This is a genomic window from Streptomyces sp. NPDC048442 (assembly GCF_040651475.1).
GTDB lineage: Bacteria > Actinomycetota > Actinomycetes > Streptomycetales > Streptomycetaceae > Streptomyces.
The window spans coordinates 172,520-215,768 of sequence record NZ_JBEZKB010000014.1 but is presented as its reverse complement, the minus strand read 5'-3'; the positions used below and the strand labels follow the sequence as shown (position 1 = coordinate 215,768).

The 43,249-nt window shown below is 71.1% G+C and carries 39 protein-coding genes and 1 pseudogene (1 of these 40 only partly in view); 22 read left to right on the top strand and 18 right to left on the bottom strand.

Annotation, left to right across the window (positions count from 1 at the left end; translation table 11 throughout):
• Window positions 1-131 precede the first annotated feature (131 nt).
• Window positions 132-770, bottom strand: coding sequence for an ADP-ribosyltransferase (locus AB0D18_RS22300; protein WP_362421134.1), 639 nt, complete (start codon window positions 768-770; stop codon window positions 132-134).
• A 258-nt stretch (window positions 771-1,028) separates the two neighbouring features.
• Here AB0D18_RS22300 and AB0D18_RS22295 point away from each other — a divergent pair, with 258 nt between their 5' ends.
• Entirely contained in the window at window positions 1,029-1,781 is a 753-nt protein-coding gene (locus AB0D18_RS22295; RefSeq protein WP_362421132.1) for a VOC family protein, read from the top strand.
• Window positions 1,782-1,978: 197 nt separating this feature from the next.
• Window positions 1,979-2,557: a hypothetical protein gene (locus AB0D18_RS22290; protein ID WP_362421130.1), complete on the top strand. Its 579-nt coding sequence runs from the start codon at window positions 1,979-1,981 to the stop codon at window positions 2,555-2,557.
• Between the two features lie 228 nt (window positions 2,558-2,785).
• Here AB0D18_RS22290 and AB0D18_RS22285 read toward each other — a convergent pair whose 3' ends face one another.
• The 6 genes from AB0D18_RS22285 to AB0D18_RS22260 all read right to left on the bottom strand — a co-directional run bounded on the left by AB0D18_RS22285 (window position 2,786) and on the right by AB0D18_RS22260 (window position 11,784).
• Window positions 2,786-3,472, bottom strand: a complete 687-nt coding sequence (locus AB0D18_RS22285; protein WP_362421128.1) for a LysE family transporter — start codon at window positions 3,470-3,472, stop codon at window positions 2,786-2,788.
• Window positions 3,473-3,488: 16 nt separating this feature from the next.
• Complete coding sequence (locus AB0D18_RS22280) at window positions 3,489-4,955, bottom strand: hypothetical protein (RefSeq protein WP_362421126.1); 1,467 nt, start codon at window positions 4,953-4,955, stop codon at window positions 3,489-3,491.
• A gap of 55 nt (window positions 4,956-5,010) precedes the next feature.
• Window positions 5,011-6,441 carry an AmmeMemoRadiSam system radical SAM enzyme gene (gene amrS / locus AB0D18_RS22275; RefSeq protein ID WP_362421125.1) on the bottom strand — a complete coding sequence of 477 codons (1,431 nt, stop codon included), beginning with the start codon at window positions 6,439-6,441 and terminating at the stop codon, window positions 5,011-5,013.
• Complete coding sequence (fdxA, locus tag AB0D18_RS22270) at window positions 6,438-6,797, bottom strand: ferredoxin (RefSeq protein ID WP_362421123.1); 360 nt, start codon at window positions 6,795-6,797, stop codon at window positions 6,438-6,440. The genes amrS and fdxA overlap by 4 nt, the downstream gene beginning before the upstream one ends.
• A 200-nt stretch (window positions 6,798-6,997) precedes the next feature.
• On the bottom strand, window positions 6,998-10,054 hold the full coding sequence (locus AB0D18_RS22265; protein ID WP_362421121.1) for an acyltransferase family protein: 3,057 nt from the start codon (window positions 10,052-10,054) through the stop codon (window positions 6,998-7,000).
• A 23-nt stretch (window positions 10,055-10,077) separates the two neighbouring features.
• Window positions 10,078-11,784 carry a cellulose synthase catalytic subunit gene (locus tag AB0D18_RS22260; RefSeq protein ID WP_362421118.1) on the bottom strand — a complete coding sequence of 569 codons (1,707 nt, stop codon included), beginning with the start codon at window positions 11,782-11,784 and terminating at the stop codon, window positions 10,078-10,080.
• A gap of 365 nt (window positions 11,785-12,149) precedes the next feature.
• Between AB0D18_RS22260 and AB0D18_RS22255 the strand changes: the two genes are divergently transcribed.
• The 4 genes from AB0D18_RS22255 (at window position 12,150) to AB0D18_RS22240 (ending at window position 13,659) form a co-directional block, all read left to right on the top strand.
• Window positions 12,150-12,809, top strand: coding sequence for a DM13 domain-containing protein (locus AB0D18_RS22255; RefSeq protein ID WP_362421115.1), 660 nt, complete (start codon window positions 12,150-12,152; stop codon window positions 12,807-12,809).
• An 80-nt stretch (window positions 12,810-12,889) separates the two neighbouring features.
• Window positions 12,890-13,075 carry a hypothetical protein gene (locus tag AB0D18_RS22250; RefSeq protein ID WP_362421112.1) on the top strand — a complete coding sequence of 62 codons (186 nt, stop codon included), beginning with the start codon at window positions 12,890-12,892 and terminating at the stop codon, window positions 13,073-13,075.
• An 81-nt stretch (window positions 13,076-13,156) separates the two neighbouring features.
• Complete coding sequence (locus AB0D18_RS22245; RefSeq protein WP_362421110.1) at window positions 13,157-13,414, top strand: hypothetical protein; 258 nt, start codon at window positions 13,157-13,159, stop codon at window positions 13,412-13,414.
• On the top strand, window positions 13,411-13,659 hold the full coding sequence (locus AB0D18_RS22240; RefSeq protein WP_362421107.1) for a hypothetical protein: 249 nt from the start codon (window positions 13,411-13,413) through the stop codon (window positions 13,657-13,659). The genes AB0D18_RS22245 and AB0D18_RS22240 overlap by 4 nt, the downstream gene beginning before the upstream one ends.
• A 124-nt stretch (window positions 13,660-13,783) precedes the next feature.
• On the opposite strand, the gene AB0D18_RS22235 is transcribed toward AB0D18_RS22240, so the two are convergent.
• The 3 genes from AB0D18_RS22235 to AB0D18_RS22225 form a co-directional block, all read right to left on the bottom strand.
• Window positions 13,784-14,647: an alpha/beta hydrolase gene (locus AB0D18_RS22235; RefSeq protein WP_362421104.1), complete on the bottom strand. Its 864-nt coding sequence runs from the start codon at window positions 14,645-14,647 to the stop codon at window positions 13,784-13,786.
• Between the two features lie 204 nt (window positions 14,648-14,851).
• Window positions 14,852-17,101: a catalase/peroxidase HPI gene (katG, locus tag AB0D18_RS22230; protein WP_362421101.1), complete on the bottom strand. Its 2,250-nt coding sequence runs from the start codon at window positions 17,099-17,101 to the stop codon at window positions 14,852-14,854.
• 386 nt (window positions 17,102-17,487) lie between these two features.
• Window positions 17,488-17,763 (bottom strand): hypothetical protein, encoded by a 276-nt coding sequence (locus tag AB0D18_RS22225; RefSeq protein ID WP_362421099.1) that lies wholly within the window; start codon window positions 17,761-17,763, stop codon window positions 17,488-17,490.
• On the opposite strand from AB0D18_RS22225, the pseudogene AB0D18_RS22220 reads away from it, so the two are divergent.
• Window positions 17,762-17,999: pseudogene (locus AB0D18_RS22220) on the top strand (hypothetical protein). The gene AB0D18_RS22225 and the pseudogene AB0D18_RS22220 overlap by 2 nt on opposite strands.
• Before the next feature lie 68 nt (window positions 18,000-18,067).
• On the opposite strand, the gene AB0D18_RS22215 reads toward AB0D18_RS22220, so the two are convergent.
• Window positions 18,068-18,538: a calmodulin-binding protein gene (locus tag AB0D18_RS22215; RefSeq protein ID WP_362421096.1), complete on the bottom strand. Its 471-nt coding sequence runs from the start codon at window positions 18,536-18,538 to the stop codon at window positions 18,068-18,070.
• A gap of 230 nt (window positions 18,539-18,768) precedes the next feature.
• Between AB0D18_RS22215 and AB0D18_RS22210 the strand changes: the two genes are divergently transcribed.
• Together AB0D18_RS22210 and AB0D18_RS22205 are read left to right on the top strand one after the other, a co-directional pair.
• Window positions 18,769-19,110 carry a substrate-binding domain-containing protein gene (locus tag AB0D18_RS22210; RefSeq protein WP_362421093.1) on the top strand — a complete coding sequence of 114 codons (342 nt, stop codon included), beginning with the start codon at window positions 18,769-18,771 and terminating at the stop codon, window positions 19,108-19,110.
• A gap of 12 nt (window positions 19,111-19,122) precedes the next feature.
• Entirely contained in the window at window positions 19,123-19,908 is a 786-nt protein-coding gene (locus tag AB0D18_RS22205; RefSeq protein ID WP_362421090.1) for a maleylpyruvate isomerase family mycothiol-dependent enzyme, read from the top strand.
• A gap of 35 nt (window positions 19,909-19,943) precedes the next feature.
• On the opposite strand, the gene AB0D18_RS22200 is transcribed toward AB0D18_RS22205, so the two are convergent.
• Window positions 19,944-21,887, bottom strand: a complete 1,944-nt coding sequence (locus tag AB0D18_RS22200; RefSeq protein ID WP_362421088.1) for a protein-arginine deiminase family protein — start codon at window positions 21,885-21,887, stop codon at window positions 19,944-19,946.
• 255 nt (window positions 21,888-22,142) lie between these two features.
• Between AB0D18_RS22200 and AB0D18_RS22195 the strand changes: the two genes are divergently transcribed.
• From AB0D18_RS22195 to AB0D18_RS22160, 8 genes are all read left to right on the top strand, one after another.
• Complete coding sequence (locus AB0D18_RS22195) at window positions 22,143-23,075, top strand: cation diffusion facilitator family transporter (RefSeq protein ID WP_362421086.1); 933 nt, start codon at window positions 22,143-22,145, stop codon at window positions 23,073-23,075.
• A 594-nt stretch (window positions 23,076-23,669) separates the two neighbouring features.
• A complete protein-coding gene (locus AB0D18_RS22190; protein WP_362421083.1) occupies window positions 23,670-25,025 on the top strand; it encodes an MFS transporter in 1,356 nt (451 codons plus the stop codon).
• Window positions 25,022-26,938 carry an alpha/beta fold hydrolase gene (locus tag AB0D18_RS22185; RefSeq protein WP_362421081.1) on the top strand — a complete coding sequence of 639 codons (1,917 nt, stop codon included), beginning with the start codon at window positions 25,022-25,024 and terminating at the stop codon, window positions 26,936-26,938. The genes AB0D18_RS22190 and AB0D18_RS22185 overlap by 4 nt, the downstream gene beginning before the upstream one ends.
• A complete protein-coding gene (locus AB0D18_RS22180; protein ID WP_362421079.1) occupies window positions 26,898-27,020 on the top strand; it encodes a hypothetical protein in 123 nt (40 codons plus the stop codon). The genes AB0D18_RS22185 and AB0D18_RS22180 overlap by 41 nt, the downstream gene beginning before the upstream one ends.
• 135 nt (window positions 27,021-27,155) lie before the next feature.
• Entirely contained in the window at window positions 27,156-29,075 is a 1,920-nt protein-coding gene (locus AB0D18_RS22175; RefSeq protein ID WP_362421076.1) for a RiPP maturation radical SAM C-methyltransferase, read from the top strand.
• A 65-nt stretch (window positions 29,076-29,140) separates the two neighbouring features.
• Window positions 29,141-29,827, top strand: coding sequence for a DUF5825 family protein (locus AB0D18_RS22170; protein ID WP_362421074.1), 687 nt, complete (start codon window positions 29,141-29,143; stop codon window positions 29,825-29,827).
• Between the two features lie 119 nt (window positions 29,828-29,946).
• Window positions 29,947-30,609 carry a DUF4360 domain-containing protein gene (locus tag AB0D18_RS22165; RefSeq protein WP_362421071.1) on the top strand — a complete coding sequence of 221 codons (663 nt, stop codon included), beginning with the start codon at window positions 29,947-29,949 and terminating at the stop codon, window positions 30,607-30,609.
• 509 nt (window positions 30,610-31,118) lie between these two features.
• On the top strand, window positions 31,119-31,859 hold the full coding sequence (locus AB0D18_RS22160) for an SGNH/GDSL hydrolase family protein (protein WP_362421068.1): 741 nt from the start codon (window positions 31,119-31,121) through the stop codon (window positions 31,857-31,859).
• Window positions 31,860-31,946: 87 nt separating this feature from the next.
• Here the strand turns inward: AB0D18_RS22160 and AB0D18_RS22155 are convergent, their stop codons facing one another.
• The gene (locus AB0D18_RS22155) at window positions 31,947-32,738 is read right to left on the bottom strand and encodes a maleylpyruvate isomerase family mycothiol-dependent enzyme (RefSeq protein ID WP_362421065.1); all 792 of its coding nucleotides are present in this window, start codon (window positions 32,736-32,738) and stop codon (window positions 31,947-31,949) included.
• A 4-nt stretch (window positions 32,739-32,742) separates the two neighbouring features.
• Window positions 32,743-33,279 carry a MarR family transcriptional regulator gene (locus AB0D18_RS22150; RefSeq protein WP_362421062.1) on the bottom strand — a complete coding sequence of 179 codons (537 nt, stop codon included), beginning with the start codon at window positions 33,277-33,279 and terminating at the stop codon, window positions 32,743-32,745.
• A gap of 103 nt (window positions 33,280-33,382) precedes the next feature.
• Here AB0D18_RS22150 and AB0D18_RS22145 point away from each other — a divergent pair, with 103 nt between their 5' ends.
• Both AB0D18_RS22145 and rph read left to right on the top strand, forming a co-directional pair.
• The gene (locus AB0D18_RS22145; protein WP_362421157.1) at window positions 33,383-33,796 is read left to right on the top strand and encodes an organic hydroperoxide resistance protein; all 414 of its coding nucleotides are present in this window, start codon (window positions 33,383-33,385) and stop codon (window positions 33,794-33,796) included.
• Between the two features lie 381 nt (window positions 33,797-34,177).
• A complete protein-coding gene (gene rph, locus AB0D18_RS22140; protein ID WP_362421060.1) occupies window positions 34,178-36,778 on the top strand; it encodes a rifamycin-inactivating phosphotransferase in 2,601 nt (866 codons plus the stop codon).
• Between the two features lie 130 nt (window positions 36,779-36,908).
• Here rph and AB0D18_RS22135 read toward each other — a convergent pair whose 3' ends face one another.
• Window positions 36,909-37,973, bottom strand: a complete 1,065-nt coding sequence (locus AB0D18_RS22135) for an aldo/keto reductase (RefSeq protein ID WP_362421057.1) — start codon at window positions 37,971-37,973, stop codon at window positions 36,909-36,911.
• Window positions 37,974-38,107: 134 nt separating this feature from the next.
• Between AB0D18_RS22135 and AB0D18_RS22130 the strand changes: the two genes are divergently transcribed.
• From AB0D18_RS22130 to AB0D18_RS22120, 3 genes are all read left to right on the top strand, one after another.
• Complete coding sequence (locus tag AB0D18_RS22130) at window positions 38,108-38,941, top strand: helix-turn-helix transcriptional regulator (RefSeq protein WP_362421054.1); 834 nt, start codon at window positions 38,108-38,110, stop codon at window positions 38,939-38,941.
• 39 nt (window positions 38,942-38,980) lie between these two features.
• Window positions 38,981-39,544 (top strand): DinB family protein, encoded by a 564-nt coding sequence (locus AB0D18_RS22125; protein ID WP_362421051.1) that lies wholly within the window; start codon window positions 38,981-38,983, stop codon window positions 39,542-39,544.
• Window positions 39,545-39,630: 86 nt separating this feature from the next.
• A complete protein-coding gene (locus tag AB0D18_RS22120; protein WP_362421048.1) occupies window positions 39,631-40,659 on the top strand; it encodes a YafY family protein in 1,029 nt (342 codons plus the stop codon).
• On the opposite strand, the gene AB0D18_RS22115 is transcribed toward AB0D18_RS22120, so the two are convergent.
• The 3 genes in view from AB0D18_RS22115 to AB0D18_RS22105 are tightly spaced (each overlapping or abutting the next) and all read right to left on the bottom strand, a layout consistent with a single transcriptional unit that may run on beyond the window.
• A complete protein-coding gene (locus AB0D18_RS22115) occupies window positions 40,639-41,628 on the bottom strand; it encodes a hypothetical protein (protein WP_362421046.1) in 990 nt (329 codons plus the stop codon). The two genes, AB0D18_RS22120 and AB0D18_RS22115, sit on opposite strands and share 21 nt — an antisense overlap.
• Window positions 41,625-42,884, bottom strand: a complete 1,260-nt coding sequence (locus AB0D18_RS22110; protein ID WP_362421044.1) for an MFS transporter — start codon at window positions 42,882-42,884, stop codon at window positions 41,625-41,627. The genes AB0D18_RS22115 and AB0D18_RS22110 overlap by 4 nt, the downstream gene beginning before the upstream one ends.
• Window positions 42,884-43,249, bottom strand: partial view of a discoidin domain-containing protein gene (locus AB0D18_RS22105; protein ID WP_362421042.1) — the final stretch only. Its footprint extends 984 nt past the window's final position; only the last 366 of its 1,350 coding nucleotides appear in the window; its start codon lies off the right edge, out of view; it ends in the stop codon at window positions 42,884-42,886. Before AB0D18_RS22105 ends, AB0D18_RS22110 begins: the two co-directional genes overlap by 1 nt.

Genomic DNA, 43,249 nt, shown 5'->3' with positions numbered 1-43,249 from the left:
ACCAACACCCCGCTTGCCCCGACCCGCACCTCACCCTTCGCAGCCCTCCGCCCCGCCGGATAGCTCCAACGGGGCGGATTTACCAACAGCGTCCCCATCTGGTCCGGGGCGCCCGGGTGGCCGCCGAAGACTCAAACAGCCTCAGGCATCCGGTACTTGGGGTTGCTCTTGCAGGCCGACATCATCTCGGCCCTGGTCTCCTTGTCGATCGGGCAGACGCCGATGATGAACTCGGACCTGATCCCGCCGGGGAAGGCGACCTCGACCTGGTCGGCGTATTTGTGCTGGTCCCCGATGGTCTTGTTGACGTCGATGCCGCCGGGAGCGTCGATGTAGTAGTTGAAGGCTCCGCCCTTCATCCACGGCACCCACTGCTTGAAGAGGTCGTGGTTGTAGGACGTGGAGACGAAGGGTGACGGCTGGTTCTTCAGGACGTACTTCTCGACGTCGTACTGGCCGTTGACGGCTTCCTTGGGGCGGAAGCCTTCGACGAAGATGACGTCGGGGCCGCGGCCGTCGGCCCGGTAGAGCGTGCCGCAGCTCTTGCGGACGACCGGGTCCGGGGTGATGCGGGAGAACTGCACGGTCTTGTCCACCGCGGCGGTCATCGGGTCGAAGACCTGCGGGCAGGAGGACGGGGCGGCGGCACGAGCGGCTGCGGGGGCTGCGGTGACGTCGGCGGCGGCCGCCGGGGCGGTGAGCAGGGCGGCCAGGGACAGGACGGCGGCAGGCAGGACGGCGGTCCGCCGCCGCGGACGAAGTGTGGTCATGGAGCACACCATCGCGGTCCTGCGGCGGCGGGCCGTGGAACTCACTCGAAGGTGAGCGTGTCAGGGCAAGTCGGCTCCGGTCGGCGGAAGATGGGGTGCGTCTCAGGGCGAGGCGTTCCGGCTGAGGGTGGGCGGCGAGGGGGTGCGGGCCGCTGGAGCCCGCGGGGCTCACCGGATGCGTGGCGAGCTGGTCGATCTTCGTTTTGGCGACGGCATATGCCTTTGGCAGTGCACAGTGGCGTGCATAGGATCTGCGGCATGACGACACGGCTGGTTCAGATTCACATGAAGGCTCAGGACGACTCGGCCCTCGGCCGGTTCTGGGCGGAGGCGCTCGGCTGGGGCGTCGACAGCGAAGGACCCGGCGTGACCAACCTCGAACCCGAGGGCTTCGTCTATCCCCACGCCGCCGCCGTGTGCATCGACGTCGTCGCCGATCCGCAGCCCAAAACGGTGAAGAACCGTGTGCACATCGATCTCGCCACCACCTCCGCCGCCCATCAGGCGGAGCTGGTCGCGCGCCTTCAGGAACTCGGCGCGACGCCCGCCGACGTGGGCCAGGGCGACGTCCCGTGGACGGTCCTCGCCGACCCGGAGGGCAACGAGTTCTGCGTGCTGGAGCCCCGGGAGGTCTACCGGGACACCGGGCCGATCGCCGTGCTGGTGGTCGACTGTGCGGACCCGCGGGCCATGGCCGGGTTCTGGGACGGGGCGATGGACTGGACCCTGCACGAGGTGACCGACGACCATGCGGTGCTGCGGTCCGCCAAGGGGGTCGGCCCGTATCTCGAGTTCCTGCGCACGCCCGGCGTGAATCCCGGGTGGGACCCGGCAGTTCGGCCGCGCATCCATCTCGACCTCCGGCCCTACCCCGGTGAAGCTCAGGAGGCGGAGGCGGTCCGGCTGAGGGCTCTCGGCGCCGCCGACATCGACGTGGGCCAGGGCGACGTCCCGTGGACGGTCCTCACCGACCCGGAGGGCAACGAGTTCTGCGTGCTCACGCCGCACTGACACAGCGAGGGTGCGAGGGTGTTGCGTCCATTTTTGTTCGCTACCTGGCCTGAAGTGGTTTAAGCGCCTTTTGGACAAGTTCGCGGTGAGGCTGTGCAGAGCGGGCCGCCGGTACCAGGATTGCCCTTGTCCTCGCCGACGGTCGGTCCTGGCCGGGGCGGGGGCTGCATGCGCGTCGTCAACCAAGGGGAAGTCACATGGCGAACGAGCTCAAGTACGGCGACCAGGTTCACCTGCAGAACGGGTACAACAGCTGGCAGGGCGGCTACCTCGACACCAACGGCCACAGCGCCGCGTCGGGTGCCAAGTACAGCGTGTCGACCGCCGATTCGCCCACCCGCGGCAAGGGCACCGGCACCTGGGAGATCCTCTCCGCCTCCGGCAAGACGGCCGGCCAGCCGGTCACCAGCGGCGACGTGGTCTACCTGCGCAACCTCTACGGCGGCGACGGCGGCTACCTGGACACCAACGGTCATGCCACCGCCGACCAGAAGAACGCCGGCGCCAGGTACGACGTCTCCACCTCCCAGTCCAGGGACCGCGCCACGGGCACCGGCCGATGGAGGATCTTCGCCCAGACCTCCTCGCCCGCCGACCAGAACGTCCGCCTCGGCGACCTCGTCCACTTCTGCAACCTCTACGGCGACAACGGCGGCTTCCTGGAGACCAACGGCCACAGCGCCGCCACGGGAGGAAAGTACGACCTCTGCACCAACGCGTACTTCAACCGCAGTGCCAATGTCGCCGACTGGAAGATCCACCGCGCCACCGCCTGAGCAGGGTGCGGCACGGCACGGCACGGCACGGCAGAGCGCAGTACGGCACGGCGCGATCCGGCCCCGGCGGTCTTTGACCGCCGGGGTTTCGGCGGGCCGGGTCCGCCGGCGCGGCGGGCTTGAGCCGAAACTGGCGCAACCGGCCGACTCGATGGCCGTCCGCAGGGAGCGTCGCAGATCGGAGCCGACCGTACGCATCCGGCCGACCCGCGGCAGCAGCCCGCCGTATCAGGTCCCGGTCACCGCTTTCCAGGCCAGCCAGAGGGCGAGCAGCAGGATGACGCCGTTCCCGACGAGGGCGGTGAGGAGTCTGCCGGAGGGGCCCGTCAGGGCGCGGCCGAGCAGGGCGCCCGCCGAGGCGAGCAGCGTCTGCCAGCTCGCGGACGCGACGAAGGCCGCCAGCACGAAGAGCAGCCCCGGACCGAGCGAGTCGTCGCCGGGCCGGCGGCCGACCACCAGCACACCGAAGTAGACGAGCGTCACGGGGTTGAGCAGGGTCAGCCCGACCATGCCGGCGAAGGTACGCAGCGGAGGGCGCACCCCGTCGGCCGGGACCGGAACGTCCCGTTCCGTAGCGACCGCCCCGCCCCCGCCCCCCACCCGGATCCGGCGGTGTTCACGCAGGGCCGTCACCGTGCCCCGTACCGCGAGAACGACGAGCACTGCCGCGGCAGCGCTCTGGAGCACGGAGGTCAGCGGGCTGATGACGCGGGCCAGGGCGGCCCCGCCCAGTACCGCGGCCAGGGCGAACAGCCCGTCCGCGAGGGCGACTCCCAGCGCCGCGGCCAGCCCGTGCCGGAAGGAGACGCGCGAGGAGAGGGTCACGATCAGTACGGACATGGCGCCGACGGGCATGGCGATGCCGTATCCGGCGAGCAGACCCGCGACCAGCGCGGCGGTGGCGGCCTCGGTCATGTGGCTGGGGACTCCGTCATGGGCGGGGCATCGAGTACGAGTGCCTGCGCGGTGAGATGGCTTCGATGGAGTTCTGTGCTGCCGCGCACTCGTCGAAACCGACCCGGGTGAACTCCCGGAGCCACATGCCGATCCGGCCCTGGACGTCCAGCCGCAGCGGGTCGTCGAGGCCGCGTTCGCGGGCCCGGCGGGCGAGGCTGCTGAAGACGAAGCTGCCCGGCATGGGCACCAGCATGTTGCCCTGTACGACGATGACCCGTTCCCCGAACATCTCACTGACCCGGTGCACCGCGTCCACACTGCGCCGCAGGCTCGCCGGGGTCTCGCCCTCCACGCCCAGGATCACACCGACCTCGATCCTGAAGTCGTACTCGTCGCGGAGGAGTTGCAGGCGCTCCCAGAGGGTCGGGACGGAGTACCCCTTCTCCAGGAATTCGAGGCCGGTGTCGCTGGTGCCGTCCACGCCCATGTAGAGGCTCCAGCAGTTCATCTCCCGCAGCGCGTCGAGCATCCGGGGAGTCAGGTCGGCCACGCTGAGGTACCCGGAATAGGTCATCGAGGCATGGGCGGCCGGACGCAGGTCGATGAGGTCCCTGAGCAGCCGGGGGGTGAGGCTGTCGCCCCAGTCCTTGATCGAGTTCAGCGGGGTGTCAAGCCGGGCACGGCACAGCAGGTCCAGGGTCTGGACCCGTTCCCAGAGTTCACCGGCCGGCCGGTAGGCGAGCCTGCGGGCCGGGATCGCGCAGAAGGAACAGCTCTTGACCAGCTTGTCGTCGCGCCACACCCGGTGCGGACAGCCCTCGTGACTGAGACCGCTGTAGGTGAGCGGCCGGTAGGGGTAGTCGGGGCGGTCGAGCTGGAGCGCGAAGTACTCAAAGATCTCCGTGTACGACTCGAAGGGGAGCCGGTCGAGGTACTCCTGACGGTCCGGCCGCCCCGCGACCTTCCGGGAGCGTCGCAGCCTGGGCGGACGCGCGGCGGGCCCCGGGCCCTTCCGTACTCCCTCCACCGCTTCCAGATAGACGAAGTTCGGGATCTCGGCCGGGGGAGTGCCCAGGAGCATGGCCTCGACGGTGTACTCGCCCGCGTCGGTGCAGGCCCCCACGACGGCCTCCCCGGTGAGGCCGATGCGGTCGGCCTCCCGCAGGTACTGCTCGGGCCCGAAGATGGCGCCCGCACCCCCGAAGACGATCTTCCGGCAGCCGTTCTCCGCGGCCAGCCCCAGCAGTTCGAACGCGGCGTCCCGGGTGTGGTCGATGCAGTGGAAGCCGACCAGGTCGTACCGTCGCCGCCGCAGTACCTCCCGGCACTCCTCCATGGTGCGGTGGTTGCCGTCGCAGATCTCCAGCTCCAGGTCGGGGCCGAAGCGCTGCCGGAGGTACGACGCGAGGTAGAGGAGCCCTTCCTGCCAGAAGAAGTCATTGATGTAGCCGTAGCCGTACTGCTGTGGCGGCACCATCAGCAGGACCGAGTACCGGGGCATCAGCGGGCTCCTCTCACGGTCGGCGGACGGGCCGGCGTACCAGCTGACGTCCCGGTCAGCGGACGATGGGCAGGTACGCGGGGAACGGGGTCACGTCCTCGTTCTTGCTGCCCGCCGCCACCTCCACGGTGGGGAAGTGGGCGCGGTCGAAGACCTCGTGCAGGCTGGAGGTACAGCCCTCGGGGATCGCGACCCGCACCCCGGTCTCGTCGGCCGTCGACTTGGCGGCGATGAACCGGAAGCTCTCGCCGGGCGCCAGCGCGATCACCGCCCAGGACTCGGGCACCGCCGCGTCGCCGAACCTGCGCTGGTAGACGGTCCTGGGCTGTTCGGTGGGGTTGCTGACCTGGACGTGCAACGCGCGGACGTCGCCGTGCCAGGCGAAGGACGCCACGTCGAGGCTCCCCTCGGGGAGGGCGGGAACGGACTTGCGGGTCTCCGCGCCCGGCAGCAGGACGAAGCGGGCGTCGGTGCCGCACTTCTGGCAGTGGCCCTCCGGGGTGAGCCCGACGATCCGCGCGTTGAGCCCGTAGCGGGTCACCTGGAGCAGACCGCAGCGGTGACATCGGGTGGTGGTCGAATCGGTGTCGTACACATTGCCGAGGTAGACGTGGTGCAGCCCCATGCCCTTGGCGACGTCGCGGGCCCGCTCCAGGCGGTCGACGGGGGTGCGGATGGTGTCGGTCATCTTGTAGTCGGGGTGGAAGCGCACGAAGTGGGTGGGGACCTCGGGCCCGAGCCGCTCGCCGACGAACTCGGCCATGCTGCGGGCGGTCTTCTCGTCGTCGGTGAGGTCGGTGACCATCAGGGTCGACACCTCGACGTGCCGGCCGGCCCGGAACACCTGCTCGGCACCGGCGAGCACCGGCTCCAGCCAGCCCTTGGTGATCTTCCGGTAGTACTTGGGGTCCATCGACTTGATCGAGATCGAGAAGATGTCGATCACCGGAATGAGTTCGTCGATCGCCTCTTCACTGATGAAGAATGCGGACTTGTAGAGATTGACGATCCCGGCCGCGCGGGCGAGCGCCGCGGTCTCCACGACGAACTCGTGCCAGACGACCGGGTCGTTGTACGTCCAGGAGATCACTTTGATGTCGTGGCGGAGCGCGATGTCCACGACCTGTTCGGGCGTGTAGTGGTAGACGTCCTTGTCCTCCACGTAACGGGCCTGCGAGGTCTTCCAGTTGTGGCAGTAGTCGCAGTTGAGCATGCAGCCGACATTGCCCATGGAAAGGATCCGGGCGCCCGGCGCGTAGTGGAAGACGGCCTCCGTCTCGATGGTCTCCTCGGTCGCGTGCACCGAACGCCCGTAGTTGAGGCTCACCAGCCTGCCGTCCCGGTTCGCCCGCACCATGCAGAATCCGTGCTGGCCGGGCCTGATGCGGCAGTTGCGGGGACTCAGGTGGCACCGTACGACTCCGTCGTCCAGCCGCTCCTCCAGCCGGGCCGGATAGGAGTTCTGCTGCCATGCGGGTGCGGTCATGTCCGGTTCTCCTCCGTGGGGGCGGGCGTGAGTACGGGAGCTGGGGGCAGCGACGCGATGTGCGGGTGATCCGTGTCGAGGGGGCCGGTACGGAGGGCTCCGCCCGGTGACCCCAGGCCGGTGAGGTCGAAGAACTCGGCGTTCACGGCGGTGTAGGGGTCCCATTCCGCCGGTACTTCCTCCTCCGAGAAGATCGCCTCTACCGGGCAGACCGGCTCACAGGCCTTGCAGTCGATGCACTCGTCGGGATGTATGTAAAGGCTGCGTTTCCCTTCGTAGATGCAATCCACGGGGCATACGTCCAGGCATGCCTTGTCCTTGATGTCGACGCAGGGCTGGGCGATGACATACGTCATGGAGGCACCCTCCGAAACCGATATTCGCGACGGGGGAAGTGAATTGATCAGTGAATTGATCAGCCGAATTCGATCAGTGAATTGATCGATTTCGCTGTCCCGGCCCAAACTGCGGATGAAAATATGGATCCCGCAGAATGTTGTCAACCGCGATCCTGCTCTTTTCAGTCATCGCGAATACGTGATCGGGAATTCGGCCGTCAGTCGCGCCCTTCTCCCGCACGGGCCGACACGGTGACGTGGTCGATCCGCATCGGGTGGCCCGGTTCGGTGGCAGGCCCGGGTGACGCGCCGTCCTGGCGCGGGAGTTCGCCGCCGACGGCCACATTGAGGATCAGGAAGAGCCCGTGGTCCACCGCCCGCTTCCAGGTCCCGGGGTCCATCCGCTTCGCGGCCACCCGGTGGTACACCCGGCCGTCCAGGTACCAGCGCACCTCCTCCGCGCCGGGGGAACGGTCGATCTCCACGGCGTACGAGTGGAACGCCGTGCGGCAGCCGGGGCACGGCTGAGGTGCCGAGCTCAGACCGGCCGGCTCCTGGCAGGGGCCGCCCTTGAGGACGCCGCAGTGCATGGTGCCGAAGACGGTGTCCCGCCCGTTGACGGACTCCATGACGTCCAGCTCCCCGATGCCGGGCCAGCCGGTGTACCCGTCGCGCAGCGGCGCGCCCAGGGTCCAGAACGCAGGCCAGTAGCCCGCCGCCTTCGGCCCCGTCACGTCCGGCAACGCGATCGACGCCTCGATCCGCAGGGTTCCGCCGGGCGGCGCGGCGAAGTCGGCACGCCGGGTCTCGATCCGGCCCGAACTCCACTTGCCGTTCTTCCTGGTGGGGACGATCTCCAGCGCGCCCCTGCCGTCCAGACGGACGTTGTCGGTCGAGTCGGTCATCGTCTCGATCTCGCCGGTGCCCCACTGCGGCGCGGGGCAGCCGGGATAGCAGGTGCCGATGTCGTGGAGCCAGTTGGCGGGAGACGGACGGCTGCCCGCCGGGCCGTCGAAGTCGTCGCGCAGCAACCGGGTCCAGCCGTCGGGCCCCGGCCTGCCTGCCGCCGGGCCCTGTCCCGCCGCGCCCCCATCCGTACCCCCTGCCGCGCTCGCGGCGGGCAGCGCACCCGCCTCGGTCAGCAGCCGCTCCAGCCGGGAGGTCAGCACGACGGCCGCCGCGTTCGTCAGGTGGGCGTCGTCCCGGTAGAGCAGCACCTGGTCCAGTACGGCGGGGCAGGTCGGTCCCGCACCCGGGCACAGCACCCCGTTCACGCCGATGCTCTGTACGCCGGGCAGTGCGCCGGACGCGATCCGCCGGGCCAGCGGATCGGGCTGCTGCGCCAGACGGCGGTCGAACGCGCAGGCGGCGGGCGCCTTCAGGTGGCCGGAGACGCAGGCCGGGACGTCCGTGCCGGGCACGGGGGTGTCCTCGATGTAGACGATCGGCGCCCCGAGCTCCCGCAGCGGGCGCAGGGTCTTCTCCCAGCCCCCGGCCAGGAGCTTCTGGTCGTCGGTGTAGCGGTTGAGCGAGGAGATCACAATGAGGCGTGGTTTCGGCTGCTGTCGCAGCCGCTCCAGGGTGTCCGCCCGCCAGGTGTCGCACTCCCGGTAGGCGCGGCCGAGCTGCGGGCTGCGCACCGTGATCTGCGGCAACGGGCAGCCCTGCTTCACCAGTTCCTGCAGCGCCCAGCCCCGCTGGGCGGCGAGCCCGAGGAGCGGGGAGAACCACTGCCCGGCGTGCGAGTCGCCGAGCAGCACGATCCGGTCCTGGCTGTTCACCGCCCCGAACAGGCAGGCGGGGCTGCGGGTCACGGCCGGGGCGACCTGGCACTCCCCGTCCGGAGGGAAGTCCTTGCGCGCCTGGGCCGGCCCCGGCGTCACCGGACTGTCCGCGAGGGGCACGCCCGGCTGACGTACGAGAAGATGCGGTCCCGCGGCCGCACCCGCGGGCAGGCCCCGCGGGCCCACCGGCCGGTCGGGACCGAGCAGTTGGAGTGTCGCCGACCCCACCACCAGGGCGAGTGCGACCGGCAGCACGATCGCCGTGACACCCACCGAAAGCCCGCGCCTGGCGTGCGCCGAGACGGTACGGCTGCGGCGCAGCGGCCGCTCGACCCAGTACATCGTGGCGAGCGCGGGCAGTACGGCGGCCAGCGTCAGAGCGGTCTTCGCGGGCCAGCCGAGCGCGCCGAGCCCGGCCTCGGCGAGCACCAGGACCGGCCAGTGCCACAGGTACAGGGTGTACGACAGCCGGCCCACCGCCCGGGGAGCCCGCAGCGCCAGCAATCGCCCCACCCCGTAAGCGCCTTGGACGCTCCGCTCGCCCCGGCCGGGTATCGCGGCCAGGATGACGGCGGCGGTGCCCAGGGTCGGCACCAGCGCCGCGATTCCGGGGTACGGGGTCGAGCCGTCGTAGGACACGACGCACCAGCCGATGGCCACCGCCCCGGCCCACCCGCACAGCAGCCGCAGCGGCCGGGGCCCGCGCATCAGGTGCCAGGGCAGCAGGGCGAGCAGCGCCCCGGCCCCGAACTGCCAGACCCGCGAAGGAGTTCCGAGGTACGCGAGCGAAGCCGACCCCTGCGTCCAGTACAGGGACAGTACGAACGACCCGACGGCGAGCGGCGCGACGACGAGAGCCACGGTGGCCCGCACGGCACGCCCCCTGCGCACCGCCCGCCTGACGCACAGCGCGGCGACCGCCAGCAGTGGAGCCCAGAAGAAGTAGAACTGTTCCTCGACCGCGAGCGACCAGAAGTGCAGCAGCGGACTCTGGTCGTGCCCGGCGGCCAGGTAGTCGGTCTGCTGGGAGACGAACCGCCAGTTGGCGAAGGACAGCGCCGCCGCGACGACGTCGTGCTCCAGGTCCGTACGTCTCAGCGGCACGGTCAGCCAGGCGCCGACGGCCGCCACCGCGACGAGGACCACGGCGGCGGACGGCAGCAGCCGCCTGGCCCGCCGCGAGAAGAAGTCACCGAGCCTGATGCGGCCGGTGGTGATCGCCTCGCGCACCAGGAGACCGGTGATCAGATAGCCGGAGATGACGAAGAAGACGTCCACGCCGACGAAGCCGCCCTGCGCGCCCGGTATCTGGGCGTGGAAGGCGAGGACCGCGAGCACGGCGACGGCGCGCAGTCCTTCGATGTCGGGCCGGAAGGTGGAACGGTGCGGGCTGGGGCCCGACTCGGTGTTCCCGGGTTTCCTGCGGGCTCCAGGGGGTGCGGAGGCGTGTTTGTGGGACTGCCGTTGGCCGGGGGCCACGGGGGACGACATGGGAAGAACGCCTTTCAGATCGGTCAACTCAGCCAGGGGAGCATCGGGTTGACCCAGCCGGACGCCAGCAGGCCGGTCAGCAGCAGGAGGGCGGTGGCGGCCAGGGTCTCGGGCCAGCGGCGGGGCAGCATGCCGGCAACGGTGCCGGGCGCCTCTGCGGCGTCGGGAGCTTCGGCACCCGTATCGGCATGCGTACGCCGGGAGACAACCGGGCGGAGCTCCGCGAAGAGGTGCCGCATCAGCGGCACGTTGATCTGGCACTGCACCGCCAAGTAGAGGAGCAGGCCCCAGCTGGGCTCCCAGCCGTTGCGGGCCACGACCAGCGCCAGTCCCGCGGCGGCCGCCGCGTGGGACAGCAGCAGCCAGACCAGCGAGACGGCCACCACCCGGCGGGCCATGCCGCCCGAACTCCCCGCGCCCCGGGCGCCGGTGGGCACCCAGGCGGCGCTGCGCCCCCGCAGCGTGTGCACGAAAGCCGTCGCGGCGGCCACGCTCGTCAGGACGTTCGCCCGGATCACCTCCACGCGCCAGCGGGTGCGGCTGACCCGGGGCAGCAGTACGTGCCAGAGCCACAGCGGCGCGAGCAGCGGCAGCACGTGCCAGGGCCGTACGTCGTCCGGGTACCAGAACATCATCACCAGCGGCGGCAACGGCGCGACGAAGGTGTTCACCGCCGTGGTCAGGTAGCCGACGATGCCTTCGGCGAAGCAGAGCCGCATCCGCCACGGCGCGCCCATCTGCTTCAGTACGGGCTTGCTCAGCAGATGGAGGTTGCCCATCGCCCACCGGTACTGCTGGTTGACGAAGGAGGTCACCGACTCGGGCGAGGTGCCCTTGGCGACGAGCACCGGCACGTACAGGGTACGGAACCCCTGGGCGTGGAGGGCGAGTCCGGTGTACAGGTCCTCGCTGTGGTCGAGCCGGGCGAAGCCGCCGGCCAGGTCGATGGCCTCCCGGCGGTAGACCGCGTTGCTGCCGCAGCAGATGGCGGCGTCGCTCACGTCCCGGGACGGCTGGATCCAGCGGAAGAACCACTCCTGGGCCGAGCCCGCCGCCCGTTGGATCCAGCTCATGGCCTCGTCCGTGTCGAAGCACTGCGGGCTCTGCACGATGCCGACGGAGGGGTCGGCCAGATAGGGGACGAGATGGCGCAGGAAGTCCGGCCGGGGAGCGAAGTCCGCGTCCAGGATCGCGACGGCCTCGGCGCTGCTGAGGGTCAGCGCGTGATTGAGGTTGCCGGCCTTCTTCAGGTGCCCCCGGTCGGGGCGTACGACGTATTCGTAGTGGTACGAGGCGGCCAGCGCGGCGACCTCGGGCCGGTCCGCGTCGTCCAGGACCCAGACGGTCAGCGGGCCCGACCAGTCCAGTGCGGAGACCGCCCGGTAGGCGTTGGCCAGCACGTCGAGCGGCTCGCCGCAGGTGGGCAGGTAGAGGTCCACGCCCGGCGGTCGGGCGGGCTGCCAGGCGCGGACGAGGAGTTCGTGCGACTGCCGGGTGAGCCGGCGCGGGCGCAGGCTGTTGACGGAGGAGAGCACGAGCGCCACCACGTTGAGGCCGAGGACGGCGAGGAAGGCCCACAGAGCCGGAGTGCGCAGGGCGAAGGTGAACATGGTCGCCGCCGTGAACACGAAGGCGAGCGAGCTGCTGACCAGGACCCAGCGGTGCTGCGGTCCGAAGTACCAGTAGAGCTCTTCGTCGGACGGAGGTTGCGGAAGGTGATGAACGGTCATATAGCCCCCCACGGCTGTGTATCTGCCTTTATCTGGAGGACAGCCTAGCGTCAAAGGTATAGACCAATCGAACAACGAGGTGTCAATTCCGGTAATGAGACACAGAATTGGCGTGACTCAATTGGTCCAGACCTCTGCGTCACCCATCCGACAGGGCCCGCCCGCCGGGCCGGGGGAGGCGCGGGCCACGCCCGGGTGAACAGCTCCGGAACACCTGCCCCCAGGACGGTGCGGGTCAGCGAGGTATTACCGGTTGCTTACGGCAGGGCCGCCTTGGTGGCCGCCGGGGTACGGTCGCCGCTTTGCTGGACATCTGAAGGCCGGCCGACCACGGCCGGCCCGAGGACCACCCCACGGAGGCCCCGGTGTCCGAGTTCCGCAAGCCCCGCCCGTCCCGCTTGCCCCGCCGTATCGTCCTGCCCCTGCTGCTCGCCCTCGTGGTGGCGGCCGGTGCGGGGCTCTACGCCTTCCAGCCCTGGAAGGCGTTCACCACCACCACGGTGAACGAATCGCTTCCCGCCGCCTCCCCCTCGGCCGCCGCTTCCCCCGCCGTCGGAGCGACGGGACCGTCCACGGTGCCCGAACCCCCCGCAGGGCCGACGGACCTGGCCCGGGGCGGTTTCGTCAGCCACGAGCACGCCACCAGCGGCACCGCCCGCACGGTCCGGCTCGCGGACGGCGGGCGGACGGTGCTGCGGCTGGAAGACCTCGCGACCTCGGAAGGGCCGGACGTACGGGTCTACCTCTCGCGCCGTGACGCAGGGGCGGCAGAAGCGGGGCTCGGGCAAGGGGCCGTGGAACTGGGCAGGCTCAAGGGCAACCGGGGGAACCAGAACTACGCCGTCCCCGCCGGGACCGATCCGGTCGGTTACCGCAGCGTCGTGATCTGGTGCGCACGCTTCTCGGTGTCGTTCGGCGCCGCCGACCTGGCCCCGGTGGCCATGCCGTCGCCGCCGGCCGCGAGGGAGGAGGCGGGCCGGGCCCGTCCTGCGGTGGTTCAATTCGCCGTACCTGGGCATCCGTGAAAACCAAGGGGCACAACGCACCCAGGTGTGCCCGTGTGACAGCCGTCAGCAGTGACGGTGCCGGCGGTGTGGGAGGACGTATGCACGATCTCGGATTCGTCTGCCTCGTGGAGCGACTGGCGACCCGGGCCGATGAGGCGCGGCACTCACGGGCGGCGGAGCGGCGACGGCTCGGCATGGCTCGGCTGCCCCAGGTGCTCACGCTCGCCGGAGCGGTCGCGGTGGCCGCCGTCGGCATCAGACTGGCGCGTGCCCGCCACGAGTGACCCGGCCGCCGCGCGAGTGGTGGGCCGGCCGGACCGGCGTCCGTAGTTCCCGTACCGGTAGCGGATCGCTAGGATTCCGCTATGCCAACGACTCAGTTGAACGCGCGAGTGCCGGAGGAACTGGCCGTGCGGGTGCGGGCCTCCGCCTCCAGGGCCGGGATGAGCATCGGGGACTACGTCGCTTCCGTACTGGAGGCGGACCAGGCGGCGGCCTCGGGCGGCCAGGAGCTTCGCGAGGCGCGGGCCCGGATGCACGCGGCCGCGGCGTACCGGAGGTGGATGGCGGACGGGCAGCCGGAGTCCGGTGCGATGAGCATGGACGAGGTCTTCGGCGAGTGACCGTGATCCAGGCCCGGTTCGCCGCACACGTCGGTCGGACCATCAAGGACCTGCCCGCCCCGGCCAGGGAAGAACTCCGGGCCGCCGTCCTGCGGGCGTGCGGCGATCCCTGGTCCTGGCCGCAGGCCGACAAGTACGAACTGGATGACACGGTGCGCGTGATCACCACGCCCGCCGCCCTCGTCCACTACGCGATCCTCACGGGCGCCGACCCCCACCTCTGGGTCTTCGCCGCCGTCACCTGAGGGTCTCGGGCAGCGCCGGTGCGGGTGGTGCCGGCGGGCCCGTCGCCGTGTACTCCACCGCGACGCCGAGCAGTGCGAGCCCCGCGAAGAGCCGGCCCGGGGTGGGGTTGGTGACATCGGATTCTCACGCTTCGGACGGCTCGGCGGCGATCCCGGGGCCGGGGGCGTCCCCCGTGATGAACTCCCAGAGATCGGCGTTGAGTTGGTCCATGTGGGTCAGGTGCAGGCCGTGCGGGCCGTCCTCGTACACCTTGAGTACGCTGCCGGGGACCAGCTTCGCCGTGCCCCGCCCGCACAGGTCGACCGGGTTGAAGGCGTCGGCGCCGCCGTGGACGACCAGGGTGGGCACGGTGACGCGGGTCAGCTCCTCGCGGAAGTCGGTCTCGGACATCGTGCGGCTCAGCCCCAGCATGGCCGGTACGCAAACCGCGCGGGTGTCCCACACCGACCAGTCCACGAGCGACTGCGAGACGGTGACGCCGGGGGTCCCCGCCCCGAAGAACGGTCCCGCGATCTCGTCGACCCAGCCGGGCAGGTCGGTGCCGATCCGGGCGCGCATCTCGTCGAAGACGCTGCCGGGGACACCCTCGGGATAGTCCGGCGCCTGTCTCAGCAGCGGGGTCAGGGTGGAGACCAGGACGACCTTGGCGACCCGCGCGGAGCCGTGCCGGGTCAGATAGCGGGCGACCTCGCCGGTGCCGGTCGAGTGGCCGACCAGGGTGACTTCCGTCAGGTCCAGGTGCTCCATCAGGGCTGCCAGGTCGTCGGACAGCGTGTCGAAGTCGTAGCCGCCCCAGGGCTGTTCGGACCGGCCGTGCCCGCGCCGGTCGTAGGCGATGCAGCGCAGGCCCCGGTCCGCCAGATGGGCCATCTGGTAGTTCCACATCTCACTGCTGAGGGACCAGCTGTGCGTGAACACCACGGGCGTGCCCGACCCCCAGTCCTTGTAGTACAGGCGGGTGCCGTCGCCGGTCGTGAAATGCCCCATGGTGGCCGCTCCTTCGATTCCCGTGCGGGCCGCCCCTGATCGGCTGCCCCTGCGGCGCTCACGTTGCCATCCGGCGGGCGGCCTGGCCATTACCTGTGGCGTAAGCCAGGAACTCGTGGTGGGAAAAGGGGAGTTGGGGCCGGGGGGGGGCAGGCTCGTGCGGGCCGGCCGGCAGGGCACCGGCGGCCGGCCCGCACAGTGCGCTCAGACCAGGTCGAACCGGTCCAGGTTCATCACCTTGTGCCACGCCGCGACGAAGTCCGTCACGAACTTCGCCTTCGCGTCGTCGCTCGCGTAGACCTCGGCGAGCGCGCGCAGCTCGGAGTTCGAGCCGAAGACGAGGTCCGCCCGGGTGCCCGTCCACCTGACCTCGCCCGAGGACGCGTCGCGGCCCTCGAAGGTGTCGGCGTCGCCGGAGACCGACTGCCACGTCGTGCCCAGGTCGAGGAGGTTGACGAAGAAGTCGTTCGTCAGCGTCCCCGGGGACTTCGTGAGGACACCGGCCTGCGAGCCCTGGTGGTTGGCACCCAGCACGCGCAGCCCGCCGACGAGGACCGTGAGCTCCGGAGCGCTCAGGTTCAGCAGGTTCGCCCGGTCGATCAGGAGGAACTCGGCCGGCAGCCGGTTGCCCTTGCCGAGGTAGTTGCGGAACCCGTCGGCCGTCGGCTCCAGTGCGGAGAACGACTCCACGTCGGTCTGCTCCTGCGAAGCGTCGACCCGGCCCGGGGTGAACGGGACCTGCACGTCGGAGCCCGCGTCCTTGGCGGCCTTCTCGACGCCCACGCCGCCCGCGAGGACGATCAGGTCGGCGAGCGAGATCCGCTTGGCGTCGGTCCGCCCCGAGTGGAAGGACTCCTGGATGCCTTCGAGGGTACGGAGCACCTGTGCGAGCCGGTCGGGCTCGTTGACCTCCCACCCGCTCTGCGGCTCCAGACGGATCCGGGCGCCGTTGGCCCCGCCCCGCTTGTCGCTGCCGCGGAAGGAGGAGGCCGAGGCCCAGGCGGTGGAGACCAGGTCGGACACCGAGAGACCGGAGGCGAGCACCTGCTCCTTGAGGGCGGCCACCTCGTCCGCACCGACGGGCTCGTGGTCGAGCTCGGGCAGCGGGTCCTGCCACAGCAGCGTCTCGCTCGGCACCTCAGGGCCCAAGTACCGTACGGCCGGCCCCATGTCACGGTGCGTCAGCTTGTACCAGGCGCGGGCGAAAGCGTCCGCGAACGCGGCCTGGTCGTCCTTGAAGCGCCGCGAGATCGCCTCGTACGCCGGGTCGAAGCGCAGCGACAGGTCGGTCGTCAGCATCGTCGGGGCGTGCGACTTCGACGGGTCGTGCGCGTCGGGCACGGTGCCTGCGCCCGCCCCGTCCTTCGGACGCCACTGGTGCGCGCCCGCGGGGCTCTTGAACAGCTCCCACTCGTACCCGAAAAGGATGTTGAAGAAGGTGTTGTCCCAGGCGGTCGGGGTGTCCGTCCAGATCCCCTCAAGACCGCTGGTGATCGCGTCGCCGCCCTTGCCTGTGCCGTGGCTGTTGGCCCAGCCGAGGCCCATCTGCTCCAGCGGGGCGGCCTCGGGGTCGTCGCCGACGGCGTCCGCGGGGCCCGCGCCGTGCGTCTTGCCGAAGGTGTGGCCGCCCGCGATCAGGGCGACGGTCTCCTCGTCGTTCATCGCCATCCGGCGGAACGTCTCACGGATGTCGCGGGCCGCCGCGATCGGGTCCGGAGTGCCGTTGGGGCCCTCAGGGTTGACGTAGATCAGACCCATCTGGACGGCGCCGAGCGGGTTCTCCAGCTCGCGGTCGCCGGTGTAGCGCTCGTCGTCGAGCCAGGTGGTCTCCGGGCCCCAGTAGACGTCCTCGTCGGGCTCCCAGACGTCCGCCCGGCCGCCGGCGAAGCCGAAGGTCTCAAAGCCCATCGACTCCAGGGCCACGTTGCCGGTGAGGATCATCAGGTCGGCCCACGACAGGCTCTGCCCGTACTTCTTCTTCACCGGCCACAGCAGTCGGCGCGCCTTGTCCAGGTTGCCGTTGTCCGGCCAGCTGTTGAGCGGGGCGAACCGCTGCTGGCCGGCGCCCGCGCCGCCGCGGCCGTCGCTGATGCGGTACGTGCCCGCACTGTGCCACGCCATCCGGATCATGAACGGGCCGTAGTGGCCGAAGTCGGCCGGCCACCAGTCCTGCGAGGTCGTCAGCACCTCCGCGATGTCGCGCTTCACGGCCGGGAGGTCCAGGCCCTGGAACGCCTTCGCGTAGTCGAACTCCTCGCCGAGCGGATTCGCCACGGCGGGGTTCTTGGCGAGGATCTTCAGATTGAGGCGCTCCGGCCACCACTGACGGTTCCCGCCGCCCTGCGTGGGGTGCGCGGCACGTCCGTGCGCGACCGGGCATCCCTCCGTCCTGCCCGCTGCACCTGTCTCATCGGTCTTCGCGTCGGTGACGATCGCGTCGTGGTTGTCAGCCATGGGGGTCCTCTCGCAACTGGGCAGATCAGCAAGTCGAGTGAGCGGGTGGCCACACCGGACTGCCTGGTGTCCCCGGCACGTCCGGCACGTCCGGTCCGTCGCCAGGAAGCGATCCTATGGTGGACAGGTTCCAGGTCAAGAAGCCCACCTGTTCCATATTTCGTTCGCACTTTGGCAACTAGCTTTGAACTACCGGTACTTCTGCGACAACGAAGCCGTGACGGAGCGTCAAACAGGAGGCGGGGGCGGAGGCAGGGACTGCGGGGGTCGGGGAGGGGCCGGGGCGGGGCCGGGGGCGGGCTACCTCGGCCACGCCAGGGTCGGTCCCTCGGCGGCCAGGCTGCTCGGCACCCTTCTCGTGCCGCGCGGCGAGTTCCCGCCAACCTCTACCCCTGGCTCCGCTCGCCGCGCTCAAGGAAGCCCTCGGGCCCGACCGGCTGTTGATCCGTCCGTGCCCAGCAGTTCGTCGGACTTCTCCGCCTGGTCCAGTGGCATCCGCCGTGCCCCTGCCTCCCACTGCCCGCGACGGAGCGGCGCCGGGCGGCGGCGGTCAGCGTGCGGATGGCGGAGGACGCTGCTCGCCGCTGGTCGGCCTCGGCTGCTGCAACCTCGATACGGCGCAGCGGCTGTGCGAGGCCCTGGAGGGGAAGGCGGTCGGCCATGACCGGTGAGGTGCTGGAGCCGTGTAACCCGGAGCCGGGGACGTTCGCCGTGGATGCCCGGGACGGACGGGTGGGACGCGTGATGGGGGCGCGTCGGGCCGTACGTGCAACTGCGGCCCCCGGGTGGCGGGGCCGAGTGGGACTGCCCGCCGGATGCGGTCCGGGCGGCACCGCCGGGGCTGGTACGGAGAGCCCACGTCGCGGAGATCAACTGGGAGGGGCTGCTGCCGCGCTGAGCGCGACAGCCCTCCCTCGGGCACCCTGACCTGGCGCGGCCCGGGTGCCCGGGGGAGGAACCGTGGTGTTACGGGGCCGGGACCTCGCGCACGAGCTGCGACCTCCACGGACAGTAGTGGAGGCTCGGCAGGAAGGCGCCGCCGACCTCGTCGAGGTGGTCCTCGACGTACCGCAGCTCGGCGTCACAGAACTCGGGCGCGTAGTTGAAGAAGCTGATCGTCTCCGGGATGTAGTGGAAGCTCCAGTCCCGGTTGTACTCCGCCCGCTGCTTCCTGAGCCGTCCGACGACGTGCGGCTCGTCACGGGTGGCGCCGCTCACCAGGTCCCGGGCGTGCTGGATCTTCTGCTCGTCCTCGATCTTCAGAATGAACGTGTGGTGTTCGCCCGTGCCTTCCCTCATCTCGAAGTACGCGGGCCCTTGGGCCGCCGCGCGGGCGGTGCCGGTGCTGTGCTGCTCGGCCTGGGCGGGCTGAGCCACGGTGCAGGCGAGCATCGCGACGGCGGCGAGGCTTCCGAGCTTGGTGAACAGGTGTCGCACGAGAATCTCCATGGATGCGCGGCGGCCATGGCGATCATGGACGCTCGTTACGCAACGTATTCCATTGAGCGCGTAAAGCGAGGTCCGGCGGGCGCCCATCCGGGGTGGTGCAGGGCCGGCCGGTGCGCACATCACACCTTCGAGGGAGCCGAGCGGGCGAAGGAGCCCGGTTCCCGTGGCCCTGAGCCCTGCCCGGCCGGACACGCACAGCCGGACGGCGGGGCCGACCCGTGCTCACCGGGGCCCGCATCCCGTTCGCCGTCACCGGCTTCAACGACCTCCCGCTGTGCACGCTTCTCCAGCCCGCCCTCACCAGCGTGCGCCTGCCCCTACCCGCCATCGCCCACGCGCTGGTCGACCGGCTGATCACCGCGGTGGAACAACCCGCCGCGGCCCCGACGACCGGCTTGCTGCTCCCCCGCGGAAGCCTGTCGTGCGCGGCAGCACACCCGACCCGACAGCACACCGGACAGCAGCACACCCGACAGCACACCCGGCAGACGTCCGGACGACATCCGGCAGGGGCAACCGGTACTTCGCAGAACCCGGAGGCCGCTGTCAGTGCCGGGTGATAGGAATTCACGATGACCCAAACACCTGTCTTCGAGGACCTGTTGGCCCTGATCCAGGACCGCTCCGCCGCCCTGCGCGACAGCGTCGCGGGCTCACCGGATCTGGATGTCCGCGTCCCCAGCTGCCCCGACTGGTCACTGCGCGACCTCGTCGAGCACCTCGCCGAGGTGCACCGGTCCTGGGCGGCGGTGGTCCTGGCCGGCCCCAGCGACAAGCCCCCGGCCGTGGCACCGGGCCCGGCACCGGCCGTGACACCTGCCGGGGCGCCGGTCGGCGACACGCTCTCCGCCGACCTGCTGGCCCGCTCGGCCGCGGCCACCGATGAGCTGATCGCCGCCCTGCGAGCCGCCGGTCCCACGGCGGGCTGCTGGACCTGGTGGGGCGAGTCCGACGAGCCGACGACGAGCGGCGCCGTGGCCCGCCACCAGGTCCAGGAGGCTGCCGTCCACGCCTTCGACGCCCAGCTGGCCACCGGAACTCCCCGGCCCGTCCCGGTGGTTGTCGCACTCGACGGCATCGCCGAGTTCATCGGCGTCAGCCACGGCACCGCGGGGCCCTGGCCGCACGAGCGGGCCCGGATCGGTCTGCACGCCGGCGAGGGCGAGTCGTGGCTGCTCGACCTGACGGGGCCTGGCCCGCACACCGTCGACGGCCGGCCCGGGACGACCGCAGAACTGCACGGACCGGCCGGCGACCTGCTGCTCACCCTGCACGGCCGCCTGCCCCTGGACCGCCTGCGATGCGAAGGCGACCGCGCCACGCTGGAGAACCTGCTGGGCTGGCCCGACCTGAGCTGACCGCCCCGCCAGGGCCCTGCGCCACGCCCCCGGACTCACTCCGCCCGCCACCACGGCGTGCCCCCGGACGTGTCCCGCAGGGCGTTCGTCGCACAGTGCACCTCGCCGCCCGCCAAGTGCGCCCACTTGAAGTTCTCCACCCAGTGCACGCGCACTCCTCGGCGGCGCAGCACGCGCTCCGTCTCCGTACGGAACAGGTCCTCGCCGTCCACCCTCGGTCCGTGCGGGTCCGGGGCCGCATAGTCCCGGGGGGTGAGGGACAGACCGTTGGCGAGGCCGGGGGAGAAGGCGATGGCGCGCTCCTCCGGCACCGAGGGGTCGAACCTGCCCGTCGCGTACAGCACCGGCACCCTGACCAACTCGCCCTCTGTCAGGCCGGTTTCACGCAGCAGCGTCGCCAGCTGGCCGTCGATGTGCCGGGCGGCGCTCTCGTTCCCGGTGAGGAACTTCGCGTTGCCGAGCACGGCGTCCACCGTCGGACGGTCCTTGACGCCCGTCCCCTCGAAGAGCCGCCCGCCGCCCTCGCCCCGCGCGGACGCCTCGCGCAGCAGCCGCGTCGCCAGCCGGGGGTCGGAGACCATCAGCGTCCAGCCGCGCGCGCTGTCGGCCCGTACGACATGGACGGTCTCGTCCGTGTGCCCGACCAGCAGCCAGGAGGTGTCGATGGCGACGGGCTGCTGCTGTCCCTGGGCGGCGAGCATGCGTACGAAGGACGGGTCGGGTGCGCGGGTCGCACTGGTGCCGTAGACGATGCGGCCCTGGGGGTGGCCGGGATACGGGGGTACGGACTCGAAGTTCCCGGCGAGGTTCTGGAGATCGTCCACGTTCGCCGGGCGGTCGCGGGTGAACTGCTGGACGACGCCGACGTCCGGCCCGCGCAGCTCCCGGAACAGCAGCCGCGCCGAACGGCTCAGCGTGCTCGGCCCCAGCTCGCTCACCGGCCACAGCACCGGCGCGCGCAGCAGGATCCGCATGCGGCGGACCCCGTCGGCGGCCGGCATGCTCACCGTGCCCGGCTCGACCGTGTCCTGCCGCCAGATGTCCCGCCACCACTGCGAAGTGCCGGGCGTGAACGTCACCTTGCCGCGCGGCAGCCCGGCACGCTCGGCCGCCCTGCGGAGCGAGTCGGCGAACGGCTTCCACCCGGTCGGCCTGTACCGCGAGCCGATCCACTTCGGCACGATGCCGCTGCCCTCCCCCGGCGCGGCGGCGAACACGGACTCGGCGCGCTGGAGATCGTGCTGTACGAGTACGGGCGCGACCTTCATCCGCACCCGGTCGGACGCGGCGCGCGAGCCCGCTCCTGTGCCCTGGCGCACGGTGAGGACGATGTCCACCGCACCGTTCCAGCGACGCGTGTCGCGCACCACGTCCCGCCCTTCGACGGCGAGTTCGGCTCCGGCCCGCAGCTCATCGGCGGTCAACGTGCCTTTGAGCGGGATGAGTCGGCCGCCCCGCCGGATGAAGATCCGTACGTACGGAGAACCCGGCGGCGCGATCTCGACCCGGCCGGCCGCATCGTCGCCGACCCGCATCGGCCGCACCCGCAGCGGGGCGAGGTCCTTGGCGTCCTGGGCCCCGTTCACCTGCTCGTCGGCGGCGTCGTGGCAGGCGGCGAGACGCTCGTCCACGGCCGGGTCGACACGGTCCAGATCGCCGGGGGTCGTCCGGCAGCGGCGGGCGTCGTCGTCCAGGTTGGGCAGGAACACCGCCCCTCGCCCCGGCCGCCACTCCTCCTCGCCGCTCTCGTCGGAGCGGCCGACGGTGTCGACGCGGCCGTCCTGATTGACGTCGGCACGCAGATCCGGCAGCGGCACCGGCAGCGGTGCATCGGCCGAGGCCGAGGTCGAAGCCGAGGTCGAGGTCGAGGCCGAGGCCGAGACCGACGCGGGGGCCAGCGGGACGGCCGCTCCGGCCAGCAGCGCGACGAGCACTGCCGATGCGGTGCGAGTACGTGGGTGGAGGGGCGTGCTCGGCATGACGCTTCCTTCCGGGGAGAGGAACAGACCTGCTGTGCTCTCTCCAGGCTTCCGGCCCCGTACCGGACATTCCTCGTCCCGGGGGACGAAACGGGGGTACATCGTTGTGCGCAGTCAGGGCCCGGCCTCGCGGAGGCGTACCAGCGACCCCGTATCCCGATGCCGCACCCCGCTCGCCGGAGGCGGCGAGTCGTGATCCGCTGAAGCAGGAGGACAGGAGAACGCGCGGGCACCCACGGTCGGCTGGAGGAACGCATGGGCCACGATCACGGCGCGCCGGCCGCCACGTCCGGAACCCTCAGTGGCGGGTACCGCAACCGGCTCCTGTGGACCATCGGCATCAGCGCGTCGATCACCGTCATCCAGGTCGTCGGCGCACTGCTCTCCGGCAGCCTCGCCCTGCTCGCCGACGCCGCGCACAGTCTGACGGACGCCGTCGGTGTATCCCTGGCCCTCGGCGCGGTCACGCTCGCCCAGCGTGCCCCCACCCCGCGCCGCACCTTCGGCTTCTACCGGGTGGAGATCTTCTCCGCCGTCCTCAACGCCCTCCTGCTCCTCGCGATCTTCGTCTGGGTGCTGTGGTCCGCGATCCGGCGTTTCAGTGAGCCGGTCGAGGTCAAGGGCGGGCTGATGTTCGTGGTCGCCCTGGGCGGACTCGCGGCGAACCTGGTCGGCATGTGGCTGCTGCGCGACGCCAAGAACGACAGCCTCAATATGCGCGGTGCCTATCTGGAGGTGCTCGGGGACGCGCTGGGGTCGGTCGCGGTCATCATCGGCGGCCTGATCATCCTGTTCACCGGCTGGCAGGCCGCCGACCCGGTCGCGTCCATCGTCATCGGACTCCTCATCGTGCCCAGGGCCTACGGACTGCTCAGGGACGCGCTGCACGTCCTGCTCGAAGCCACCCCGCAGGACACGGACCTGGGCGAGGTGCGCCGGCACCTGCTCGACGAGCCCGGTGTGCTGGCCGTGCACGACCTGCACGGCTGGACCGTGACCTCCGGAATGCCGGTCCTGACGGCACACGTCGTGGTGTCCCCCGAAGCACTGGCCGAAGGCTCCGAGAGCTACGCCGAGCTGCTCGGCCGGCTGCAGGCATGTGTGGGCGACCACTTCGACATCGCGCACTCGACGATCCAGCTGGAACCGGAGGGGTACGGCGAGGCGGCCGGCGCCGTCCACCACTGACTCGATCCCGATCCCGCTCCCCCTTTCGGCCCCCTCGCCTGCTCCCGCGCCAACAGCCTCTTCAGGCCAATGATTCGGACGGGAAGAGCCCGCGTCCGGAGCCCCGCGCGAAAACGCCTCTGCTGGTGGACTGACCGCTCCGTGCTTCCGGAAGCGGCGAGCCGGGCCGCGCACGACACCGACGCCGTTCGCCTCCGGGAACGAACGCCGCGCGGAAACTCCGTGAGCCGGGTGATCTCTGAGGCGTGTGGGGCGTACGGGACCCCATGTGGGCGGACTCGCCCGGTGGTGCGGTGGTACGGGTGTGCCCGCGCGAATCCTCCTGTCGTACGGGGCGGAGGGGCCGGGCCGGGGCGGGTGTGGCTCCGGCCGCGTCGGCGGGTAAGTGGCGGCCCTCCCCGTGGACTCGTACAACTCCCTTGTGCACCAGCGGAATTGAGCCGCCGAGGGGGTGGTTCCGGGTGCCGACGGGCCCTTGTGACGCGCGACAGCGCCTGGTTAGGCTCCGGCTCGTTTCAATTCCTTCTTATTTTCTGCAAGTTCTTGGATTAATCGTGAACGGATTTGCGTGCCGGGGAGAGGGAGGGGGCGGGGATGACGGAGACGGCGGAGTCCCGGGCGGGCGACATCCCGCCCCTGCCCGCTCCGGCGACGACAGGGTCCGCGCGCCGCGACGTACGCCTCTTCTGGTGGTCCAACACGGCCGACGCCCTCGGCAGTCAGACCTCCGGTGTGGTGCTCCCGCTGCTGCTGCTCGCCCTCGGGTATCCGCCCGCGGCCGTCGGCGTCATCGTGGGTGCTTCCGCGGCCCTCGGTCTGCTGCTCGGTCCGCTGGCTGCCGTACCCGCCGACCGGGGTGCGCGAAAGCCGGTCATGGTGTGGTCCGCGAGCGTGGCCGCGCTGGCCATGGCGGGCGTGGCCGCCGCGGTCGCCTCGGGGCGTCCGCCGCTGGCGCTGGTGCTGGGCGGCGTGCTGGTGGAGCGGTTCTGCACGGCCGTGTACGAAGCGGCGTCACGCGGCACGGTCGCCATGATCTGCCCGCCGGCGGGCTACCCCCGGCTGGTGGCCCGCCTGGAGGTGGGGGACCGGATCGCACTCGTCCTCGGTCCTGTGCTCGGCGGCGCGCTCTACCAGGTGGGCCGTGCGTGGCCCTTCGTCGCCGACGCCCTGTCGTACGCCGCGACCGCCTGGTGCATTCGCTCCATGCGTGCGGACCTGAGCGCACCCGGTGCGACGACTCCCACTGCGGAGACTCCTGGTGCGACGACTCCCCGCGCTGAGGCTCCTGGTGCCACGACTGCCTACGCCGAGAGCGCCGAGACTCCCGGCGTCATGGCCGGCCTGCGCACCGAACTGGCCGCCGGGCTGCGCCTCGTCGCCGGTTCGGCCGTGCTCCGACCGGTCCTGCTGTGGACCTCCGTCGTCAACGGGGTGCTGGCCGCCCTCTACTTCGGCATGCTCCTCACCCTCCAGCGCGACGGGCACAGCGGCACCGCCACCGGCGCGGTGCTGGCCGTGGCAGGGGCGGCGGGCATCGTGGGCGCCCTCACCGCCCCCGCTCTCTCCGCCCGGCTCGGCGCCACGCGCAGCGTCCTCGCCGTGACCTGGGTTCTCGTACCGCTTGCGGCAGCCCTCGCCGCGACCCGTTCGCCGTGGGCCCAGGCGGCCCTGTTCGGCGGGATCTGTCTGACCATGCCGGTGGCCACGGTCGTCCTCCAGTCCCGGGCCATCGCCGCGACCCCGCCGTACCTCCAGGCCCGCGCCGGAGCGGTCCTGGCCACTGCCGCGGGCGCCGCCGCCGCGGTGGGCCCGGTGATGGCCGGTGTGCTCGTCGCGCGGGTGGGCGGCGGCGGACCCTCGCTCGGCAGTGCCGGGGTCCTCACCGTCCTTGCCCTGTACGTCAGTTGGGCCAGGCTCCGCACCCCGGCGCACCCCGGAGGCGCCTCGTGACTCCCCGCCCCGAGGACGGTTCCGCGCCGAGCTACCGGGTCTTCCGCCCCGAGCTGCCCGAGGTGTGTGCGACCGACCCCGCACGGATGGTGTTCACCGCCGACGCCCAGGGCCGCTGCGAGGTCTTCACCTGGGACGCCGGGACCTCCACCGCCCGGCAGGTGACCGACAGGCCCGGCGGCACCCTGCACTGTTCCATCGACGCCGACGCCCATGTGTGGTGGTTCGAGGAGGACGCCCATGCCGTCGGCAAGTGGCGGTTCCAGGCCTTCGAGGGCGGGCCCGTGCGCGACGGTCTGCGCGGCGTCCCCGCAGGGCGGGCCCGTGGTCTGGCGGTCGGCGGAAGCGGCGTCGTCGCCCTCGCGCTGGGCGACGACCGCGGCACCACCGTGTACGGCGGCCCCCGTGGCGGCGAGGCCCGTACGGTGACCCGCCTGCCACGCCACGCCCACCTGACCGGCATCAGCGGCGACGGCGAACTGCTGGCCGTCGGCGGGCAGGCGCGGTCGGCGCACGCCGTCACCGTGTTCCGCACCCGCGACGGCAGCCGCGCGGCCGCACTGGGCCCGCAGGGCGGCGCGCTGTGGTCCCTCGGCTTCGGCCCGGCAGCAGGGCAGCACGACCTGCTGCTCGTACGGCAGGACGCGGAGCGGTACCTCCTCGCCACCTGGCGGCCGGGGGAGTCCGTGCGCACGCACACCTGGTGCGCGTTCGACACGGAGATCACCGCCCGCTGGTGCCCGGACGGCAAAGCCGTACTGATCCGCCAGGACCGGCACGGGCGCAGCGTCCTGCACCGCGCCGACCTCAGCTCCCGCACCCTGAGTGTCCTGCCCACCGCCCCCGGCACGCTGCTCGACGCGGCGGAGCACGCCCACGGCGACGTACACACGCTCTGGACCAGCACCACCCAGCCGCCGCGCACCGCTTCCAGTGCGGGCACCCCGCTGCCGTCCCTGCCGCGGCTCGCCGATCCCGTACCCGGCGTACAGCACGACCTGTGGACGCCGGGACCCGACGGGGACCTGCACACCCTCGTGACCCTTCCGGAGGGTGCGCGCGGCCCGGTACCCACCGTGTTCCTCGTCCACGGCGGGCCCGCCGACCACGACCGGGACGCCTACGACGGCACCGTGCACTCACTCGTCGCCTCCGGATTCGCCGTGGCCCGCGTCAACTACCGCGGCTCCACCGGGTACGGCCCCACCTGGCGGGCCGCGATGACCGAGGGCGTCGGACTCACCCAGGTGAACGACCTCGCCGCCGCCCGCGCGGAGCTGGTCGCCCGCCGCTGGTCCGACCCGGACTCCCTTGCCCTGTGGGGCACTTCGTGGGGCGGCTACCTCACCCTGCTGGCGCTCGGCAGCCGCCCCGGACTGTGGCGGGCCGGCGTCGCCGTGAAACCCGTGGCCCACCTCGCCCACGCCCACGCCACCACGACCCCGGCACTGCGCGCCCTCGACGAACGGCTCTTCGGCGGCACCCCCGAAGAGGTCCCGGAGCGATACGCGCGCAGCTCCCCGCACACCTTCCTCCCGCACCTGGAAGCACCGCTGCTCGTCGTCGCCGCCCGGCACGACGCGAAGTGCCCGCCCGGCCAAGTCATGGACTACACCGCCGACTTGACGGCCCGTGGCAAGAGGCACGAGGTGCTCTGGCTCGACACGGGCCACGACGGCTACGACGGCGCGGACCACGTCCACGTCCTGCGCAGCGCCGTCGTCTTCCTCGACCGCGAACTGCGCGGCCGACGGCGCACCACCCCCACAGCGCCCCCCGCCACCCGGCGGGGGGAGTCCGGCCGCACGGCGCACCACGCGCCCGTACCGGCCGGAAAGGCCCCACCGCACCTCACGGAAAGGACAACAGATCATGCAGAAGGACATCATTCACAACGACCCGCTCGCGGGTGACGAGGAAAACCGCAAGCCGAGCGTCGGCATCACCGTGACGGTCCCGTTCCGCAACACCGAGGAGGGCGAGGACGAGGAGTAGGCACACCGCCACTCCCGTTCTGACGGACCGGTCCGGGGCGCCCGCGCCCCGGACCGGCGCCGCTCCCCCGCCTCCCGCTGTCTCCGTCGCCGTCTCCGTCCTGATCTCCGTCTCCGCCGCCGCAGAGGAGCCCCCGTGCGTGTACTGCTGGTCAACATGCCCTGGTCGCCCATCGACCTTCCGTCGCTCGCCCTGGGGATACTCAAGCGCAGCGTCGACGAGCGCGTGCCCGGCGCGTCGGCGTCCGTACTGCACGCCAACCTGGAGTTCACCGACTGGATCACCGCCCGCACCGAGTTCACCGCCGAGGACTACGAGTACTACGCGCTGTCCTCGTACTTCATGGGCTGCGGCGACTGGGTGTTCTCCTCCGCCCTGTACGACGACCCGGCCTGGCGGGAGGCGGAGTTCACCCGGACCATGCGGACCCGGCTGAACAAGGCCCGGATGAAGATGTCCCACGAACTGCACGCCGTAGTACCGGAGTTCGTCGACGAGATGGCCCGGCGCATCGTCGCCGAGGCTCCCGACGTCGTCGGCTTCACCTCCACCTTCCAGCAGAACACCGCCGCCCTCGCCGCCGCCAAGCACGTCAAACGGCTCGCCCCGCACATCAGGACGGTCATCGGCGGCGCCAACTGCGACGCCGAGCAGGGCGCGGCCCTGCACCGCAACTTCCCCTTCGTGGACTTCGTCGTACGGGGCGAGGGCGAGGCCGCCTTCCCGCAGCTGCTCAACGCCCTCGACGCCGGCGACGAGCTGAGCGCGGTCCCCGGACTGTGCCGCCGTACGGACGACGGGACGTCCGTCGCCAACGCCATGGCCACCAGCCCGCTGCCGCCCGCCACCATCCTGCCGCCCGACTACAGCGGCTACTTCGAGCGCCTCGCCGCCTCCGTCGCCCGCAACTGGGTCGAGCCCAAACTCGTCGTCGAGGGCGCGCGCGGCTGCTGGTGGGGCGAGAAGCACCACTGCACGTTCTGCGGACTCAACGGTTCCTTCATGCAGTTCCGCAGCAAGAGCCCGGACGTCTTCTACGACGAGATCATGGACCTCGCCCGCAAGCACAAGGTCCTCGACATGTACGTCGTCGACAACATCCTCGACATGGGCTACCTCAACACCGTGCTGCCGCGCATCATCGACAGCGGCTACGACCTGCGCCTGCACATCGAGATCAAGGCCAACATGCGCCGCAGCCAGCTGCGCACCCTCTCCGACGCCGGCCTCATCTACGTCCAGCCCGGCATCGAAAGCCTCAACAACCGGGTCCTGGACCTGATGGACAAGGGCGTCAGCGGCTGCCAGAACGTACGGATGCTCCGCGACGGCGCCGAGACCGGCCTCTCCGTCTCCTGGAACTACCTGCACGGTTTCCCCGGCGAGAGCGCCGAGGACTACGACGGCGTCATCGGCCAGCTCGCCGCACTCGAACACCTCGACCCGCCCGTCGACCTCTCCGCCCGTATCGCCATCGAACGCTTCAGCCCGTACTTCAACCGCCCCGAGCTCGGCTTCGACGGCCTGCGCCCCGAGGCCCACTACCGATTCACCTACGACCTCCCCGAGCAGGAGCTCTACGACCTCGCGTACGTCTTCGAGGCTCCCGAGCGCGGCATCACCGAACCCACCGTCTCCGCGCTCAACGACGCCCTCGCCCTGTGGAAGAAGCACCACGCCGACGCCCGCCTCACCCACACCGACCTCGGGGACCGGATCGTCCTGGTCAGCAGGCGGCGCGCCTTCGGCTGGCGTACGAAGGAACTCACCGACCCCTTCGAGCTCGCCCTCTTCCGCCTGCTCGACCAACCGCACGCTCCTGCGGCCCTGTTGCGCAAGGCGACCGCCAGGGTCCCCGGACACGCACGCACCGAGGCGGACACCGAGGCGCTGCTCGCCGAATGGGTGGGGGAGGGGCTGGTGTTCACCGACGCCGGACAGTACGTGCACCTCGCCCCGGCCGCCGTCAACGAGGACCTCCTCCGGCTGGACTTCATGCGGCACACGCACGCCGCCGTGGCTGCCGGGCCCGGCCGGGCTCCCGTACCGGCTTGAGCCCTCCGCACACCGGGAATCCGCCCGCCCTGCACCGCACCCCGACGACACGCAAGGACCCAGCCATGGACTCAGCCCTCGCCCCCGCCAACGCCGAGGACACCGCCCCTCTGAGCGTCGCCGTCTGGCGCGACTACGACGAGGCCGCCTGCGCCCTGCCCGGCATGTTCCTGGGGGACATCTCACTCACCGGGCCCGTGGCCGAGGAGAGCGACCGGCTCTGGGAACTCGGCGCCCGCCGCGTCGCCCTGGCCGAAGCCGTCGATCTCACCGAGACCGGGGACCTCGCCGCGGCCCGCCGCACCGTACGGGCGCTCAGCCTGGTCCGTGACCTCACCGCCCGCGCCGTACTCGTCGAGTGGGACCTCCACCTGGATCCGGCGCGCCCGCAGGACCCGCGCGTCCTCAGCCACCTCCAGCCCCCGCGCACCCTGCACGGCACACCCGACGCGGACAGCGATCTCGCCACCTGGCGCAACGGCCACTACCTGGGCAAGTGCCTGTGGCGCAACGGCCCCGGCTTCTTCCAGATCCGCGACCGCCGCTGGGGCAACCTCCAGCGCTTCACGGCCGACGAACCGCACTACCGGACCGCTGTCGACGCACTTGCCTACGGGGCCCTGGCCGAATCGGTCCCCAGGGACGCCCTGGACGACTTCACCGACGAGAACCTCGTCCTGCGGCTGGGCCCGCTGGCCTGGTGGGTTCCGTACCGGGTGAGCAGGTGGACCCAGGAGGCGATGGCCATCTGACCGGTCGCCAGCATTCCTTCACTCAATGTGCACAAATCGTCACGCTATGGTCGAATTCGGGAATCGGCCGACCCCGTCGAACGGCTCGGCCGGGGCGCCGGGACCGAAAGGAACCTCCCGTGTTCAGAGCGGTACTCATCGGCGCGGCTGCCACGCTCACGGCCGCCGTTCTCGCCCCCTCCACCGCCCCCGCTCCCGCCCCGGCGGACGCCGGTGCCGACCCGCAGGGCCGGGTCACCATCAACCTCGTCCAGGTCAACGGCTCCGGCTGCCGGCCGGGCAGCGCCACCGTGGCCGTCGCGCCGGACAACACCGCGTTCACCGTGACGTACAGCGAGTACCTCGCGCAGGTGGGGCAGGGTGCGAAGCCGACCGACTTCCGCAAGAACTGCCAGCTCGGGCTGCGCGTCAACGTCCCGCAGGGGTACACGTACGCGGTCGTCCAGGCGGACTACCGGGGCTTCGCCGACCTGGAGCGCGGTGCGTCGGCCACGCAAAAGGCGAGCTACTACTTCCAGGGGACGTCGGGGACGGACCGTCGTAGCCACGCGTTCCGCGGCCCGTACAAGGGCGACTGGCAGGCCAGCGACCGTACGGGCCTCGAAGCGCTCATCTTCGCGCCGTGCGGCGTCACGCGGAACTTCAACATCAACACCGAAGTCCTCGTGAATGCCGGAAGCTCCGACACGAGCAAGACCAACAGCTTCATGACGATGGACTCCTCGGACGGCAGCTTCAACACCAAGTACCACTTCTCCTGGAAGAAGTGCCCGACGCGCTGACGGCCACCCCGACGGAGCCCCGTCGGTGAAACCGGCGCTCCGGCGAACTCGCTCAGGCCCAGCGGCACGCAGCCGCTGGGCCTGAGCGCTGTCGCGCCGGTCGCCAAAGCGTCCCGAGGCAGACCGACTTGGCCACCCATATGCCTGAGGGGGCGATTAACCGGACGGCGATCAAGGGAAGAGGTGGGGAGCCGAAATTCGCTTCCTGTCCCGAAGGGCAACGCCTTGCCAGGTCCTCCTCACATGTGGCCGCGTTCCCGCTCCTGCTCCCTTTCCCTTTCCCGGACCTGCGCCGCCGCTGAGATCCTCGTGCTTCCTCCGACCGGCTCCCGCCCGGCGGCCTCCGGCGCGGCTTCGGCGGCGTCCTGCGTCTTTGTCCGGACGGCGGCCCCGGGCCTGCCTCTCGGAAAGCGCCCCGTGACGGGCCGTCAGGCACGCCCTCGACCTGTGCTGCTGCGGCGCACGAGCCGCGCCGGGTGTGCCGTCCTTCTCTCTGTCAGGACCGTCCGATGATCCTTGATCGCCGTACTCTGCTCACCACCGCCGCCCTCACCGCCTCCGCCACGCTTCTCCCGGTCGGCGCGGGCGTCCCCGCCACGCACGTGCCCGGCCTGGTGGCCCCCGGCCTGCCGCTCAGATACGGGGTCCTCGGCGACAGCATCACCGGCCGTGGCAGCTTCGCCTCCGGCGAGACGAGGCCGTGGGCAGCCCTGCTGCAGGCCAGGCTGGCGAAGACCTGGCAGCTCACGCGCGTCAACGGCGCGACCTCCCGGGACGAGCAGGGCGTGACCTGCCTGGGAACCGTGGACAGCGTCCCCTTCGGGTGCGACCTGGTCGTCGTCGGGCTCGGCAGCAACGACTGCCTCGCACAGCGCAACGGCAGATACGTCTACACACCACGCGACACCTACGCCGCCGCCCGAACCCTGTTCGCGGCGCTGGCCGCCGCCAACCCGGACGCGGTCATCGTCCGTCTCGGCGTGTGGGGCGACAGGAGCGTTCAGTGGACCGCCGGCGGCTCCGTACATCCGGTCTCCAGGGTGGAGTACTGGGACGAACTCATCGGCGAGTGCTGCGAGGAGAACGGCATCGTCTCCGTTCCCTGCGCCGACCTCTACAGCCGCTCCGCCAACCGGCTGCCGGCGGGCAGGCCGGCGTTCGGCGGCTACACCACGGACGGCTACCACCCGAACGACGCCGGGCACGAGGCGATCTACCGGCGGGTGGCGCACCGGCTACGCCTGCCATGACAACGGCAAGGCCGGTCGCACCCGGTGCGCGTGATCAGCGAGGGGCTGGGCCCAGCAAGGGGTCGGGCCCCAGCAAGGGGCCGGGCCTCAGAACTCCGAGTGGGCGAACCACCGCTTCAGCAGCTCCTCGTTCCCCGAGGTCACGAAGGTGTCCGCGTCGTGCCGCACCCTGCCGTACATGAGCAGCAGCAGATCGGCGGCCGCTCCCTCCACCGTGGCGTCGGCCGCGCCCCCCGCAGGGCCCTGCTCTTCGACGCCGAAGCTGTCGGGGTGCAGGCGCACCAGCCAGTCGGCCCCGGTGTCCGTGGTACGGAAACGAAGGGTCTCGCCGGCGCCCCGCAGCTGGGCGGTCTTGGGGGCGAAGGGTGTGGCGAAGGGGAGGTTGACCAGGAATTCGTCCACCCCGTCGGTCGCCAGCGCGGCATCGATCACGGGCCGCTGCCCGAGGGCGAGTTCGGCGTCGGCGCGGTGCACCAGGGTCTCGAAGAGCATCCGGCGGATCCAGAACCTGGCGTGGGCGTCGGCGCCCCACACCCACATCGGGGCGTCCGGGTCGATGGTGGCGAACGCCTCGGCGGCCTCGTCCGCGCTCTGCACCAGCCAGTCCGGGTAATCCTCTTCCTGCTCCGGCAGCCGCAGGTCCACCTCGCGGCTCTCGGGCCGGCTCTGGACGCCCCGGCGCAGCAGGGCGGCGAACCAGCGCTGCACGCTTCCGGTGTGCCTGACCAGGTCGAGCAGGGTCCAGCCGGGGCAGCCGGGCACCGGTGTCGCCAGGTCCGCGCCCCGGGTGAGCGCGACGAGGGCGGCGGTCTGAGCCGCCACGGCCTCGCGGTGGACGGCGGGGGTCACGGCCCCGTACGCCTGAGGTGACAGTTCCATGTGGTTACGCCTTCTCGTTCTCGTCGGCCGCGCAGCTCTCCGCGAGCGTGCCGGGGTCCGTGCCGTCCAGGGTGGCGGTCAAGGTGTTGAGCCGGGCGCGCAGGTCCCTGATCTCGTCCAGGGAGAGGCCGGTGGACGAGGCGATGGCGCGCGGCACGGCCAGGGCCCGCGCGCGGAGCGCGACGCCCTCGGCGGTGGGCCTGACGGTGACCGAGCGCTCGTCGTCGGGGCTGCGGCGGCGCTCCACGTGGCCCGCCGCCTCCAGGCGCTTGAGCAGGGGGGAGAGGGTGCCGGAGTCCAGCCTCAGCCGCTCGCCGATCTTCTTCACCGGGAGCTCACCGTCCTCCCAGAGGACCAGCATCACCAGGTACTGCGGGTAGGTGAGGCCGAGGTGCTTCAGCGCCGTGCGGTAGACGCCGTTCAGGGCGCGCGTGGCCGCGTGCAGCGAGAAGCAGATCTGGTGGTCGAGGCGGAGGAAGTCCTCGTCCCGTACGTCTCCCGTGTCTCGTTCGGCGATGGTGTCCACCGGTTCCTTTGCCATGGCGACAGCATACCGTGCACCATTCAGTTGTGCACAACTGAATTGTGTGCTCTATTGATCTCAGGATTTTTTCCGGCTCGACCACCGAAGAGAGATGGACCCCATGGACGCGCTGTACACCGCTGTCGCCACTGCCAACGGCCGCGAGGGCCGTGCCGTCAGCTCCGACGGCCAGATAGACCTGCCGCTCGGCTTCCCCGCCGCTCTCGGCGGCAACGGTCAGGGCACCAACCCCGAGCAGCTCTTCGCCGCCGGATACGCCGCCTGTTTCGCCAGCGCGATGGGCTCCATCGCCCGCCAGCAGAAGCTCGACGTCGCGGACGTCTCGGTGACCGCCGAGGTCAGCATCGGCAAGGACACCGACGGCGGCTTCGGGCTCTCCGTGGTCATGCGGGTCGAGCTGCCCGAGCACCTGGAGGGCGAGACGGGCCGGACGCTCCTGGAGCAGACCCACGCGTACTGCCCCTACTCCAAGGCCACCCGCGGCAACATCCCCGTCGAGCTCGTCATCGAGTAGTCACCTGCGGTGCGGTGCACGGGTTCGCCCGCGTCCGACAGGCTTTGCGCGCGGTTCAGCGAGACGACGGCAGCGGATCGTCACCCGCCGGCTCGCGGCACGCCTCCAGAAAGGCAGCGGCCTCGCTCCTGCGGCCCGCGCGGTGCGCCACATCGGCCAGGGTCGGCCTGTGACAGGCCGGCACTTCGGTTGCCGAAGTCTCCGTGGGAGGCGACTCGTTGAGGGGGAGTGCGGTCACCCGGCCCGTGGCTGTCACGGCGTACCTCCCGCTTCGGGGACGAAGGCATCCCGCTACGGTGCTGAAAGTGCGCAGAGGTCTGCGCCGGAGATTGGCACGGTTGCCTCAGTGCAACGGAGCACAGCCGCCCCGGAGGTTTCGCAGTGAGTGAGCAGTACGTAAGGGATCTGCAAGAGGTCGACGAGACGCAGGTCGCGCTCGTCGGCGGCAAGGCCGCGCACCTGGGCGGGCTCTCGCGGATCGATGGTGTCCGCGTGCCGGGTGGCTTCTGCGTGACGACGGACGCCTTCCGGCGGATCATGGCGCAGGCGCCTTCGCTCGACGACCGGCTCGATCAGCTGTCGCGGGTGAACCCGGACGACCGGGAGGCGATCCACACGCTCAGCGCGCGGATCCGCCGCACCATCGAGGGGATTGCCGTCCCGGCCGATCTCGCGGCGGCGATCACCCGCGCGCTCGCCCCGCTCGGCGAGGAGGCCGCCGTCGCCGTCCGGTCCAGCGCGACGGCGGAGGACCTGCCGACGGCCTCGTTCGCCGGCCAGCAGGACACGTACCTGAACGTGGTGGGGCCGACGGCAGTCCTCCAGCACGTCAGCCGGTGCTGGGCCTCGCTGTTCACCGAGCGGGCCGTGACCTACCGCATGCGGAACGGCATCGACCACCGTACGGTCCACATGGCGGTGGTCGTGCAGCGGATGGTCTTCCCGCACGCGTCCGGGATCCTCTTCACGGCCGACCCCGTCACGGGCAACCGGAAGGTCGCCACCGTGGACGCCGGCTTCGGTCTCGGTGAGGCCCTGGTCTCCGGCCTGGTGAACCCGGACGTCTTCAAGGTGCGCGGCGGCGAAGTCGTCGACAGGGTGATCGCCGCCAAACAGCGTGCCGTCCAGGCCCTGCCGGCCGGCGGTACGCAGGAAGTGGCGATCGACTCCGAGCGGCAGGAGCAGCCGGCGCTGACGGATGAGCAGGCCGTACGGCTCGTACAGCTCGGGCGGCGGATCGAAGCGCACTTCGGCCGCCCGCAGGACATCGAATGGTGCCTGGTCGACGACGACTTCCAGATCGTCCAGAGCCGGCCGATCACCACACTGTTCCCCGTCCCGGAGACCGACGACCAGGAGAACCACGTCTACGTCTCCGTCGGCCACCAGCAGATGATGACCGACCCCATGAAGCCCCTGGGGTTCTCCATGTGGCAGCTGACGGCCATGGCGCAGATGTACGAGGCCGGCGGAAGGCTGTTCGTCGACGTCGCCGGGCGGCTGGCCTCGCCCGCGAGCCGCGCCGCCCTCCTGGAGGTCATAGGGCGGGGTGATCCGCTGGTCAGGGACGCTCTGGAGACAGTCCTCGACCGCGGCGACTTCGTCCCTTCGCTCCCGGACACGGGTCCCGCCGGGCCGCCGGCCGGCGGTGCGTCCGCCCCGGCCGAGACCGATCCGGAGATCGTCACCGAGCTGATCGAGCGCAGCCGGAAGTCCGTCGCCGCCCTGGAGCGCGACATCCGGACGAAGACAGGGCCGGCGCTGTTCGACTTCCTGCTGGAGGCCTTCGAGGAGCACAAACGAGTCCTCAGCGATCCCCTGAACATGCAGGCGATCATGGCGGGGATGGAGGCCACGTGGTGGCTCAACGACAAGCTGCAGGAGTGGCTGGGCGAGAAGAACGCGGCCGACACCCTCACGCTCTCCGCCCCCGACAACATCACCTCGGAGATGGGACTGGAGCTGCTCGACGTCGCTGACGTGATCCGCCCGCACCCGGAGGTGGTGGCGTACCTGCAGGGCGTCGACGACGACGAGGGCTTCCTGGACGGGCTGGCGAAGCTCGCGGGCGGGCCCGAAGCGCGCGACGCCGTCCAGTCCTACCTCGACCGGTACGGCATGCGCTGCGTCGGCGAGATCGACATCACGAGGCCACGCTGGCGCGAGCGCCCCGCCACACTCGTGCCCGTCATCCTCGACAACGTCAGGAACTCCGAACCGGGCGCCGCCGGGCGGCGCTTCGAGCAGGGCAGGCAGAGGGCGCAGAAGAAGGAACAGGACGTGCTGGCACGCCTGCGGGCCCTGCCGGACGGGGACCGGAAGGCCGACACGGCCAAGCGGATGATCGACCAGGTCCGGGCCTTCGCCGGGTACCGGGAGTACCCGAAGTACAGCATCGTCAGCCGTTACTTCATCTACAAGCAGGCCCTGATGGGGGAGGCCGAACGCCTCGTTCGGGCCGGTGTGCTTCCTGACCGGGAGGACATCTTCTACCTCACCTTCCAGGAACTCCACGCCGTCGTGCGCTCGCACCAGGTGGACGACGAGCTCGTCCGGCAGCGCAAGGAGGCGTTCCGGTCCTACCACGCGCTCACTGTGCCCCGCGTGCTCACCTCGGACGGCGAGGCCGTCACCGGGGCGTACCGGCGCGACGACGTGCCGGCCGGAGCCCTGGTCGGCCTGCCGGTCTCCGCCGGGACCGTCGAGGGAAGGGCCCGCGTCATCCTCGACATGACGGAGGCCGACCTCGAAGCGGGCGACATCCTGGTCACGACCTTCACGGACCCCAGCTGGTCACCGCTGTTCGTCGGCATCACGGGCCTGGTGACGGAGGTGGGCGGCCTGATGACCCATGGCGCGGTGATCGCCCGGGAGTACGGCCTGCCGGCGGTCGTGGGCGTGGAAGGGGCCACCCGGCTGATCCTGGACGGACAGCGGATCCGCGTGCACGGAACGGACGGGTACGTCGAGATCCTGCCCTGATGCGGTGGCCGCGGGACCAGGAGGAGCTCAGCCTGTCCCGGTGAAGACCAGGAGGAGCTCCGCCTGGCCCGGTGGCGACCAGGAGGAGCTCCGCCTGTCCCGGTGGCGACCTGGACGAGCAATTCCGCTGTCAGCGGCGGGTTTCGACCACCAGGTCGCCACGGGTCACCGCGCGCATCGCGTCGCCCGCCAGAAGGTCGTGCGGGAAGCCGAGTTCGATCGCACTCGCCTCGTTGAGGCGGGTCAGCTGGGAGGCCGTGAAGTCGACTTCCAGGGCGCCCAGGTTGTCCTCCAGTTGCGCGGGGGTGCGGGCGCCGACGACCGGTGCCGTCACGCCCGGGTTCTGCAGGGTCCAGGCCAGCCCGACCTGGGCGGGGGTGCGGCCGAGCTCCGTGGCGACCTCCTTCACGACGTCCACGATGGCGAAGTTGCGTTCGGTGAGCGTGCCGCCTGCGAGGGTGACGGCCTTGCGGGTGCCGTCGTCGCGTACGACGTCCGCCCTGGTCAGGTCGGAGCGGCTGTACTTGCCGGTGAGCACCCCGCCGGCCAGCGGCGACCACGGGACCACCCCCAGCCCCATCTCGCGTGCCATGGGGATCAGGTCACGTTCCCCGGTGCGCTCGATCAGGTTGTATCCGATCTGCAGCGCGACCAGCGGCGACCAGCCGCGGAGGTCGGCGATCGCCTGCATGCGCGACACCTGCCAGGCGGGGGCGTTGGAGATCGCCACGTACAGGACCTTGCCCTGCCGGACGAGATCGTCCATGCCGCGCAGGATCTCCTCGACCGGCGTCGTGAAGTCCCACACGTGCAGGTAGAGCAGGTCGATGTAGTCCGTATTCAGCTGCCGCAGGCTGGCCTCCACCGACGCGAAGAGGCTCTTGCGGTGAGGGCCACCGGAATTCGGATCGCCGGGCCGGCGCAGCGTCGTGTACTTCGTCGCCAGCACCAGGCTCTCGCGGTTGTCGCGGGTGAACTCGCCCAGCAGGCGCTCGGAGCTGCCATTGGTGTAGGTGCTGGCGGTGTCGATGAAGTTGCCACCGCGCTCGACGTAGAGGTCGAACAGCTTGCGCGCCTCGTCCTGCTCGGCGCCCCAGCCCCACTCGGTGCCGAAGGTCGCCGCGCCCAGTGCCAGCGGTGAGACCCGCAGCCCGGAACGGCCCAGCAGCCGGTAGGTGTCGAGGGTGAGCGACATCGTGTCCTCCTGTGTGTGCGATCCGTCTGTGCGTGTGATCCGTTGTCGAAAACCACTCTGCGACCGCCGCGAGCCGGGGATAAGGGAGAGAAGTTCCTGGGAACACCAGTCCTACCCGGGCTGTTGGACCGGGCATGACGACTCGCACCGTGGATACGACACAGGAGCTGGCCGTGTTCCTGCGGACCCGGCGCGAAGGCCTGGACCCGGACGATTTCCACCTGCCTTCGCGTCAGCAGGCCCGGCGGACCCCGGGACTGCGCCGTGAAGAGGTCGCCGAACTGGCCGGGGTCAGCATCGACTACATCGTGCGGCTGGAACAGGGCCGCGGACTGCGACCCTCGGCGAACGTCGTGGAGGCGCTGGCCGGGGCCCTGCGCCTGGCCCCCGACGAACGCGCCTACCTCTTCAACCTGACCCAGCAGCGTCCCCGTACCGCAGACAGGCCCGCCACCACCGCAGCGCCGCCACTGGCCCGCCTGGTCGCCGACCTGTCCCCGCTGCCGGCCATGCTGATGAACCACCGCTACGACATCCTGGCCTGGAACGGCGAAATGGCGAGGCTGCTCCTGGACTTCGACACCCTGCCGCCTTCGCAGCGCAACGCGATGCGGCTGTGCCTGATGCATCCGCAGACGCGTGAGTTCTACGTCGACCGCGAACGCGTCGTACGGGAGGGAATCGCCCACCTGCGCGCTGCGTGGGCCGCGCATCCGGAGGATCGGGCACTGACCGACCTCATCGCCGAACTCACCACCCATGACGAGGAGTTCGCACGCCTGTGGGCCGAACGGGACATCAAGGTCAACGGCCGCGGACGCAAGGTGGTGCGGCATCCTGACGTCGGTGAGATCGCGGTGCACTTCGAAGTGCTGACGCCACTTCAAGATCCGGACCAGCGGTTGGTGATCTACCGCGCCGCGGACGACGAGAGCCAGTCGGCACTGGACCGGCTGTGCGCCCAGTGAGCCTTCGTGCCGGGTTTCCGTTCTAGGTAGTGTGCGGACATGACAAGAAGTGAGCGGATCGCGGACCAGCTGGACCGGCACTGGCAGAACAATCTGCGGCCGCGGCTGCAGGGTCTTACCGATGAAGAGTACTTCTGGGAGCCGGTGCGTGACTGCTGGAGCATCCGCCCCCGGGGCACGTCGGTCGCACCGGGGTCGGAAGGTTCGGGGGAGTGGAGGATGGACTTCGCGTGGCCCGGCCCGGAGCCGGCGCCGGTGACCACGATTGCCTGGCGGCTGGCGCACGTCATCGTCTCCGTCCTGGGCTATCGGGTCGGTTGGCACTTCGGCGGCCAGGACGTCGAGTCCGAGACATTCGCCTACGCGGGGACCGCCGACGAGGCGCTGAAGCAGCTCGACGAGATGTACGGGAGATGGAACGCGGGGGTCCGTGAACTCTCGGACGCCGACCTGGACAATCCGCCCGCGGTGGGTCCCGAGCAGTTCCCCATGGAGGGCATGGTCCTGCACGTCAACAGGGAGCTGATCCATCACGGCGCCGAGATTTCCCTGCTGCGCGACCTCTACCGCTGGCAGGACGGAGCCGCACCGCGCCGGATATGACATTCCGGCAACCGGCAACCGGCAACCGGCACTGAGTGACGAATACCGGGCCGGACCCGCCCGGTATGTGCGGGATACTTTCGGGTATGCCCCGCCCCATTGCCCGCGTCCTCGCCCTGCTGGAACTCCTGCAGTCGGGCGGCATCCGGACCGTGGCCGAACTCGCCGACCGGCTCGACGTCGACGAACGCACCGTGCGGCGCTACGCCGGCCACCTCATCGACCTCGACGTACCCGTAGAATCGGTGCGCGGCCGGCACGGCGGCTACCGGCTCGGCCCCGGTTACCGGATGCCCCCGCTGATGCTGAGCGACGACGAAGCGCTCGCCGTGCTGCTCGGCCTGCTCACGAGTCGGCGAGCCGGTCCGACGGCGGCCATGGGTACGGGCACGGTCACCGCCACGGCGAGCGAGACGGCGGCGGCCAAGATCCGGCGGGCGCTGCCCGAGCGGCTGAGCCGCAGACTCGATGCCGTGCTCGGCTCCCTCGCCTTCACGGCTCCGCCCGGCGAGGCAGCCGCCCCGGATTCCGGGGTCCTGCTCCCGGTCGCCGACGCGGTGAGCCACCACCGGCCGATCTCGATCCGGTACACCGCTGCCGACGGCCGGCGCAGCGAACGCACCCTGCACCCGCACGGGGTCGTCGCCCACTCGGGCAAGTGGTACCTGACAGCTGCGGATCTCACGGCCGGCGAGGACCGGACGTTCCGGCTGGATCGCATCACCGGGGTGCGGACCCTGCCCGGCTCGTTCGAACCCCCCGCCGGAGCCGACCCGGCGGAGCGCGTGCTGACAGGGCTCGCCACAGCTCCGTACCAGCATGAGGTGACCCTGCGGATCCAGGGGACGGCCGAGCAGATCCACACCCGGCTGCCCGCCGGCGTCGCGGTCGTGGAAGAACTCCCTCCGCCGAGCAGCGCGGATTCGGAGACCGAACCCTGGTCCCGCGTCGAACTGCGGGTGGACCGGCTCGACTGGCTGCCTGCTGTACTCGCCTCGCTGGACCGGCCGTTCGCCATCGAACGGCCGGCCGAGCTCCGCGGCCTCGTCGAAGCCCTCGCCGAACGGCTCACACACTCTGCCCGGCGAAGCGCCTCAGCCCACGGCCACCGGTGAGGAGCCGCCCGGGACGGTGAGGCGGGAGACGCCGGTGCCGTCCGCGGGGGCCGACCAGATGTCGCTCTTGCGGCCGTCGCGCCCCGGCAGTGCGTAGCCGAGGGTCGCGTCGTCCAGCCAGGCGGCCTGGTCGTCGACGCTGCGCGTCTCGGCCAGCGGGTGCTCGCGCATGGTCGCCAGTTCGAGGACGTGGAGCCGCCAGGGTGCCTTGGGGTCGTCGGAGACCTTCTTCTTGAACGCGAGCCGGGTGTTGTCCGGTGACAGCGAGGGGCATTCGGCGTTCTTGCGCAGCGCCTTGGCCGACCACTTCCGCAGGTCGCCCTCGACGAGGTAGGTGCTGCCCCTGGACGAGACGGTGGCGTAGAAGCGGTTGTCGTCACGGGCGAAGGTCACACCCCAGTAGTTGACGTCGGGGGCGTGGTAGCGGGCCCCGTCGACGGTCAGCGGGATCTCCTCCATCGACTTGACCAGATAGCCGGTGCGCAGGTCCAGGATCGACGTACGGGTGGAGAAGGCCGAGGTGGAGTAGGAGTCGCCGGTCGCGAACGTCGTCCAGGACAGGAGCTGCCCCGAGGCGGACACGCGGGCCCGGTTGGGGATCCCCGCGACGGTCACCCGGCGGATCTCCTTCAGCTGCCGGTCGAGGACGAGGGCCTGGGTGCGGGCGGGCACCCCGGGCAGTTTCCGCAGGCACAGGGCGCGCTGCCCCGCCGCGTAGAACCGGTCGCAGGAGGGGCCGCCGCTCACGCGCGGCGCAGCCCGCCCCGGCTGCCGGGCGACCCGTCCGGTGGCCGCGTCGCGGAAGTAGATTCCGGGCTGGGAGAGGGTGAACGAGGCGTCCGCGTGGGCCTGTTGCTGCGGCATTTCGCGCTGCCGCGCATGCAGTACGTAGCCCACGGAACCGCCCCCGAGGAGGATGACGGCGGCCACGACGAGGACGAGGCGGAGCTGCCGGGAACGGAGATTCATGACGCCTCCGGGGCGGATGAAGGAGGGGACTGCGCGGTGACGTCCCTGGAGGGCAGTACGCGCCAGGCGGCGGCCAGCGCCCCGGCCAGTGCGAATGCCGCCACCCACAGGGCGGGCCCCTGCCCCCAGAACGTCCAGGCCGCCCCGAACCCGGCAGCGCCGACCAGCCGGGCCAGCGCCTGGCCGGTCTGCAGGATCGCCAGCCCGCTCGCCCGGCCGTGCGCGGGCAGCAGGGGGCCGGCGAGCGCCATCAGGACGCCGTCCGTGGCCGCGTAGAAGATCCCCAGAAGTGCCAGGACGACCACGAGGGTCGTCCAGGAGACGGGGGCGAGCAGCATGGCGTACGCCCCGAGCAGGGCGGCGTGCCCGAACAGGAACGGCAGCCGGCGTCCGACCCGGTCGGCGATCCGGCCCGCCGGGACGGCGAGCAGCAGATAGCCGGCGGCGGCGCCGAGCGGCAGCAGCGGGAACAGGGTGGGCGAGAGGTCGAGGGAGCGCTGGAGCAGCAGGTAGAGGAAGGCGTCGCCGATGGTGGCGGCGCCGAGCAGAGAGGCCGCGTACAGGATGCGCCGGAAGGCGGGGTCGCGAAGTGCCTTGTGTTTGACGGTGGTTGAGGGCGTACGCGGTGCGGAGGCGGCGCCCGGGACGTACCCGACGAGCAGCAGCACGCCGAGCAGGCCGACGCAGAAGCTGACCACGAACACCGCGTCGTAGGCGTCGGCGGTCGCCCACAGCACGGCGAAGGCGACGAGCGGGCCAAGCAGCGCACCCGTGGTGTCCATCGCACGGTGCACGCCGAAGGAACGGCCGAGTGTCTCCGGCGGTCCGCTGAGCGAGATCAGGGCGTCGCGCGGTGCGGTGCGGATGCCCTTGCCGAGCCGGTCGGCGGCGAGCGAGGCGGCGATCCCCCCGGTGGCGCCGCCCGCGAGGAGCAGGCCGAGCCGGGAGAGCGCGGAGAGCAGATAGCCGGCCCCCGCGACACGCTTGTGGTGGCCGCCGCGGTCGGCGAGCCGCCCGCCGAGCAGCCGCACGAGCGCGGTCGCACCGTTGAACAGGCCGTCCAGGAAGCCGAATTGGAGCGGGGAGAGGCCAAGGCCCAGGACGAGGTAGAGCGGCAGCACCGCCGTGACCATCTCGGAGGAGACGTCGGTGACGAGGCTGACCGCGCCGAGCGCGAGGACGGTGCCGGGAACGCGCCGCCCGACCCCTGAGGGGCTGGGCGGCGCTTCCGGGCGGCCGTTGGCTGCCAGATACATCAGTGGCAGCTGTACTTCGGGCTCGTGTCCTTCACCTGTCCGTCGACACCGACATAGCTCCAGCCGTATCCGGAGTCGGTGAAGTCCATCTTCAGCACGCCGTAGGGCCCGCTGATCCGCTTCTGGCTGTTGGGCTGGACCTCCTCGATCGGGTAGGGCTCGGCGCCGCCCATCCCGCCGACGATCTGCACGATCCCGTCGGCGGTTGCCTTGCCTTCGGGGTCCTGCGGGGCGAACCGCTCGTAGTGGTGGTCGTGCCCGCCCAGGACGAGGTCGGCCTTGGCGCCGTACAGGATCTTCCACACCGGCTTGGAGACCGGCTCATTGCCGTGCCCGCCGGACGAGTAGAGCGGGTGGTGGAAGTA

What these genes read in the sequence shown, in the direction of transcription:
- AB0D18_RS22145 (WP_362421157.1), top strand. Translation starts at nt 33,383, where the DNA reads ATGGACGCGCTGTACACCGCTGTCGCCACTGCCAACGGCCGCGAGGGC.
- AB0D18_RS22115 (WP_362421046.1), bottom strand. Translation starts at nt 41,628, where the DNA reads ATGAATCTCCGTTCCCGGCAGCTCCGCCTCGTCCTCGTCGTGGCCGCC.
- AB0D18_RS22155 (WP_362421065.1), bottom strand. Translation starts at nt 32,738, where the DNA reads ATGGAACTGTCACCTCAGGCGTACGGGGCCGTGACCCCCGCCGTCCAC.
- AB0D18_RS22160 (WP_362421068.1), top strand. Translation starts at nt 31,119, where the DNA reads ATGATCCTTGATCGCCGTACTCTGCTCACCACCGCCGCCCTCACCGCC.
- AB0D18_RS22190 (WP_362421083.1), top strand. Translation starts at nt 23,670, where the DNA reads ATGACGGAGACGGCGGAGTCCCGGGCGGGCGACATCCCGCCCCTGCCC.
- AB0D18_RS22125 (WP_362421051.1), top strand. Translation starts at nt 38,981, where the DNA reads ATGACAAGAAGTGAGCGGATCGCGGACCAGCTGGACCGGCACTGGCAG.
- AB0D18_RS22290 (WP_362421130.1), top strand. Translation starts at nt 1,979, where the DNA reads ATGGCGAACGAGCTCAAGTACGGCGACCAGGTTCACCTGCAGAACGGG.
- AB0D18_RS22120 (WP_362421048.1), top strand. Translation starts at nt 39,631, where the DNA reads ATGCCCCGCCCCATTGCCCGCGTCCTCGCCCTGCTGGAACTCCTGCAG.
- AB0D18_RS22180 (WP_362421079.1), top strand. Translation starts at nt 26,898, where the DNA reads ATGCAGAAGGACATCATTCACAACGACCCGCTCGCGGGTGACGAGGAA.
- AB0D18_RS22300 (WP_362421134.1), bottom strand. Translation starts at nt 770, where the DNA reads ATGACCACACTTCGTCCGCGGCGGCGGACCGCCGTCCTGCCTGCCGCC.
- AB0D18_RS22265 (WP_362421121.1), bottom strand. Translation starts at nt 10,054, where the DNA reads ATGTCGTCCCCCGTGGCCCCCGGCCAACGGCAGTCCCACAAACACGCC.
- AB0D18_RS22285 (WP_362421128.1), bottom strand. Translation starts at nt 3,472, where the DNA reads ATGACCGAGGCCGCCACCGCCGCGCTGGTCGCGGGTCTGCTCGCCGGA.
- AB0D18_RS22250 (WP_362421112.1), top strand. Translation starts at nt 12,890, where the DNA reads ATGCACGATCTCGGATTCGTCTGCCTCGTGGAGCGACTGGCGACCCGG.
- AB0D18_RS22235 (WP_362421104.1), bottom strand. Translation starts at nt 14,647, where the DNA reads ATGGGGCATTTCACGACCGGCGACGGCACCCGCCTGTACTACAAGGAC.
- AB0D18_RS22225 (WP_362421099.1), bottom strand. Translation starts at nt 17,763, where the DNA reads ATGGCCGACCGCCTTCCCCTCCAGGGCCTCGCACAGCCGCTGCGCCGT.
- fdxA (WP_362421123.1), bottom strand. Translation starts at nt 6,797, where the DNA reads ATGACGTATGTCATCGCCCAGCCCTGCGTCGACATCAAGGACAAGGCA.
- amrS (WP_362421125.1), bottom strand. Translation starts at nt 6,441, where the DNA reads ATGACCGCACCCGCATGGCAGCAGAACTCCTATCCGGCCCGGCTGGAG.
- AB0D18_RS22195 (WP_362421086.1), top strand. Translation starts at nt 22,143, where the DNA reads ATGGGCCACGATCACGGCGCGCCGGCCGCCACGTCCGGAACCCTCAGT.
- AB0D18_RS22200 (WP_362421088.1), bottom strand. Translation starts at nt 21,887, where the DNA reads ATGCCGAGCACGCCCCTCCACCCACGTACTCGCACCGCATCGGCAGTG.
- AB0D18_RS22245 (WP_362421110.1), top strand. Translation starts at nt 13,157, where the DNA reads ATGCCAACGACTCAGTTGAACGCGCGAGTGCCGGAGGAACTGGCCGTG.
- AB0D18_RS22110 (WP_362421044.1), bottom strand. Translation starts at nt 42,884, where the DNA reads ATGTATCTGGCAGCCAACGGCCGCCCGGAAGCGCCGCCCAGCCCCTCA.
- katG (WP_362421101.1), bottom strand. Translation starts at nt 17,101, where the DNA reads ATGGCTGACAACCACGACGCGATCGTCACCGACGCGAAGACCGATGAG.
- AB0D18_RS22130 (WP_362421054.1), top strand. Translation starts at nt 38,108, where the DNA reads ATGACGACTCGCACCGTGGATACGACACAGGAGCTGGCCGTGTTCCTG.
- AB0D18_RS22170 (WP_362421074.1), top strand. Translation starts at nt 29,141, where the DNA reads ATGGACTCAGCCCTCGCCCCCGCCAACGCCGAGGACACCGCCCCTCTG.
- AB0D18_RS22260 (WP_362421118.1), bottom strand. Translation starts at nt 11,784, where the DNA reads ATGACCGTTCATCACCTTCCGCAACCTCCGTCCGACGAAGAGCTCTAC.
- AB0D18_RS22280 (WP_362421126.1), bottom strand. Translation starts at nt 4,955, where the DNA reads ATGCCCCGGTACTCGGTCCTGCTGATGGTGCCGCCACAGCAGTACGGC.
- AB0D18_RS22150 (WP_362421062.1), bottom strand. Translation starts at nt 33,279, where the DNA reads ATGGCAAAGGAACCGGTGGACACCATCGCCGAACGAGACACGGGAGAC.
- AB0D18_RS22135 (WP_362421057.1), bottom strand. Translation starts at nt 37,973, where the DNA reads ATGTCGCTCACCCTCGACACCTACCGGCTGCTGGGCCGTTCCGGGCTG.
- AB0D18_RS22205 (WP_362421090.1), top strand. Translation starts at nt 19,123, where the DNA reads ATGACCCAAACACCTGTCTTCGAGGACCTGTTGGCCCTGATCCAGGAC.
- AB0D18_RS22295 (WP_362421132.1), top strand. Translation starts at nt 1,029, where the DNA reads ATGACGACACGGCTGGTTCAGATTCACATGAAGGCTCAGGACGACTCG.